General features: G+C 66.3%; 45 protein-coding genes and 2 tRNA genes (1 of these 47 cut by a window edge). 14 read left to right on the top strand and 33 right to left on the bottom strand.

All coding sequences use genetic code 11. The features are described from left to right. The 3 genes from ACPGXI_RS00495 to leuC form a co-directional block, all read right to left on the bottom strand. The coding region (locus tag ACPGXI_RS00495) for an HU family DNA-binding protein (protein WP_526648693.1) at positions 1 to 502 on the bottom strand (502 nt) is incomplete at its 3' end. A 202-nt stretch (positions 503 to 704) separates the two neighbouring features. Next, positions 705 to 1298, bottom strand: a complete 594-nt coding sequence (leuD, locus tag ACPGXI_RS00490; RefSeq protein ID WP_526648691.1) for a 3-isopropylmalate dehydratase small subunit — start codon at positions 1296 to 1298, stop codon at positions 705 to 707. A 45-nt stretch (positions 1299 to 1343) separates the two neighbouring features. Next, the gene (gene leuC / locus ACPGXI_RS00485; protein ID WP_526648689.1) at positions 1344 to 2774 is read right to left on the bottom strand and encodes a 3-isopropylmalate dehydratase large subunit; all 1431 of its coding nucleotides are present in this window, start codon (positions 2772 to 2774) and stop codon (positions 1344 to 1346) included. A 38-nt stretch (positions 2775 to 2812) separates the two neighbouring features. On the opposite strand from leuC, the gene ACPGXI_RS00480 reads away from it, so the two are divergent. Then, a complete protein-coding gene (locus ACPGXI_RS00480; protein ID WP_526648687.1) occupies positions 2813 to 3514 on the top strand; it encodes an IclR family transcriptional regulator in 702 nt (233 codons plus the stop codon). 57 nt (positions 3515 to 3571) lie between these two features. On the opposite strand, the gene ACPGXI_RS00475 is transcribed toward ACPGXI_RS00480, so the two are convergent. The 4 genes from ACPGXI_RS00475 to ACPGXI_RS00460 all read right to left on the bottom strand — a co-directional run bounded on the left by ACPGXI_RS00475 (position 3572) and on the right by ACPGXI_RS00460 (position 6166). Next, a tRNA-Glu gene (locus tag ACPGXI_RS00475) sits at positions 3572 to 3644 on the bottom strand. A 61-nt stretch (positions 3645 to 3705) separates the two neighbouring features. Continuing rightward, a tRNA-Gln gene (locus ACPGXI_RS00470) sits at positions 3706 to 3780 on the bottom strand. Positions 3781 to 3899: 119 nt separating this feature from the next. Then, positions 3900 to 5381, bottom strand: a complete 1482-nt coding sequence (gltX, locus tag ACPGXI_RS00465) for a glutamate--tRNA ligase (RefSeq protein WP_526648685.1) — start codon at positions 5379 to 5381, stop codon at positions 3900 to 3902. Next, on the bottom strand, positions 5378 to 6166 hold the full coding sequence (locus tag ACPGXI_RS00460) for a fumarylacetoacetate hydrolase family protein (protein ID WP_526648683.1): 789 nt from the start codon (positions 6164 to 6166) through the stop codon (positions 5378 to 5380). Before ACPGXI_RS00460 ends, gltX begins: the two co-directional genes overlap by 4 nt. A gap of 134 nt (positions 6167 to 6300) precedes the next feature. Here ACPGXI_RS00460 and ACPGXI_RS00455 point away from each other — a divergent pair, with 134 nt between their 5' ends. Next, entirely contained in the window at positions 6301 to 7530 is a 1230-nt protein-coding gene (locus tag ACPGXI_RS00455; protein WP_526648681.1) for an MFS transporter, read from the top strand. 69 nt (positions 7531 to 7599) lie between these two features. Here the strand turns inward: ACPGXI_RS00455 and ACPGXI_RS00450 are convergent, their stop codons facing one another. Both ACPGXI_RS00450 and serA read right to left on the bottom strand, forming a co-directional pair. Continuing rightward, positions 7600 to 8610 (bottom strand): 3-isopropylmalate dehydrogenase, encoded by a 1011-nt coding sequence (locus ACPGXI_RS00450; RefSeq protein ID WP_526648679.1) that lies wholly within the window; start codon positions 8608 to 8610, stop codon positions 7600 to 7602. An 8-nt stretch (positions 8611 to 8618) separates the two neighbouring features. Continuing rightward, complete coding sequence (serA, locus tag ACPGXI_RS00445; protein WP_526648677.1) at positions 8619 to 10214, bottom strand: phosphoglycerate dehydrogenase; 1596 nt, start codon at positions 10212 to 10214, stop codon at positions 8619 to 8621. 154 nt (positions 10215 to 10368) lie between these two features. Between serA and ACPGXI_RS00440 the strand changes: the two genes are divergently transcribed. Continuing rightward, positions 10369 to 11799 carry a phytoene desaturase family protein gene (locus tag ACPGXI_RS00440; RefSeq protein WP_526648675.1) on the top strand — a complete coding sequence of 477 codons (1431 nt, stop codon included), beginning with the start codon at positions 10369 to 10371 and terminating at the stop codon, positions 11797 to 11799. Between the two features lie 64 nt (positions 11800 to 11863). Here ACPGXI_RS00440 and ilvC read toward each other — a convergent pair whose 3' ends face one another. The 3 genes from ilvC to ACPGXI_RS00425 are packed head-to-tail and all read right to left on the bottom strand — an operon-like array spanning position 11864 to position 15316. Continuing rightward, complete coding sequence (gene ilvC / locus ACPGXI_RS00435; RefSeq protein ID WP_526648673.1) at positions 11864 to 12877, bottom strand: ketol-acid reductoisomerase; 1014 nt, start codon at positions 12875 to 12877, stop codon at positions 11864 to 11866. Between the two features lie 40 nt (positions 12878 to 12917). Further along, on the bottom strand, positions 12918 to 13436 hold the full coding sequence (ilvN, locus tag ACPGXI_RS00430; protein WP_526648671.1) for an acetolactate synthase small subunit: 519 nt from the start codon (positions 13434 to 13436) through the stop codon (positions 12918 to 12920). Continuing rightward, positions 13433 to 15316 (bottom strand): acetolactate synthase large subunit, encoded by a 1884-nt coding sequence (locus ACPGXI_RS00425; RefSeq protein WP_526648669.1) that lies wholly within the window; start codon positions 15314 to 15316, stop codon positions 13433 to 13435. Before ACPGXI_RS00425 ends, ilvN begins: the two co-directional genes overlap by 4 nt. Before the next feature lie 379 nt (positions 15317 to 15695). Between ACPGXI_RS00425 and ACPGXI_RS00420 the strand changes: the two genes are divergently transcribed. Then, on the top strand, positions 15696 to 16091 hold the full coding sequence (locus ACPGXI_RS00420; protein WP_526648666.1) for a PH domain-containing protein: 396 nt from the start codon (positions 15696 to 15698) through the stop codon (positions 16089 to 16091). A 97-nt stretch (positions 16092 to 16188) separates the two neighbouring features. Here the strand turns inward: ACPGXI_RS00420 and ACPGXI_RS00415 are convergent, their stop codons facing one another. Continuing rightward, positions 16189 to 17025 (bottom strand): DoxX family protein, encoded by an 837-nt coding sequence (locus tag ACPGXI_RS00415; RefSeq protein ID WP_526648664.1) that lies wholly within the window; start codon positions 17023 to 17025, stop codon positions 16189 to 16191. Positions 17026 to 17142: 117 nt separating this feature from the next. Here ACPGXI_RS00415 and ACPGXI_RS00410 point away from each other — a divergent pair, with 117 nt between their 5' ends. Both ACPGXI_RS00410 and ACPGXI_RS00405 read left to right on the top strand, forming a co-directional pair. Then, complete coding sequence (locus ACPGXI_RS00410) at positions 17143 to 18264, top strand: PQQ-dependent sugar dehydrogenase (protein ID WP_526648662.1); 1122 nt, start codon at positions 17143 to 17145, stop codon at positions 18262 to 18264. A 103-nt stretch (positions 18265 to 18367) separates the two neighbouring features. Next, positions 18368 to 18829, top strand: a complete 462-nt coding sequence (locus tag ACPGXI_RS00405; RefSeq protein ID WP_526648660.1) for a nitroreductase family deazaflavin-dependent oxidoreductase — start codon at positions 18368 to 18370, stop codon at positions 18827 to 18829. 69 nt (positions 18830 to 18898) lie between these two features. Here the strand turns inward: ACPGXI_RS00405 and ACPGXI_RS00400 are convergent, their stop codons facing one another. Together ACPGXI_RS00400 and gatB are read right to left on the bottom strand one after the other, a co-directional pair. Continuing rightward, on the bottom strand, positions 18899 to 20263 hold the full coding sequence (locus tag ACPGXI_RS00400) for a sensor histidine kinase (protein ID WP_526648658.1): 1365 nt from the start codon (positions 20261 to 20263) through the stop codon (positions 18899 to 18901). 86 nt (positions 20264 to 20349) lie between these two features. Further along, positions 20350 to 21855 (bottom strand): Asp-tRNA(Asn)/Glu-tRNA(Gln) amidotransferase subunit GatB, encoded by a 1506-nt coding sequence (gatB, locus tag ACPGXI_RS00395; protein WP_526648656.1) that lies wholly within the window; start codon positions 21853 to 21855, stop codon positions 20350 to 20352. 20 nt (positions 21856 to 21875) lie between these two features. On the opposite strand from gatB, the gene ACPGXI_RS00390 reads away from it, so the two are divergent. Then, positions 21876 to 23318, top strand: coding sequence for a multicopper oxidase family protein (locus tag ACPGXI_RS00390; RefSeq protein WP_526648654.1), 1443 nt, complete (start codon positions 21876 to 21878; stop codon positions 23316 to 23318). A gap of 118 nt (positions 23319 to 23436) precedes the next feature. Here ACPGXI_RS00390 and ACPGXI_RS00385 read toward each other — a convergent pair whose 3' ends face one another. Genes ACPGXI_RS00385 through gatC form a run of 3 tightly spaced genes read right to left on the bottom strand, consistent with a single transcriptional unit; the run spans position 23437 to position 26320 of the window. After that, complete coding sequence (locus ACPGXI_RS00385; protein WP_526648652.1) at positions 23437 to 24468, bottom strand: 6-phosphofructokinase; 1032 nt, start codon at positions 24466 to 24468, stop codon at positions 23437 to 23439. 17 nt (positions 24469 to 24485) lie between these two features. Continuing rightward, positions 24486 to 25970 (bottom strand): Asp-tRNA(Asn)/Glu-tRNA(Gln) amidotransferase subunit GatA, encoded by a 1485-nt coding sequence (gene gatA / locus ACPGXI_RS00380; protein WP_526648650.1) that lies wholly within the window; start codon positions 25968 to 25970, stop codon positions 24486 to 24488. Beyond that, positions 25967 to 26320, bottom strand: a complete 354-nt coding sequence (gatC, locus tag ACPGXI_RS00375) for an Asp-tRNA(Asn)/Glu-tRNA(Gln) amidotransferase subunit GatC (RefSeq protein ID WP_526648649.1) — start codon at positions 26318 to 26320, stop codon at positions 25967 to 25969. The genes gatA and gatC overlap by 4 nt, the downstream gene beginning before the upstream one ends. Before the next feature lie 105 nt (positions 26321 to 26425). Here gatC and ACPGXI_RS00370 point away from each other — a divergent pair, with 105 nt between their 5' ends. Then, positions 26426 to 27085, top strand: a complete 660-nt coding sequence (locus ACPGXI_RS00370) for an ACT domain-containing protein (RefSeq protein ID WP_526648647.1) — start codon at positions 26426 to 26428, stop codon at positions 27083 to 27085. Here the strand turns inward: ACPGXI_RS00370 and ligA are convergent. Beyond that, positions 27075 to 29165, bottom strand: a complete 2091-nt coding sequence (gene ligA, locus ACPGXI_RS00365; RefSeq protein ID WP_526648812.1) for an NAD-dependent DNA ligase LigA — start codon at positions 29163 to 29165, stop codon at positions 27075 to 27077. The two genes, ACPGXI_RS00370 and ligA, sit on opposite strands and share 11 nt — an antisense overlap. Positions 29166 to 29247: 82 nt before the next feature. On the opposite strand from ligA, the gene ACPGXI_RS00360 reads away from it, so the two are divergent. After that, on the top strand, positions 29248 to 29682 hold the full coding sequence (locus ACPGXI_RS00360) for an MmcQ/YjbR family DNA-binding protein (protein ID WP_526648645.1): 435 nt from the start codon (positions 29248 to 29250) through the stop codon (positions 29680 to 29682). Between the two features lie 89 nt (positions 29683 to 29771). Then, positions 29772 to 31391: a 4-coumarate--CoA ligase family protein gene (locus ACPGXI_RS00355; RefSeq protein ID WP_526648643.1), complete on the top strand. Its 1620-nt coding sequence runs from the start codon at positions 29772 to 29774 to the stop codon at positions 31389 to 31391. A 22-nt stretch (positions 31392 to 31413) separates the two neighbouring features. On the opposite strand, the gene ACPGXI_RS00350 is transcribed toward ACPGXI_RS00355, so the two are convergent. From ACPGXI_RS00350 to ACPGXI_RS00315, 8 genes are all read right to left on the bottom strand, one after another. Beyond that, the gene (locus tag ACPGXI_RS00350; RefSeq protein WP_526648641.1) at positions 31414 to 33192 is read right to left on the bottom strand and encodes a sensor domain-containing diguanylate cyclase; all 1779 of its coding nucleotides are present in this window, start codon (positions 33190 to 33192) and stop codon (positions 31414 to 31416) included. Between the two features lie 374 nt (positions 33193 to 33566). Further along, a complete protein-coding gene (locus tag ACPGXI_RS00345) occupies positions 33567 to 34586 on the bottom strand; it encodes a uroporphyrinogen decarboxylase/cobalamine-independent methonine synthase family protein (RefSeq protein ID WP_526648639.1) in 1020 nt (339 codons plus the stop codon). A 111-nt stretch (positions 34587 to 34697) separates the two neighbouring features. After that, positions 34698 to 35771: a tRNA 2-thiouridine(34) synthase MnmA gene (mnmA, locus tag ACPGXI_RS00340; protein WP_526648637.1), complete on the bottom strand. Its 1074-nt coding sequence runs from the start codon at positions 35769 to 35771 to the stop codon at positions 34698 to 34700. A gap of 33 nt (positions 35772 to 35804) precedes the next feature. Next, positions 35805 to 37001, bottom strand: a complete 1197-nt coding sequence (locus ACPGXI_RS00335; protein WP_526648635.1) for a cysteine desulfurase family protein — start codon at positions 36999 to 37001, stop codon at positions 35805 to 35807. A 57-nt stretch (positions 37002 to 37058) separates the two neighbouring features. Then, positions 37059 to 37919 carry a lysophospholipid acyltransferase family protein gene (locus ACPGXI_RS00330; protein WP_526648633.1) on the bottom strand — a complete coding sequence of 287 codons (861 nt, stop codon included), beginning with the start codon at positions 37917 to 37919 and terminating at the stop codon, positions 37059 to 37061. After that, positions 37916 to 38797 (bottom strand): GNAT family N-acyltransferase, encoded by an 882-nt coding sequence (locus ACPGXI_RS00325; protein ID WP_526648631.1) that lies wholly within the window; start codon positions 38795 to 38797, stop codon positions 37916 to 37918. Before ACPGXI_RS00325 ends, ACPGXI_RS00330 begins: the two co-directional genes overlap by 4 nt. Before the next feature lie 185 nt (positions 38798 to 38982). Further along, positions 38983 to 39939, bottom strand: coding sequence for an electron transfer flavoprotein subunit alpha/FixB family protein (locus ACPGXI_RS00320; protein WP_526648629.1), 957 nt, complete (start codon positions 39937 to 39939; stop codon positions 38983 to 38985). 70 nt (positions 39940 to 40009) lie between these two features. Further along, positions 40010 to 40801 (bottom strand): electron transfer flavoprotein subunit beta/FixA family protein, encoded by a 792-nt coding sequence (locus ACPGXI_RS00315; protein WP_526648627.1) that lies wholly within the window; start codon positions 40799 to 40801, stop codon positions 40010 to 40012. A 207-nt stretch (positions 40802 to 41008) separates the two neighbouring features. Between ACPGXI_RS00315 and ACPGXI_RS00310 the strand changes: the two genes are divergently transcribed. Genes ACPGXI_RS00310 through ACPGXI_RS00300 form a run of 3 tightly spaced genes read left to right on the top strand, consistent with a single transcriptional unit; the run spans position 41009 to position 44723 of the window. Then, the gene (locus tag ACPGXI_RS00310) at positions 41009 to 41872 is read left to right on the top strand and encodes a class I SAM-dependent methyltransferase (RefSeq protein ID WP_526648625.1); all 864 of its coding nucleotides are present in this window, start codon (positions 41009 to 41011) and stop codon (positions 41870 to 41872) included. A gap of 8 nt (positions 41873 to 41880) precedes the next feature. Then, positions 41881 to 43494, top strand: a complete 1614-nt coding sequence (locus tag ACPGXI_RS00305) for a 1,4-alpha-glucan branching protein domain-containing protein (protein ID WP_526648810.1) — start codon at positions 41881 to 41883, stop codon at positions 43492 to 43494. A 2-nt stretch (positions 43495 to 43496) separates the two neighbouring features. Continuing rightward, on the top strand, positions 43497 to 44723 hold the full coding sequence (locus ACPGXI_RS00300; RefSeq protein ID WP_526648623.1) for a glycosyltransferase family 4 protein: 1227 nt from the start codon (positions 43497 to 43499) through the stop codon (positions 44721 to 44723). A gap of 3 nt (positions 44724 to 44726) precedes the next feature. Here the strand turns inward: ACPGXI_RS00300 and ACPGXI_RS00295 are convergent, their stop codons facing one another. Next, positions 44727 to 45464, bottom strand: coding sequence for an acyltransferase (locus tag ACPGXI_RS00295; RefSeq protein ID WP_526648621.1), 738 nt, complete (start codon positions 45462 to 45464; stop codon positions 44727 to 44729). Between the two features lie 210 nt (positions 45465 to 45674). Between ACPGXI_RS00295 and ACPGXI_RS00290 the strand changes: the two genes are divergently transcribed. Further along, a complete protein-coding gene (locus ACPGXI_RS00290; RefSeq protein WP_526648619.1) occupies positions 45675 to 46979 on the top strand; it encodes a BamB-related PQQ repeat family beta-propellar protein in 1305 nt (434 codons plus the stop codon). Positions 46980 to 47090: 111 nt separating this feature from the next. On the opposite strand, the gene ACPGXI_RS00285 is transcribed toward ACPGXI_RS00290, so the two are convergent. The 5 genes from ACPGXI_RS00285 to ACPGXI_RS00265 form a co-directional block, all read right to left on the bottom strand. Beyond that, positions 47091 to 47789, bottom strand: a complete 699-nt coding sequence (locus ACPGXI_RS00285; RefSeq protein ID WP_526648617.1) for an esterase — start codon at positions 47787 to 47789, stop codon at positions 47091 to 47093. Between the two features lie 67 nt (positions 47790 to 47856). Further along, positions 47857 to 49020: a THUMP-like domain-containing protein gene (locus ACPGXI_RS00280; RefSeq protein ID WP_526648615.1), complete on the bottom strand. Its 1164-nt coding sequence runs from the start codon at positions 49018 to 49020 to the stop codon at positions 47857 to 47859. Between the two features lie 17 nt (positions 49021 to 49037). Continuing rightward, positions 49038 to 50015 (bottom strand): class I SAM-dependent methyltransferase, encoded by a 978-nt coding sequence (locus ACPGXI_RS00275; protein WP_526648613.1) that lies wholly within the window; start codon positions 50013 to 50015, stop codon positions 49038 to 49040. 10 nt (positions 50016 to 50025) lie between these two features. After that, positions 50026 to 50754: an enoyl-CoA hydratase gene (locus ACPGXI_RS00270; protein WP_526648611.1), complete on the bottom strand. Its 729-nt coding sequence runs from the start codon at positions 50752 to 50754 to the stop codon at positions 50026 to 50028. Then, positions 50751 to 50868, bottom strand: the 3' portion of a protein-coding gene (locus ACPGXI_RS00265) for an NUDIX hydrolase (protein WP_526648609.1). It continues 821 nt past the right edge of the window; the window shows 118 of its 939 coding nt (coding positions 822-939); its start codon lies off the right edge, out of view; the stop codon is at positions 50751 to 50753. Before ACPGXI_RS00265 ends, ACPGXI_RS00270 begins: the two co-directional genes overlap by 4 nt.

Below are 50868 nucleotides of genomic sequence, written 5' to 3'. Positions count from 1 at the left end.
CCGCAGCCTTCTTGGCCGGAGCCTTCTTGGCCGGAGCCTTCTTGGCAGCCTTCTTGGCCGGAGCCTTCTTCACCGCCTTCTTCACCGCAGCTTTCTTCACCGCGGACTTCTTCACGGCTTTCTTCACCGCAGCCTTCTTCGCGGCCCTCTTCGCCGCGGCCTTACGCACGGTGCGTCCCGCCGTCACGCCACGCTTCACTGCCGGGCCATCCGCCGGGAGGCGCTGCGCGCCAGAGACAACGGCCTTGAACTGAGCGCCCGGACGAAACGCCGGCACGGAGGTGGGCTTGACCTTCACCGTCTCACCGGTGCGCGGGTTGCGCGCTACGCGGGCGGCACGACGACGCTGCTCGAAAACGCCGAAGCCGGTGATTGTCACGCTCTCACCCTTGTGAACCGCGCGCACTATGGTGTCAACGACATTTTCAACCGCCAAAGTTGCTTGCCGACGATCCGTCCCCAACTTATCCGTGAGTACGTCGATGAGCTCTGCTTTATTCATGCAAACCCTCCGAATGCAAGTGGTCCTCTTTGAACCCACTAGAGCACACGGTAAACCCATTGAGTACTGATTTCCAAGAGCCACGCGCAATTTCAGGCCAAGCCAGCGAACTATTTTCAATCCGCTTGCCGCCCTTGGCCTCCTGTCAGAGACCGCCAAAAGCAAATCGGAGAGGGGCAATTTCAGCCGGCGAAGCGGCTTCTCAGGCTGGCAAAGTGCGCGGTTTCCACCCGGGCCGTTGACCCTCGTAGACCTCGATCTGATCGCGTTTCCGCAGCGTAAGGGCTATGTCGTCCAGCCCCTCGAGCAGCCGCCACGCGGTGTAGTCGTCAATGTTGAACGGCACCATGACCGTTCCCGCAGCGACGGTCCGATCTTGTAGATTCACAGTGATTTCCAGACCGGGCTGCTGCTCGATGATTTTCCACAACAACTCCACGTCGTCCTGTGCGACTTCTGCCGCCAGCAGCCCTGTCTTACCGGCGTTGCCGCGGAAGATATCGGCGAACCGAGACGAGATCACGACCCGGAAACCGAAGTCCATGAGCGCCCAGACAGCGTGTTCGCGAGACGAACCGGTGCCGAAATCCGGCCCGGCCACCAAAACCGAGCCTTGGTCGTACGGCGACTGATTGAGCACGAACGATGGGTCGGTTCGCCAGGCCGCGAACAGACCGTCCTCGAATCCCGTTCGGGTCACGCGCTTCAAGTAGACCGCTGGGATGATCTGATCGGTATCGACATTGGAGCGGCGTAGCGGCACGCCGATCCCGGCATGGGTACGGAAGGCTTCCATCACAGTCTCCTGTCGGGTGTAAATGCTTGATTCCGGCGTTCGCCACTACTGCAGATCGACCGGCGAGGAGAGCGTGCCGCGGACTGCGGTGGCCGCGGCAACCGCCGGCGACACCAGGTGCGTGCGGCCGCCTTTGCCTTGCCTGCCCTCGAAATTGCGGTTGGACGTCGACGCGCACCGCTGACCGGGCGAAAGTTGGTCGGGGTTCATTCCCAGGCACATCGAACAGCCCGCCTGCCGCCATTCCGCACCCGCGGCCGTGAAAATCTCGCCCAACCCCTCGGATTCAGCTTGGGCGCGCACCCGCATGGACCCGGGCACGATCAGCACCCGGACTCCGGGGGCCACCGTGCGGCCGCGCAGCACATCGGCGACCACACGCAGATCCTCGATCCTGCCGTTGGTGCAGGAACCGACGAACACCGCGTCCACAGTTATGTCCCGCATGGGAGTACCGGCGCGAAGGTCCATGTAGGCCAACGCCTTTTCGGCGGCCTGCCGTTCACCCTCGTCGACCATCAACTCAGGATCGGGAACCGAATCGGCAAGTCGAACCCCCTGCCCCGGGTTCGTTCCCCAAGTCACGAACGGGCTCAGAGTCGAGGCGTCAAGGTGGACCTCGGCGTCGAATTCGGCGCCCTCGTCGGTACGCAGCGAGCTCCACGCCTCGATAGCGGCGTCCCATTCGGCCCCTTTGGGGGCATGGGGCCGACCGGCCAGGAACTCGAACGTCGTCTCGTCGGGCGCGACCATCCCCGCACGGGCGCCCGCTTCGATGCTCATGTTGCAGATAGTCATCCGGCCCTCCATCGAGAGCGATTCGATGGCGCTGCCGCGGTATTCGATCACATATCCCTGGCCTCCGCCGGTCCCGACCTTGGCGATGACGGCGAGGATGACATCCTTGGCGCTCACCCCGGCCGGAAGAACGCCGTCGACATTGACGGACATCGTCTTGAAGGGCCTTAGTGACAACGTCTGGGTGGCCAGCACATGCTCGACCTCCGAGGTGCCGATCCCCATTGCCAGCGCCCCGAACGCGCCATGGGTGGAGGTATGGCTGTCCCCGCACACGACAGTCATGCCGGGTTGGGTCAGCCCGAGCTGCGGCCCGATGATGTGCACGATGCCCTGCTCGAGATCACCCATCCGGTGCAGCCTGACGCCAAACTCCTCGCAGTTGCGGCGAAGTGTCTCCACCTGAGTCCGCGAGACCACGTCGGCGATCGGCTGGTCGATGTCGATCGTCGGCACGTTGTGATCTTCGGTGGCGATTGTCAGATCCGGCCGGTGGACCGGCCGGCCGGCCAGCCGCAATCCGTCGAAAGCCTGAGGACTCGTGACCTCGTGGACGAGGTGCAGGTCGATGTAGATCAGATCTGGCTCACGCGAAGCGCCTTCACCGGCCCCGGGTACGACGACATGCTCGCTCCACACCTTCTCGGCGAGGGTGCGGGGCTGGTTCGCGATGGCCATCTCTACTGTCTCACATTCTGGGACGCTAGTATCTCGGTGTGAGACAGGATAGCGGTATCGGCGTGCTGGACAAAGCCGTGGGGGTGCTGCACGCGGTCGCCCAGTCCCCGTGCGGTCTGGCCGATCTCTGCGAACGCACCGACCTGCCGCGAGCGACAGCCCACCGGCTGGCCGTCGGGCTGGAAGCACACCGGCTGCTGGCCCGTGACGGGGACGGGCAATGGCGCCTCGGCCCTGCGGTCACCGAGCTCGCCGGACAAATCAAAGATCCGCTGCTCTCCGCCGGTGCCGCGGTACTGCCCCGTTTGCGAGAGCTCACCGGAGAGAGCGTTCAGCTATACCGGCGAGAGGGCACCGCACGAATCTGCATCGCTGCCCTGGAACCGCCTGCCGGACTTCGCGATACGGTGCCGGTCGGAGCGCGGCTTCCGATGAACGCCGGATCCGGCGCCAAGGTGCTCCTTGCCTACGCCGATGTCGCGACCCAGCAGGCGGTGCTGCCGACCGCGACGTTTTCCGACCGAGCATTGGCCGAGGTACGCAAGAGGGGGTGGGCCCAGAGCGCGGCTGAACGCGAGCCAGGCGTGGCCAGCGTGTCCGCGCCGGTCCGCGACGCGCACGGCGCGGTGATCGCCGCCGTATCGGTGTCGGGTCCGATCGACCGGATGGGTCGGCGTCCGGGCGCCCGGTGGGCCAGCGACCTGGTGGCCGCCGCCGATGCGCTGACGCGCCGACTATGAGAACTGGAGCGGCCTGCCCTGGGAGCTGATCGCTGAGTTGGGCTTTGGGACGGTGAGTACCCCCGATGGGATTCGAACCCACGCTACCGCCGTGAGAGGGCGGCGTCCTAGGCCGCTAGACGACGGGGGCCAGAACTATTTCCGGTTGGCAAGCATAGCTCAGCCAAGAATACTGACCTAATCTCTCAGGTTGGCTGGGGTACCAGGACTCGAACCTAGAATGGCGGTACCAGAAACCGCTGTGTTGCCAATTACACCATACCCCATGAGAAGCCTGTCACCGCTGGTCACAAGCCATTTCTCGACCCGACGCGGCGCGGCTGGACCGCATTGCGCCTTTTGGCGGACCGAGGTGCACAGTATCAAACCTTCGATGCTGGTTCCCTCACTGCTCCGTGGATCTGGCGGCGGCGCGCTCGCGGCCGGCTCGTAGCCGATCCAGACTGCGGTCGCGGCCGAGCAACTCCAGCGATTCGAAGAGCGGCGGGCTCACCGACGAACCAGTCGCAGCTACCCGAACCGGGCCGAACGCTTTGCGGGGTTTGAGCCCCAGGCCCTCCACCAGCGCCGTCTTGAGTGCCTCCTCAATCGCGGTGCTCGTCCACCGCTGGACCGCCTCGAGCGCGGCCAGTGCAGCGCCCAGCACCGGTGCGGCGTCGGGACGCAGCTCCTTGGCCGCCGCTTTCTCGTCGAGCCCGAACTCCGAATCATTGAGGAACTTGAGCAGTTCCCATGCGTCGCTGAGCACCACGATGCGGGTCTGGACCAACTCCGCCGCCTCCGCGAAGGACGCGTCAGCCAAACCCGTGCGGTGGCCGTGCGCGGTGAAGAAATCAGAAAGGCGCCCGACGAACTCATTTTTGTCCAGCAGACGGATTTGCTCGGCGTTGATCGCGTCGGCCTTCTTCTGATCGAAACGTGCCGGATTCGAATTGACGTTGACCACATCGAAGGCGGAAACCATCTCAGCGAGGCTGAAAACATCGTGATCGTCGGCGATACCCCACCCCAGTAACGCCAGATAGTTCAGCAGACCCTCGGGAATGAAGCCACGGTCGCGGTGCAGGAACAGGTTGGACTGGGGATCTCGTTTCGAGAGTTTCTTGTTTCCCTCCCCCAGAACACTTGGCAAATGGGCGAATTGGGGTACCTGATCGGCAACCCCAATTCGGATCAGCGCCTGGTACAAGGCGATTTGACGCGGGGTGGACGGCATGATGTCCTCGCCGCGTAATACATGAGTGATCTTCATCAGCGCGTCATCGACCGGATTGACCAAGGTGTACAACGGATCTCCGCTGCCACGCGTCAGGGCAAAGTCCGGTACCGAGCCGGCCGGGAAGGTCGTCTCGCCGCGCACCAGATCGACCCAGGAAAGGTCGGCATCTGGCATCCGAAGCCGCAGCACCGGACTGCGGCCCCCGTCCCGAAACTCGGCGCGCTGCTGCGCGGTCAGGTCGCGGTCGAAGTTGTCGTAGCCGAGTTTGGGGTTGCGCCCCGCGGCCAGGTGCCGGGCCTCGACCTCGGCCGCGGTCGAATACGCCTCGTAGGCCTCGCCGGCGGCGACTAGCTGATCGAGCACATCACGGTAGATCTGGGAACGCTGAGACTGCCGGTAGGGCTCGTAGGGTCCGCCGACCTCGGGGCCTTCATCCCAATCCAGACCCAACCAGCGCAGCGCATCGAGGATCGCAGCGTAACTGTCGGCACTGTCACGCTGCGCGTCGGTGTCTTCGATGCGGAAGACGAACGTTCCGCCGGTGTGCCTGGCATAGGCCCAGTTGAACAGGGCGGTCCGAACCAGCCCGACGTGCGGCGTGCCGGTCGGCGATGGGCAGAATCTGACCCGAACATTTTCGTCGGTCACTTGTTTCCTTTAAGTCCTTTGCGCACAACGGGGTTGGTGAGTGTTCCGATTCCCGAGATGGTGACGCTGACAGTGTCTCCGTCCTCGATCGGACCGACCCCTTCAGGTGTTCCGGTAAGGATGAGATCACCCGGAAGCAAGGTCATCACCTCCGAGACCCACTCGATGATTGCGCCGATGTCATGAATCATCAGCGCAGTATTGGAATGCTGGCGCGTCCGGCCATTCACTTCGGTGCGCAGGTCCAGATCACTGGGGTCCAGATCGGTGACGATCCACGGCCCTACCGGGCAGAAGGTGTCGTGGCCTTTGGCCCGCATCCACTGGCCGTCTTTTTTCTGCTGATCACGCGCCGATACGTCGTTGGCGATGGTGTATCCCAGGATGTTCTCCGCGGCCCGGGATGCGGGCACATCCTTGCAGGGCCGGCCGATCACCGCGGCCAACTCTCCTTCGTGATGCACTGGGTAGGCCTCGGCCGGCAACTGGATCGGCGTATTCGGGCCGATGATCGCCGTATTGGGCTTGAGGAAGATCACCGGATCCTCGGGCGCGGTGCCGCCCATTTCCGCGGCGTGCGCGGCGTAGTTCTTGCCCATGCACACCACTTTGCTCGCCAGGATGGGGGCCAACAGTCGGACGTCGGCCAGCGGCCAAGCCCGGCCGGTGAAGGTGGGGTTGCCGAACGGGTGCTCAGCGATCTCCTTGCAGACGGCCTCACTGGGGTCACCTTCGATGCTGACGAAGGCGACCCCGTCGGGGCTGGCGATTCGGCCGAGGCGCATTGCCCTAGCGTAGTGCCCCAGCTTCGCCTCCGGCCGCCACAGGCCCACCGGAACACTGAGTGCGGTTACCCCATCCTTCTCACTCAATGAGATTGCAGTTCAGCGCTATGAGACGTCTGTGCGACGATGGCGCCGTGCCCGTCTCGCCCATAAGCCACGTCAGGCGCTGGTCGATGCTGGTGATCGCGCTGTCGGCAACGCTGTGTGCGAACGTATTCATCAACGGTGTGGCGTTTCTCATCCCGGCCCTGAACAGCGAGCGCGGGCTCGACCTGGCCGAGGCCGCACTGATCTCGGCCATGCCCAGCCTGGGCATGGTGGTGACGCTCATCGCCTGGGGGTACGTGGTCGACCGCGTGGGTGAGCGGTTCGTGTTGACGCTGGGCTCGTTGCTCACCGCTGCGGCTGCCTTTGCCGCTGCGTCCGTGCAGTCCCTGGTCGCTGTGAGCGCATTTCTGTTTCTCGGCGGAATGGCCGCCGCGAGCAGCAACACCGCAAGCGGGCGATTGGTGGTCGGCTGGTTCGCAGCCGAGCAACGCGGACTTGTCATGGGCATCCGGCAGACCGCCCAACCCCTGGGGGTGGGCGTCGGCGCGCTGGTCATCCCGCGGGTGGCCGAACACCACGGGGTCTCGGCGGCACTACTGTTTCCCGCGATCGTGTGTCTGGTGTCGGCGCTGATATGTGCGGTGGCCGTGGTCGATCCGCCGCGCCTCCCGCGCGCGCAGGCTCCAGAATCCGACCTCGCCAACCCGTATCGCAACTCTCGACTGTTGTTTCGTATCCACCTCGCTTCGGTGCTGCTCGTCGTGCCCCAGGTTCTGGTGTGGACGTTCACCCTGGTATGGCTCATCAGCGAACACGGCTGGTCACCAGAGTCTGCGGGCCTGTTGGTGATGTTCTCCCAGCTTCTCGGAGCCGGTGGCCGGATCGCCGCGGGACGCTGGTCGGACTATGTGCTCAGGCGTTCCGGCGATGTACTCGACGCTCGGCTGAAACCAATCCGGACGATCGCGTTCGCCGCTGCCGGGTCGATGGCACTACTGGCACTCAGTGATTGGCTCGACTCGCCGCTGAGCATCGCGTTGATGCTGGCTGCATCCGTGATCACGGTGTCCGACAACGGGTTGGCCTTCACTGCGATTGCCGAGATCGCCGGGCCGTTCTGGAGCGGTCGGGCACTGGGCACCCAGAACACCAGCCAGTTGTTCACCGCCGGTATCGTGCCGCCGTTGTTCGGCGGTCTGATCGGCATCGTCGGCTATCCGGCCGCCTTCGCGGTGTGCGCGCTGTTCCCGCTGATGGCTATCCCCACGGTGCCGGTGCCCGGCCGCGACGCCGCTAACCTCCCGCGACGCCGCTAACCTCCCGCGATTTGGGTGTCGTTGGTAACGCCCAGCGTGACCAACGACACCCAAATCACCACGCGATGCCTAGAGTTTGCTCAGAATCCGCTCGCCCACAGCGGATGTCGACAGCGACGCGTCACCTCGCGTCGCGAGATGATCCTCGACGGCAACGTCGACGCGCTCCGCCGCGCGGAGCTCGCCCTTCTGCGCCAGCAGCAGCGCCACCGACATGATGGCTGCCGTCGGATCCGCGATGCCCTGGCCCGCGATGTCCGGCGCACTACCGTGCACAGGCTCGAACATCGGCGGATGCGTGTGCGTGGCATCGATGTTGCCGCTGGCTGCCAGCCCGATGCCACCGCACACCGCAGCGGCCAGATCGGTGATGATGTCGCCGAAGAGGTTGTCGGTGACGATCACGTCGAATCGGCCCGGGTCGGTAACCAGGTGGATCGTCGCGGCGTCGACGTGCATGTAGGCCACGTCGACTTCGGGATATTCGGGCGCCACCGCCTGCACGGTGCGCCACCACAGCGACCCGGCGTAGGTGAGCACGTTGTTCTTGTGCACCAGGGTCAGATGCTTGCGCCGCTGTTGCGCTCGGCCGAACGCGTCTTGCACGACCCGACGGACCCCGAAGGCCGTGTTGACGCTCACCTCGGTGGCGACCTCGTGCGGCGTGTCGACGCGGATGGCGCCGCCGTTCCCGGTGTACGGACCCTCGGTACCCTCCCGGACCACCACGAAATCGATCTCGGGGTTTCCGGCCAGCGGGCTCTGCACGCCGGGGTAGAGCCGACTCGGCCGCAGATTGATGTGATGGTCCAGTTCGAACCGGACGCGCAGCAACAGACCGCGTTCGAGCAGTCCACTGGGCACCGACGGATCTCCGATCGCGCCGAGCAGAATCGCGTCGTGTCCCTTCAGTTCGGTGAGCACCGAGTCGGGCAGAACCTCGCCGGTCGCATGGTATTGCCGGGCACCGAGGTCGTACTCGGTTTTCTGCACCCCGGGCAGCACCGCGTCAAGCACCGTGAGCGCCTCGCCGATGACTTCCGGGCCGATGCCGTCGCCGGCGATCACGGCCAATTTCATTGGGTAAGTCACGCCAGATCGACCACTTCCAGTGTGACGGCGTTGACGTCGCGACCGATGGCCGACAGAACGTCGTCGGGTACCTGACGGTCCAGTCTCAGCATGATCGTCGCACCTTCGCCATCGGCGTCCTGACTGAGTTGAGCGGCAAGGATGTTGGCTCCTGCCGACCCCAGCAGGGTGCCGATCTTGCCGAGCGCGCCGGGCTGGTCGTCGTAGTTGATGATCAGGTTCACGCCCTCGGCGCGCAGTTCGAGGTTGCGGCCGTTGATCTGAACGATCTTCTCGGTGAGCTGTGGTCCGGTCAGCGTGCCCGCGACATTCACCGTGGATCCATCGCCTGCTACCGCGCGCACGTCGACCATGCTGCGGTGGTTCGGGCTCTCCGAGGCGGTGGTGATCGACGCCTCCACTCCGCGCTCGGCTGCCAGCGCCGGCGCGTTGACGAAGGTGACCTGTTCCTCGATCACCGCCGAGAACAGGCCGCGCAGTGCGGAGAGTCGCAGGATGTCAACTTCTCCAGGTCCGCCGGAAGCCAGCTCACCCTCCACTTGAACCGACACCGACACAGGCGGCTCGCTGGACAGCACCCCCACCAGTAGACCCAGCTTGCGCACCAGGTCCAGCCAGGGTGCCACCTCTTCACCGACAACGCCGCCGCCGACGTTGACGGCATCCGGTACGAACTCCCCGGCCAGTGCAAGCTTCACACTGGCAGCGACATCGGTGCCCGCCCGGGCCTGAGCCTCGGCGGTGGAGGCGCCCAGATGCGGTGTGACCACTACTTCCGGCAGCCCGAACAGCGGACTATCGGTGCACGGTTCGGTGGAGAACACGTCCAGTCCTGCACCGCGTACGTGACCGCTGGCGATGGCTTCGGACAGCGCGGCTTCGTCGATCAGTCCGCCACGGGCCGCGTTGACGATGATGACGCCAGGCTTGGTTTTGGCCAGTGCGTCCTTGCCGATCAGACCCGCCGTCTCCTGGGTTTTGGGCAGGTGCACGGAGATGAAGTCGGCGCGCCCGAGGAGTTCATCGAGCGTCAACAACTCGATGCCCAACTGCGCGGCGCGCGCGTGCGACACATACGGGTCGTAGGCGGTGACGTGCGCGCCGAAAGCCGCAAGCCGTTGCGCCACCAACTGACCGATGCGGCCGAGTCCAACGACCCCGACGGTCTTTCCGAAGATCTCGGTCCCGGAGAACGACGACCGCTTCCAGGTGCGCGCACGCAGCGTGGCATCGGCGGCCGGAATCTGGCGCGCCGCCGACAGCAGGAGGGCCAGCGCATGCTCGGCGGCGCTGTGGATGTTCGAAGTCGGGGCGTTGACCACGAGGACGCCGCGCGCGGTGGCGGCGTCGACGTCGACGTTGTCCAGGCCGACCCCCGCGCGAGCGACGATCTTGAGCTTGGGTGCCGCGGCGAGGACTTCGGCGTCGACCGTGGTGGCCGAGCGCACCAGCAGCGCGTCGGCATCGACGACCGCTGCCAGCAACTTCTCCCGGTCAGGACCGTCAACCCATCGGACTTCGACCTGGTCGCCGAGAGCTTCCACGGTCGATTGGGCCAGCTTGTCGGCGATTACTACAACAGGCAAACTCACGCGGGACAGCCTAATGGGCCGCCCTGGCCGGGTGGAGGGCGGGAGAATCTTGCCCTGCGGAGGGCGGGAGAATCTTGCCCTGCGGAGGGCGGGAGAATCTTTGCCTGCGGTGGGCGCGAGAATGACGCCGGGTGGTCGGGGCAGAATGGCACCGGTGGACATCACTGTTGTCGGCAGCGGGCCCAATGGCCTGGCCGCCGCTGTCATCTGCGCGAGGGCGGGCCTTTCGGTACGGGTCATCGAGGCCCAGCCCACGGCCGGAGGCGGTGCGCGCACCCTGCCTGATCCCGACTTTCCAGACGTCTCGCACGATATCTGCTCGGCGGTGCACCCACTGGCGCTGGCGTCGCCCTTCTTCGCCGAGTTCGATCTAGCCGCCCGGGGCGTGACCCTGGCGGTACCCGAGGCGTCCTACGGAAACCCGCTGCCGGACCGTTCGGCGGCGATCGGTTACCGCGACATTGAGCGCACGTGCGCTGAACTCGATGACGGCGCCTCGTGGCGGCGGCTGCTGGGCCCATTGGCGGCGGACTGGGACGGCGTGGTCGGTTTGTTGCTTGGCGACAAACGTTCGATCCCCCCCAGTATCCCCGCGGCGCTACGGGTCGCGCCGCGCTTACTTGCACAAGGCAGCGCCGCGTGGCGTCTTCTTGCAGGCGATGATGCCCGTGCGTTGTTCACTGGCGTTGCGGCACATACGATCTCGCCCATGCCATCGCTGGTGGCCGCGGGCGCGGGTCTGATGCTGGCGACGCTAGGGCATGCGGTGGGTTGGCCGATACCCGTCGGCGGTTCGCAGGCCATCGCCGACGCCCTGATCGCCGATCTGCGTTCCCACGGCGGGGCACTGGCGCTCGGCGAGGATGTCGCCCGCCCGCCTTCCGGCGTGGTGCTCTACGACACCGCGCCAACCGCATTGTTACGCATCTACGGCGATCGGTTGCCGTCCCGCTATGCCGCCACACTCCGCCGCTATCGGTACGGGCCGGGCGTCGCGAAGGTCGACTTCGTGCTGTCCGGGGAAGTCCCGTGGCGGGATTCGCGGTTGGCGCAGACTCCGACCCTGCACCTGGGCGGCGATCGACCGATGATGGCGCTGGCCGAGCGAGAGATTGCCGAGGGCCGCCATCCCGAGTGGCCGATGGTGCTCGGCGCGCTTCCCCACCTGGCTGACCCCAGCCGGATCGACGCGCAGGGCCGTCGGCCGCTGTGGACCTACGCCCATGTTCCGCAGGGCTCCATGGTGGACATGGCGGAGACAGTCACCGACATCTTCGAGCGCTTCGCCCCCGGGTTCCGTGATCTGGTCGTCGGCGTGCGCAGCGTGCCGGCCGCGCACCTCGCCGACCACAACGCCAATCTCGTCGGGGGCGACATCGGTGTCGGCGGCAATAACATGTTCAGTGCGCTCACCGGCCCGGCACTGCGCTGGAATCCGTGGTCGACCCCGATACCGAAGGCATACCTGTGCTCGTCGGCCACCCCACCGGGCGGCGGAGTGCACGGCATGGCCGGCTTCTACGCTGCCCGCACCGTGCTGCGGCGAGAGTTCGGCATCAGAGAAATGCCGCCACTGTCCCCCTGAGTTCGCGATTTCGGCGTGTTTGTCTGCGCTCACCGCAGAGAAACACGCCGAAATCGCCAGATTTCTAGGCGGTTTCGGTGATCGGGCGGTCCACCCAGCTCATCAGATCGCGCAGCTTCTTGCCGGTCACCTCGATCGGGTGCTCGGCGTTCTCCTTGCGCAGCTTCTCGAGTTCCTTGTTGCCGCCTGCGACGTTGGCGACCAGTCGCTGGACGAAGGTGCCGTCCTGAATGTCGCCGAGGATCTGCTTCATCCGATTCTTGGTGTCGGCGTCAATGACCCTGGGACCCGATAGATAGCCCCCGAACTCCGCAGTGTCGGACACCGAGTAGTTCATCCGCGCGATGCCGCCCTCGTACATCAGGTCGACGATCAGTTTGAGCTCGTGCAGCACCTCGAAGTACGCGAGCTCGGGCGCGTAGCCGGCCTCGACCATGACCTCGAAGCCGGTCTTGACGAGTTCCTCGGTGCCGCCACACAACACGGCCTGCTCACCGAAGAGATCGGTTTCGGTCTCGTCCTTGAAGGTGGTCTTGATAACGCCGGCCCGGGCGCCGCCGATGGCCTTGGCGTAGGACAGCGCGAGCGCCTCCCCCTCCCCCTTGGGATCTTGGTCAACGGCGATCAGGCACGGCACGCCCTTGCCGTCGACGAACTGCCGGCGCACCAGGTGCCCCGGGCCCTTGGGGGCGACCATGCCGATCGTCACCGTCGCCGGCGGCTTGATCAGATCGAAGTGGATGTTGAGGCCGTGACCGAAGAACAGCGCGTCACCGTCGTTCAGGTTTGGTTCGATGTCGTTGGCGAAGATGTCGGCTTGCGCGGTGTCGGGCGCCAGCATCATGATCACATCGGCCCACTTGGCGACCGCTGCCGGAGTGTCCACTTCCAACCCCTGCTCGGTGACCTTCTCCCGAGACTTCGAACCTTCCTTGAGGCCGACCTTCACCTGAACGCCCGAGTCACGCAAGCTCAGCGAGTGTGCGTGCCCCTGGCTGCCGTAGCCGATGACGCCGACCTTGCGCCCCTGGATGATCGACAGGTCCGCGTCATCGTCATAGAACATCTCAACTGCCATCTTCGTTAATCTTCCTTCTTCTCTTTGCTTTTCAGGATTCTTACTTGGACGTGCCGATACCGCGGGGCCCGCGGGAAAGCGATACCACCCCGGATTGGGCGATTTCCCGGATTCCGTAGGGTTCGAGAATTTGCAGGAGTGCTTCGAGCTTTTCCGGGGTGCCGGTCGCCTCGACGGTGAGCGATTCGTTGGATACGTCAACGACTTTGGCGCGGAACAGGTTCACCGCCTCGATGACCTGACTACGGGTGGTTGCCCCTGCGCGGACCTTGATCAGCGTGAGCTCGCGGGCGACGGAGTTGTCGTCGTCCTGCTCCACGATCTTGATCACGTTTATCAGCTTGTTGAGCTGTTTGGTGATCTGCTCCAGTGGCGATTCCTCAACATCGACCACGATGGTCATCCGGGACAGGTCCTTCTGTTCGGTGGCCCCGACAGCCAACGACTGGATGTTGTATCCGCGCCGGGCGAACAACGCCGCCACCCGCGCCAGCACACCGGGCTTGTCCTCAACGAGCACCGAAAGCGTGTGCGTGCGGGGAGATCCTTGGCCGCTCATGCGTGTCCTTCCTCCGGATCGCCGAACAGTGGCCGAATTCCCTGCGCCGCTTGGATCTCGTCGTTGCTGGTGCCCGCGGCAACCATCGGCCACACCTGGGCATCTGCGCCGACGATGAAGTCGATCACCACCGGGCGGTCATTGATCGCCCTGGCCTGGGCAATAACCTCTGCCACATCCTCGGCACGTTCGCACCGCAAACCGACGCACCCCAGTGCCTCGGCCAGCTTGACGAAGTCCGGGATGCGATGGGAGTGGGTGGACAGGTCGGTTTGGCTGTACCGCTCTCCGTAGAACAGGGTCTGCCACTGCCGGACCATGCCCAAGTTGCCGTTGTTGATCACCGCAACCTTGATCGGCACACCCTCGACCGCGCAGGTAGCCAGCTCCTGATTGGTCATCTGGAAGCAGCCGTCGCCATCTATGGCCCACACCTCGGCCTCCGGACGGCCCATCTTGGCGCCCATGGCCGCGGGGACCGCGAAGCCCATGGTGCCCAGCCCGCCCGAGTTGATCCACGTCTTGGGCTTCTCATAGGAGATGAACTGTGCTGCCCACATCTGGTGCTGACCCACGCCGGCGACATAGAGGGCGTCGGGCCCCGCGATTCTGCCGAGTGACTCGATCACGAGCTCCGGCGACAGGCTGCCGTCGCTCTGCGGCCCGTAGCTCAGCGGATACCTCGACTGCACGTCGCGCAGGTACTCCCACCAGCCGTCCATCTCGGCTATGTCCTGATGTCGCCGTTCCGGCTCCGGCGCCGCCGTCCGTTCGCGGCGCAACGCCGCGATCAGGTCGGTGATGACTGCCTTGACGTCGCCCACGATCGGCACGTCGGCATGGCGGTTCTTGCCGATCTCGGCGGGGTCGATGTCGGCGTGGATGACTTTCGCCTCGGGCGCGAACGATTCCAGCTTGCCTGTCACCCGGTCGTCGAAGCGGGTACCCAGCGCGATCAGCAGGTCGCTGCGCTGCAGCCCGGCCACCGCGGCCACGGTCCCGTGCATGCCGGGCATGCCCAGGTTCTGGGGGTGGCTGTCGGGGAACGCTCCCCGAGCCATCAACGTGGTCACGACCGGGATGCCGGTCAGCTCGGCCAGATCGAGCAGCTGGTCGGTGGCCTCGCCGCGGATGACGCCGCCGCCGACGTAAAGCACCGGCTTGCGTGCCTGCGCGATGAGCTTGGCGGCCTCGCGGATCTGCCGATTGTGCGGCTTGGTGTTGGGCTTGTAACCGGGCAGCTCGAACTTCGGCGGCCAACTGAAGGTGCACTGCCCCTGCAGTATGTCCTTCGGAATGTCGACGAGTACCGGTCCGGGCCGCCCGCTGGCCGCGATGTGGAACGCCTCGGCGATAACGCGGGCGATCTCGTCACCGCTACGGACCAGGAAGTTGTGCTTGGTGATCGGCATGGTGATGCCGGAGATGTCGGCCTCCTGAAAGGCGTCCGTCCCGATCAGTGCACGCCCGACCTGCCCGGTGAGCGCGACCATCGGGATCGAGTCCATGTAAGCGTCGGCCAGCGGGGTCACCAGGTTGGTGGCGCCCGGACCGGAGGTCGCCATGCACACCCCCACCCGACCGGTGGCATGCGCGTACCCGCTGGCGGCGTGGCCGCCACCCTGCTCGTGGCGGACCAGGACGTGACGCAGCTTCTGGGAATCGAACAGCGGATCGTAGACCGGCAGGACCGCGCCACCCGGGATTCCGAAGATGACGTCGACGTCGAGTTCCTCAAGCGACCGAATCACCGCCTCCGCCCCGGTGATCTGATGGGGCGCTACTCGTTTCGGCTGCGCGGGAGTGGTTGCCGGTGCGGTGTGACTCCCGTTCGCCGGCGTAGCCGACTGCTCGGGTGGTCGCGTGGTCGGTGCGCTCACTCTAGTTCCTCTGGTTCATTCGAATCGTGGGTGATAATCGTCGGTGATAATCGTCGGTGATAATCGTCGGTGATTCGGTCTTCAGGGTCTCAAATCGGTGCTGGGGCAAGAAAAAACCCCCGTCAGCTCAGCGGCTGTACGAGGGTTGCGCGTCGATGCTGTGGTTGCTATACCCGACTCGGGGCTAGCGCGGCATCAACGCGCAACCCAATTACTACGACCGATGTCGGCGCCGAAGCGCTTCCAACGAGCAATCCCGGGATCTGCATAGCAATCGACGGTAGCCGCCGAACTGGCCAAAGGTCAAATTCACTGTCCGCAGCCGCGCACCGAATGGTCGCGGCCCACACGGACGGATGCGCGATGGGATGATGGCGGCATGGGTTCCACTTCAGAGTCAGCGTCGGCCCCGGTCGTCGTCAGGATCTCGCCGATGGCGCATCTCGCCGTCGGCCTGCTGACGTTCGGGCTGTTGTCGCTGGTGATGGCTGGGCCTGGTTGGTTCGCGCTATTGCTCATCATTCCGGTGGTGCTGTCGCTGGCGATCATGCGCTACCGGACGACAGCAGACCGTGAAAACGTGACCGCACGAACCCTGCTGGGTAGCCAGAAGGTCCGCTGGCAGGATATCGACGGGCTGCGGTTCGGCCGGCGGCCGTGGGCTCGAGCGCAACGCCACGATGGCAGTGAGCTGTTACTTCCGGCAGTGACGTTCGCGACGCTGCCGGTGCTGACATCGGCGAGCGGCGGCCGGGTGCCCAACCCCTACAGGTGATGAGCAGGTCGGTCCGGCACGGGGGCACAGTGAACCGGCCGGCCGGGTCGGCCGGCCCCACCCGATCAGCGCGACCAACCGGTGGAGAACTCGCGCTCTACCCCAGCGGGTTGGCGCCGTTGAGCAGGACCCATATCGCCACGCCGGCGCCCGCGCCCAAGATCAGCGCAGCCAGCGATCCGATGAACGGACGACGGGCCCAACCGCGGCCGGCGTCAAGCCCGTACCGGCCAGGGCCGATCAGGATGATGGCGGCGACCACGCACAGCACGACTAGTTCGTACTCGTGCCCGTCGGTGAGGAACGCCGAAAGCCGCGCGTCGTTGTGGGCATCCATCACTTCGGCCAGGATGGCCGTGGTCAGGTAGGCCAACGTGCCCGCCGCCGCGATCGGCGTGAACAGCCCGAGCACCAGCAGGACCCCGGCAGCGATCAGGCCGCCGGCGCCGACATAGCTCAGGATGTCGACGTGGCGGAAGCCCACGGCGGTCAGATACTCACGGAAGCCGCTAAGACCCTCGCCGCCCCACCAGCCGAACATCTTCTGCAGGCCGTGGCTGATGAGCAAGGCGCCGACCGAGACCCGTAGCAACAGCAAACCGAGGTCCTGAGTACCTCTGCGGTCGGGATCGCCACGACGGTCGCCATCCTCGACCAGGACCTCGGCCGGGCCCGCTGTAGCACCGTATGCGCCGGCAGCCAGACCGCTGCCGGCCTGCACGTAAGGCAGCGGCTCAGGTTCACTGATCAGTCCGAACGGGTTCTCGCTCTCCGACTTGGCGGCGTCGTAGCGCGGGATCGCGGTGGTTTCGAAGTCACCACCGTAATTTGTCGAGGGAACGTCATCCTCGGGGTCCACCAAGCTCGCCGACGACGGCTTACCGCCCGATTCGTCGGGCCGCTGCCAGGGGCCTGGGTCATGGGGACTCGTCACGGGTGTCAGGGTAAGTGCTAGTCACCCCCCAAATGGGGAACTGGTTCGGCGCGTTGAGCCCGTTTGTGCCGGGGAGCGCGTGGCGCGCACCGCCCAACAATCCGTAACCTGGCCTGCATGGGTCAATGTCGGCAGTCGGTGGCAGTCGTGGTTTTGCTGGGCGCGGCGTTGACTGCCGGCGCCGGTTGCGCCCAGTTCGATTCGGCACAGTCGCAGCCGTTCACCACCCAACCCAAGCTTGCGGCGGGGCCGACGTCCACGCCGCCTCCGCCACCTCCGCTACCCGCGAAACCGTTTCCCAAAGAGTGCCCGGCACCCGGGGTCATGCAGGGTTGCCTAGGCAGCACCAGCGGCCTGATCATGCTGCCCGACAGCAAGTCAGCGCTGGTGGCTGAGCGCACTACCGGGGCAGTCAAGCAGGTGTCGGTCCGCGCCGAACCGTTCGTCAAGACGGTGATTCCGGTTGACCCCAGCGGGGACGGCGGACTGATGGACATCATCTTGTCCCCGACCTACTCACAAGACCGGCTGATGTACGCCTACATCAGCACCGAAACCGACAACCGGGTCGTCCGGATAGCTGACGGCGATGTTCCCAAGCCGATCCTGACCGGCATCCCCAAGGGCGACGACGGCAACAGAGGCTCGCTGGTCTTCACCAGCCCGACCACCTTGGTGGTGCAGACCGGCGATGCGGGCGACCCTGCTCTGGCCGCGGATCCCGGGTCGATGGCCGGCAAGCTGCTGCGCATCGAGCAGCCAACCACCGTCGACCAGGCCCCCACGACGACGGCGTTGTCAGGTTTGGGCCCCGCCGGCGGCATGTGCGTCGACCCCTCCGACGATGCCCTTTACGTCACCGACCGGACAGCGGACGCCGACCGGTTGCAGCGCATCAGCAAGGATTCGACGGTGTCGACGGTGTGGACCTGGCCCGATCGTCCCGGCGTGGCGGGATGCTCGGCGATGGACGGAACGGTCCTGGTGAACCTGGTGAACACCAAGCAGACAGTCGCCGTTCGGATGGCTCCCGACACCGGCGCGGTGACCGGAGACCCCGAGGTTGTCCGCGAAGACAAGCACGGACACGCGTGGGCGTTGCAGGTGTCACCGGATGGCAACGTCTGGGGCGCCACGGTCAACAAGACCTCCGGCGACGCCATGAACCTCGATGATGTGGTGTTCCCGTTGTTCCCGCAGGGCGGCGGCTTCCCCCGCACCAACGCCGACAAGACCTGACCCCGGGCAATTCCTCGAGCGGGTCAACTCCTCGGCTAAGCTGATTTCCAACGGCTCGTTACTGAATTCCAACGGCTCGTTTCCGAGCAGATGGGTATCTGCGATGGGTTTCACCACACAGAACGGCACCCGAGGAGCCCGCCAGCCCGGGGGTCCTCTGCTGCGACTGGTGAACAATCTCTTCACCCGCCGCATCCGCAAGCGCGGAAAGCTGACCGGAGACAGCGACGGACTGGTGCTGACCGTCATCGGGCGCAAGAGCGGTGAACGTCGCAGCACGCCGCTCATGTGGTTCCCCGCCGACGATGGCAGCCGGCTGATCGTCGCCTCAGCGGCAGGGGCGCGCCGAAACCCGGGCTGGTACTACAACATCGCCGCGAATCCGGACCGAGCGCAGATTGAGATCGGCGGGCGCGCCATCCCGGTGACTGCCGTGCAACTCCACGGTGAGGAGCGGGAGGCCGCGTGGCGGGTCATTACCGCCGACTCGGCCCGGTTTGTGAAATATCAGCAACAAACCGACCGGGAGTTGCCGATTATCCGGTTGACCGAGCGGACCACATAGAGCAGACAGGCAATCGCTCGTCTCCTGTCCATTCCCCCTGGCGGATCGGGTCCCCTGGCGCATCGGGTCTCAGTTCAGCCCCGATCCCTGCAGGCGCAGTATCAGCCGGGTGCCGCCCAGGGGGCTGACCTCGAGCGCCGCTGTGCCACCGTGAATCTCAGCCTGCTGCGCCACCAGCGCCAGGCCCAGACCCGAACCCGACCTCGATGCGGTGGTGCCGCGGTGAAAACGGTCGAATACCGCCACCCGCTCCTCTTCGGGCACTCCGGATCCGTTGTCGTCGACGGCGATCTCGACTCCCGCCGAAGAACTGACCACGCTCAACCGAACCTGCGTCGCCCCGCCATGTTTGACGGCGTTGGCGATGGCGTTGTCGACAACGAGCCGGAGTCCGGCGGGCATCCCGAGCATCAGCACCGTGGTCGACGAAGCAAGCGAAACGTCCAGCCCGGGATAGTTGTGTGTCGCGTCGTGGGCTGCGCGGTCGAGCAGCTCGGCGACGTCGACGGGCACGAAGTCGTCCACCGTGGTCAACTCCCCCTGGGCCAACCGCTCCAATGCCGTGAGCGTCGCTTCGATCCGGGTCTGAGTACGCATGACGTCACTGATCACTTCCTTGCGCTGCTCGGCGCCCAAGTCGAGGGTCAACAGCACCTCGAGGTTGGTTCGCATCGCCGTCAGGGGCGTGCGGAGTTCATGGGAGGCAACAGCGGCGAAGTCGCGCGCCGATTCGAGCGCAGCGCGGGTGCGCTGCTGCTGGTCACCGACCCGAGCGAGCATGCCCTCCACCGCTTCGGAGATCTCGACCGCCTCCCACACCCCGCGTACCTGAAGTTCGTCGGGATTGGACTGCGCGTTGATGACCCGGGCCTGTTGGGCCAGTAACCGGAAGGGGTTCACCATGATCAGCGCAAACACCCACCCGACGAGCAGGGTTCCCAGAATCACCCCGGCACAGATCCAGAACACCCGCCAGTGCAGCGAATCGATGCGAGCCTGCGTTTCGGCGAGGGGCGCGCCGAGCGCGATGGACGCACTACCAGTGGTAATGGTTCGGACCCGGTACTCGACGCCCCCGATCGAAACATCGGCGTACCCGCTGGCGAGCTCGGGCAACACGATATCGGCGGGGATGGACACCGCGGCGCTCCCGATCCGGGCGGTGCGCACCAGGCCGCCCTCGGTGGGTTCGGGGCCGATGCCGTCCTGGGCGCTGCGGAGCAGGGTGTTGACATCACCGAGACTCGACAGCGAGTCCAGCCGCTGATCGAGCTGGGCATATTGGTCATTGGTGACACCCACCCAGACCCACACTCCCAGTATGAGCACCAGAATGATCACGCCCAGCTGGGCCAGGATGACGATCGAGCGCAACGACAGCAGCCGAAGCGGATGCGCCAAGATGCGGAACACCACGTCCTGGAATCGCCTCATCAGCCCCACGTCCGCTCGTCGTCCGAAATACTGTCGCTCGAATTCTTGTCGCCCGAATCACTGTCCTCGGGAACTCTGCTCACCGCTCAGCTACAGGCGGCCTCGACCAGCTCACGCACTCGCGCGGCGTCGGCCTGGCCTTTGGTCGCTTTCATCACAGCACCGACTATCGCACCGGCGGCCTGGATCTTTCCGCCGCGAATTTTCTCGGCGATGTCGGGGTTGGCCGCCAACGCCTCGTCGACGGCAGCCTGAATCAACGAGTCATCCCGCACCACCGCCAGGCCGCGGGCGGTCATCACCTCCGCGGGATCGCCCTCGCCGGCCAGCACACCCTCGACGACCTGGCGAGCCAGTTTGTTGGACAGCTTGCCCTCGTCGACGAGCTTGATCACCTCGGCGACTTGGGCCGGGGTGATCGCCAAGTCAGGGACCGAAACGGAAAACTCGTTGGCTTTCTGCACCAGGAAGTTCCCCCACCAGGCCTTTGCGGCGTCGCTCGACGCACCGTGATCGACGGTCGCCGTGATCAGATCGATGACACCGATGTTGACCAGGTCGCGCATCACCTCGTCGGAGAGCCCCCACTCCTGCTGAATTCGCTTCCGGGACAACCACGGAAGTTCAGGGATGGTCAGGCGCAGCTTCTCGACGTAATCAGCGCCGGGGGCCACTGGCTCCAGATCCGGCTCCGGAAAATACCGATAGTCCTGCGCGGTCTCCTTGCTGCGTCCGGGCGAGGTGTGACCGTCCTCGTGGAAGTGCCGGGTCTCCTGCAGGATGGAGCCGCCCGACCTCAGCACCGCAGCCTGCCGGCGCATCTCGTAGCGGACCGCGACCTCCACGCTCTTGAGCGAGTTGACATTCTTGGTTTCGGTACGCGTGCCGAACTCTGCCTGACCAATCGGCTTCAGCGAGACGTTGGAATCGCAGCGCATCGAACCCTGATCCATCCGCACGTCGGACACGCCCAAGCCGCGCAACAGATCTCGCAGCGCCGTCACGTATGCGCGCGCGATCTCAGGCGCCCGCTCGGCGGTGCCCTCGATGGGCTTGGTCACGATCTCGATGAGCGGCACCCCCGCCCGGTTGTAATCGATCAGCGACGTGGTCGCCCCCTCGATTCGCCCGGTCTCGCTACCCAGGTGAGTCAGCTTGCCGGTGTCCTCCTCCATGTGGGCCCGCTCGATGTCGACCCGCCAGGTGGTGCCGTCGTCGAGTGGGACGTCGAGGTGGCCGTTGATCGCGATGGGTTCGTCGTACTGGCTGATCTGATAGTTCTTCGGCTGATCCGGATAGAAGTAGTTCTTGCGGGCGAACCGACCCCAAGGGGCGATTTCGCAGTTCAGCGCCAGGCCGATGCGGATCGCGGACTCGACGGCGACCTGGTTGAGCACCGGCAGCGAGCCGGGCAAACCCAGACACACCGGGCAAACCTGAGTGTTGGGCTCCTGACCGAACTTGTTGGCGCACCCGCAGAACATCTTGGTCTGCGTCGACAGTTCGACGTGAACCTCCATCCCCAGCACAGGCTCGTAGTTGGCGACGACCGCGCCGTAGTCGAGCAGTTCAGCACTTGCCGCGTCACTCATGGTTGGAATCCTATTCGTGCTTGAATCGGAAGATGTCTTTGGATCGGCGCACGTTCCTGCGGGCGGGCACGTTGGGAGTTCTGGCCGGTGGTGCAGCACTGGCAGCCTGCTCCCGCGCGAACCCGCCGGCGGTGTCCACCACGATGACCGCCGCGGTAACCGACATCGATCTCGGTGGCGGCGTCATCGTGCCGACCTGGGCCTGGAATGGCCAGGTGCCCGCCAAAGAGATCCGCTTGCAGCGCGGGCAGACACTGCGGATCATGCTGGCCAACGATCTTCCGGAGCCCTCCACCATTCACTGGCATGGCCTGGCGATCCCCAATGACATGGACGGCGTGCCTGTTCTCACCCAGCAGGCCGTCGCACCCGGCTCGACGTTCCTCTACGAGTTCGTCGTACCCGACAGTGGCACCTACTGGGCCCATCCGCACTTCGGGTCGCAGCTGGACCGCGGCCTGTACGCCCCGGTGATCATCGAGGACCCAGCCGACGGCGCCGACTACGACGATGAGCTGACGGTGGTCGTCGACGACTGGCTGGACGGAACCGGCACCGACCCGAACAAGGTGTTCGAGACGCTGCGCAGAACCGGCATGGAGCCGATGGAACCGGGCGGGCCACGGGTTACCCCGAGCATGCCGCTGGGCGAGGACGGCGGCGATGTCAGCTACCCGTACTTCCTGATCAACGGTCGAGTGCCCGCCGACCCGCAGGTCGTCGAGTATCGGCCCGGCCAGCGGATTCGGCTGCGCATCATCAATGCCGGCGGTGACACAGCGTTCCGGGTCGGGCTGCCGGGCATACCGATGACCGTCACCCACACCGACGGATTTCCGGTAGTCCCGAGACAGACCGATTCCGTGCTGCTGGGCATGGGTGAGCGGGCCGACGCGATCGTCACGATGGGCGACCTGTCAGTGCCGGTGGTGGCCAAGGCGTACGGCAAGGACGGCTATGCCCAGTTGAACCTGCGGACCAACAACGCCGCACTGCCCGGCGGCGATGCTGCCGTCTCGCGTTTTGCGGCAGCTCTGGCCGGCCAAATTCCGCTCGACACCGCGACACTCGAGCCCACCGAAGCAGATACTCTGCCGACTGCCGCGCCCACCCAAACTTTGGACCTTCGGCTGGGGGGCCCTGTCGACCCCTATACGTGGATGATCAACGACAAGGTCTACGACCCCGAATCCCCAGGGCTGCCGGTGAACCCCGCCCAACGCACGCGGATCCGCTACATCAACGAGTCGATGATGTTTCATCCAATGCATCTGCACGGGCACACGTTCCAGGTTCAGGGCGCCCAAGGACCGCGCGCCCGCAAAGACACCGTCCTCGTTCCGCCCCTGGCAACGGTGGTGGCAGATTTCGACACCGACAACCCCGGGAATTGGATAACCCACTGCCACAACGAATACCATCTCGAAGCCGGGATGGCGACCTACCTGCAGTACGCCCCCTGACGGGTCACCTCTTCACCGCGAGCAGTCACGAACTCGCACGATCGGGGCGCGAAATGCGCGAGTTTGCGTCTGCTCGCGCGGGCTAGCTCAGCGTACGGCCCAGTTCGCGTGCGGGGACTCAGCCGAAGAATTCGGCTGCGTCGTCATAACGGCTCTGCGGCACCAGCTTGAGCTGACGCACGGCGTCGGAAAGTGCGACCCGGCCGATGTCCTGGCCGCGCAGCGACACCATCATCCCGTACTCACCGGCATGCGCGGCATCTGCGGCGTTCACCCCGAATCGGGTGGCCAGTACCCGGTCATACGGCGTCGGGATGCCGCCACGCTGCACATGACCTAGCACCGTGACCCGCACTTCCTTATTGATCCGCTGCTCGACCTCCGCTGCGAGTTGTTGCGCGACCCCGGTGAACTTTTCGTGACCGAACTCGTCGGTTCCGCCCTTGCGCAACTGCATCGAACCCGCGGCGGGTTTCGCGCCCTCGGCCACCACACAGATGAAGTGCGAATCGCCCCGCACGAACCGCTGCTTCACCAGGCGGCACACCTCTTCGACGTCGAACGGCTGTTCCGGGATAAGGGTCATGTGCGCGCCTGAGGCCAGCCCGGCGTTCAAGGCGATCCAGCCGGCGTGGCGACCCATAACCTCGACGAGCATCACCCGCTGATGCGATTCGGCGGTGCTGTGCAGCCGGTCGATTGCGTCGGTCGCGACATGAAGCGCGGTGTCGTGGCCGAAAGTCACATCGGTGCAGTCGATGTCGTTGTCGATCGTCTTGGGGACGCCCACTACCGGGACGTTCTCCTCGGACAGCCAGTGCGCCGCGGTCAGGGTGCCCTCGCCGCCGATCGGGATCAGCACATCGATCCCGTTGTCCTCCAGCGTCTGCTTGATCTGATCCAGACCCGCCCGAAGCTTGTCGGGATTGACCCGCGCGGTGCCGAGCATCGTGCCGCCCTTGGCGAGCAGCCGGTCGTTTCGGTCGTCATTCCTGAGTTGAATGCGACGGTCTTCCAGCAGCCCACGCCAACCGTCCTGAAAACCCACCACCGACGAGCCGTACCGCACGTCGCAGGTGCGAACCACTGCCCTGATCACCGCGTTCAAGCCGGGACAGTCGCCGCCGCCGGTCAGCACTCCGATACGCATGCTGCCATTCTCCCCTGTTACAGCGCGGTCGGCAGAGGACCGCGGGCGGCCTCGTATGCCGCACCCACGCGGTAGAGCCGGTCATCGGCCAACGCCGGGGCCATGATCTGCAGCCCGACGGGCAGGTCGTCGTCCCCCGACAGTCCCGACGGTACTGACATTCCGCAGTGGCCGGCCAGGTTGAGCGGCAACGTGCACAGGTCGAACAGATACATCGACAGCGGGTCGTCGACCTTCTCCCCGAGGCGGAACGCCGTCGAGGGGGTAGTGGGAGTGACCAGCACGTCGACGCTGCGGTAGGCGTCGTCGAGATCCCGGGCGATCAATGTGCGGACCTTCTGGGCCTGGTTGTAGTACGCGTCGTAATAGCCCGCGGACAGCGCGTAAGCACCGATCATGATCCGGCGTTTGACCTCGGGTCCGAAGCCGGCAGCGCGGGTCAGCGCCATCACCTCTTCGGCGCTGTGGGTTCCGTCGTCGCCGATCCGCAGGCCGTACCGCATCCCGTCGAACTTCGCCAGGTTCGACGACACCTCCGATGGCAGGATCAGGTAATACGCCGGCAGCGAGTAGTCGATGTGGGGACAGTCCACCTCGCTGACGATCGCGCCCAGCTCAGCCAGCTGATCGACCGCGGCGTTGAAAGAGTCGAGCACCCCCGACTGGTAGCCCTCACCGCTGTGCAGCTGTTTGATCACACCGACCCGCACACCGGTCAGATCGCCGGTCGCGCCAGCTCTGGCTGCACCCACGATGTCGGGCACATCCGCCTCGACCGACGTCGAATCACGCGGGTCATGGCCGGCGATGACAGCGTGCAACAGCGCGGTGTCCAGCACGGTGCGCGCGCACGGCCCACCCTGGTCCAGCGACGAGGCGCAGGCGATCAGCCCGTACCGGGACACCGTGCCGTAGGTGGGCTTCACACCGACTGTCGCGGTGAGCGCCGCCGGTTGGCGAATCGATCCCCCGGTGTCGGATCCGATGGCCAACGGGGCCTGGAAGGCGGCCAGCGCCGCTGCGCTACCGCCGCCCGATCCGCCGGGCACCCGGTCGACGTTCCAGGGGTTTCGGGTGGGCCCATACGCCGAGTTCTCGGTGGACGAGCCCATTGCGAATTCGTCCATGTTCGTCTTGCCCAGGATCGGGATGCCGGCGGCACGCAGCCGTGCGGTCACCGTCGCGTCGTACGGCGACATCCAGCCCTCGAGGATCTTCGACCCGCACGTCGTGGGCATATCGGTCGTGGTGAACACGTCCTTGAGCGCCAGCGGGACCCCGGCCAGCGGCGACGGTAACTGCTTACCGGCGGCAATGGCGGCGTCGACGGCTGCTGCGGCCTTCAGCGCCGCCTCGGCACCGACATGCACGAAGGCGTTGTAATCGCCGTCGGTGGCGGCGATCTGGTCCAGGCAGGCCTGCGTCACCTCGGTCGAGGAGACCTCCTTTGCGGCGATCATGGCACCCAGGGTCGCCGCGTCGCCCCTGTTCAGCCCGGTCATTCGGCCTCTCCCAGAATCCGCGGGACGGCGAACCGCTCGTCGCTGGCCTCCGGCGCCGCCGCAAGGGCCTGTTCCTGGGTCAGGGACGGCCGGGGCACGTCGGGACGGAAGACGTTGATCACTCCCCCGGTTCCTCCCTCGTCCTCCGGGCCTGGGCCCACCGAACCTGCCCGCCGGACCAGCGGATTGTCGGTGGCCTCCACCCCGGTCACATCGACCGCCTGGATCCGACTGACATGGCCGAGGATGGCGTCCAGCTGGCCGACGAAGCTGTCAAGCTCGCTTTCGGTCAGCGCAAGCCGGGCGAGGCGTGCCAAGTGAGCAACCTCGTCTCGAGAGATTTGTGACACGACCAGGAAGCCTAGTTCAGCCCGACCGGCGGCGGGCCGCCCCACCTGCCTGTCGCCGATACGCCCGAGTCGCCTGCCGGCGCACTCCGTGCAACAGTGTTGCGCGTGCCTTCGTATTTGCTGCGGGTCCAGATAGCCGACCGGCCGGGCAGCCTCGGCTCATTGGCAGTGGCACTCGGCTCGGTGGGCGCCGACATCCTGTCGCTCGATGTTGTCGAGCGGGCCGCCGGCTATGCGATCGACGACCTGGTGGTGGATCTGCCACCCGGCGCGATGCCCGACATGCTCATCACCGCGGCCGAAAAGCTCAACGGCCTCCACGTGGACAGCATCCGACCGCACACCGGACTGCTCGAGGCACACCGGGAACTGGAGCTGATCGATCACGTGGCCGCCGCCGAGGGCAGGCTCGCGCGGCTCCAGGTGCTCGTCGACGAGGCCCCCAGAGTGCTGCGCGTCGGATGGTGCACGGTGGCGCGGCTGGCTGAATCCGGGCCGGAGCGGCTGGCCGGCAGCCCGGGGGCCCCCGAAACTCCGGCCACCGGTACGCCATGGCTGCCGATCGATCACGCCGAAGCACTGGACGGCACCGCGAACTGGGTGCCGCAACTGTGGCAGGACCTGGACACCACGCTGGCCGCCGCGCCCCTGGGGGATGCGCGCACCGCTGTGGTTCTGGGCCGTCCGGGCGGACCTGGGTTCCGGCCGAGCGAGGTAGCGCGGCTGGGCTACCTGGCTGGCATCATCGCCACGATCATTCGCTGATCAGGCCCTCGGGTCCGCCGGCCAGCAGGGCGCGAAAACCGTCCTCGTCGAGCACGGGCACCCCCAACTCAATCGCCTTGTCGTGTTTGGACCCGGGCGAATCACCGGCCACCACATAGGCCGTCTTCTTCGATACCGAACCGGCTGCCTTTCCCCCCCGGGCGATGATGGCTTCCTTGGCTTCGTCGCGGGAGTAGCCGATCAGTGATCCGGTCACCACGATCGACAGACCCTCCAGCGTGCGTTCGACGGTGGCGTCACGCTCGTCGGCCATCCGGACGCCGGCTTCCCGCCACTTGTCGATGATCGCGCGGTGCCAGCCGACGGTGAACCAGGCGATGACCGCCGCGGCGATCGTCGGGCCCACCCCTTCGGTGGCGGCGAGCTGGTCCTCGGATGCCGCCGCGATGGCATCCAGGCTGCCGAACTCGGTGGCCAGCGCCCGCGCCGCGGTCGGCCCGACGTGACGAATCGACAGCGCGACCAGCACCCGCCACAGCGGTTGGGATCGGGCCTTGCCCAGGTTGGCCAGCAATCTCGTTCCGTTGGCCGAGACCCCGCCCGCCTTGGTGGTGAACAATTCGGTCTGCAACAGATCCTCGGCGGTGAGTCCGAATAGATCGCCCTCGTCGGTGATCACCCCGGCCTGAAGCAACGCAATCGCCGCTTCATACCCGAGGCCCTCGATGTCGAACGCGCCGCGCCCGGACACGTGAAACACCCTCTCCCGCAACTGCGCCGGGCAGGTGCGGGCGTTGGGGCAGCGGATGTCGGCATCACCTTCCTTGGCGGGTGCCAGTTGGGTTCCGCACTCCGGGCAGTGGGTGGGCATCACGAACTCGCGCTCACCGCCGTCGCGCAGGTCGACAACCGGACCGAGTACCTCGGGGATGACGTCCCCAGCCTTTCGGATCACCACGGTGTCGCCGATCAGCACACCCTTGCGTTTGACCTCCGACGCGTTGTGCAGGGTGGCCAGCGCGACCGTCGAGCCCGCGACTCTGACCGGCTCCATATGCGCGAACGGCGTCACCCGACCGGTGCGCCCGACGTTGACGCGAATGTCCAGCAACTTCGTGGTGGCTTCCTCGGGCGGGTACTTGTAGGCCACCGCCCAGCGGGGGGCCCGCGAGGTCGAGCCGAGGCGCCGTTGCAGCGCCACCCCATCGACTTTGACGACGACTCCGTCGATCTCGTGATCGACGTCGTGTCGGTGTTCACCCCAGTAGGCGATCCGCTCGCTGACCTCATCGAGGCCGGTGGCCCGGGCAGTATGATCGGACACCGGAAGCCCCCAGGCCTTGAGCGCCGAATAGGCGTCGTGCAGCGATGCGAACGGCAAGCCCTCCGGGCCTTCGATGTGGCCCAGACCATGACAGATCATCCGCAGCCGGCGCCGCGCGGTGATCGCAGGATTCTTTTGCCTCAGCGATCCGGCCGCACTGTTACGCGGGTTGGCGAAGGGCGGCTTGCCGTCAGCGACCAGACCGGCATTCAGGTCCTCGAAATCAGCGAGTCGGAAGAACACCTCGCCGCGGACTTCCAGCACCGAGGGCAGCGGGAATTCTCTCGTTCCGGTCAGCCTCTCGGGAATATCGGAGATGGTCCGGGCATTGAGCGTGACGTCCTCGCCGGTTCGCCCGTCGCCTCGGGTCGCGCCGCGAACCAGCCGTCCGTCCCGGTAGACCAGCGCCAACGCGACGCCGTCGATCTTCAGCTCGCACAGATAGCGGGCATCGGCGCCGATCTTGCCTTCGATGCGGGCGACCCACGCGGCGAGTTCGTCGGGCGTGAACACGTTGTCCAGGCTCAGCATCCGCTCGAGGTGCTCAGCCGGGGTGAAGTCGGTGGCGAATCCCGCTCCGCCGACAAGCTGGGTGGGCGAATCAGGTGTGCGCAGTTCGGGATGCTCACCTTCGAGTGCCTGCAGATCGCGCAGCAGGAGGTCGAACTCGGCGTCGGAGATCACCGGTGCGTCGCGGATGTAATAGCGAAACTGATGCCCCCGCACTTCGTCCGCGAGCTCTTGCCAGCGGCGCCGTAGGTCGGCGTCAAGGGCGTCGTCAGCCTTCTCGGCCAGCACCGCCTCGGGATCCGGGGTCGCCTCAGGACTCACCCCCGCAGGCTATCGAAGCGCCCGATCCGCTGGATACGCTGGCGCCATGCCGCATCCGATCGCGTTCCGCGACGACGACATGGGATTGGCCGAACTTCGCAGGATCGCGCTCGGATTCCCGGGGGCATTCGAGAAGGTCTCCTGGGGCCGGCCGGTGTTCTGCGCGCCCAAGATGTTTGCGATGTACGGCGGTAGCGTCAAAGGCGACACGAAGAGCACGCGCGACACCAAGGGCCAGCACGTGCAGTACCCGCATTCGGTGCTGATCAAGGTCGACGACAGTGACCGCACAGCGCTCGAACAGGACACCCGGTTCTTCTACCCGGCCTACCTGGGACCGTTCGGCTGGTTGGGCCTCGACTTTGCAGCTAAGAAGTTTGCAGCCGCGAAGGTGGACTGGGTCGAGGTGGCCGAACTGGTGGACTCGTCGTTTCGGTTGGTCGCTCCGAAGAAATCGATCAAACAGCTCGACGGGCACTGAACTGAATCCGAACCCGCACTGAATCCGACCCGGAAATGAATACCGCGCCGAACCTATCTCCTGCGCGCCCGGCATGGTTCGATCGGTTCATGAGCTTCGCGAGCCCCTTCCCCGAAGTCGATATCCCCAGCGCCAGCATTTATGACTACCTGTTCGGCCGACTGGACGACATCGATGCCGACCGCGTCGCCCTGATCGAGGCGAAGTCCGGCAGAGCGACCACCTATCGCGAGATGGTGGCCCGGATAAGAACCTTCGCCGGCGCCCTCACCGGCCGCGGCATCGGTGTCGGAGATGTGGTCGGACTACTGGCCCCGAACAGCTCGGCCTTCGCGGTCGCATTCCACGGGATCCTGCGGGCCGGCGCGACAGCCACCACGATCAACGCGCTGTTCACGGCAAACGACATCGCCAAGCAGCTCACCGACTCCGGCGCCACGATGCTCGTCACCGTCACCTCGATGCTTCCGCAGGCCAAAGAAGGTGCGGCCGCAGCCGGCATCTCCGACGACGACCTGGTGGTGCTCGACGGGGCGGGCCGGGCGACCGACGGACATCCCAATGCCGCCGATCTCCTCGCCGCCGGAACACCGGCCCCGGAACTGGCTTTTGCGCCGTCAGCGCAGGTCGCGGCCCTGCCGTACAGCTCGGGAACCACCGGCAACCCCAAAGGCGTGATGCTCACCCATCGCAACCTGGTCGCCAACATCGCCCAGATTCGCCCGCTGCACGGCATGGTTTCCGACGACGTGATCTTGGCGGTTCTGCCGTTCTTTCACATCTACGGCATGACGGTGCTTCTCAACGCCGCCCTGCACGCCCGTGCCCGGCTGGTCGTCATGCAGAGCTTCGACCTCGCCGCGTTCCTGGGCAATATCGAAAAACACAAGTGCACCATCGCATTCATCGCGCCGCCGGTCGCGGTGGCGCTGGCCAAGGATTCGCTGGTGGACTCCTACGACCTGTCCTCACTCAATGTGGTGATGTCGGGTGCGGCCCCGCTGGACGCCGAGCTGGGCCAGGCCGTATCCGAGCGGCTCAGCTGCAAGGTCGTCCAGGGCTATGGGATGAGCGAACTGAGTCCGGTCAGCCACATCACACCGTTCGATGGCGGCCGCCTCAACATGCGGTTCGATGCGCCACTGAGCTCGGTCGGCTGGACCGTGTCCAACGCCGCGTCCAAGCTCGTCGACCCTGAGTCGGGCACCGAAATCGAATTACCTGAGCAGGGTTTGAGCAAGACCGGCGAGCTGTGGTTCAAGGGCCCGAACGTGATGGCCGGCTACCTCAACAACGACGAGGCCACCCGGGCCACCATCGACGAGGACGGCTGGCTGCACACCGGCGATCTCGCCCAGGCCGACGCCGCGGGCTGTGTCTACATCGTCGACCGGCTCAAAGAGCTGATCAAGTACAAGGGCTACCAGGTGCCGCCCGCCGAGTTGGAGGCGGTGTTGTTGGCGCATCCGGGGATCGCCGACGCCGCGGTGATCGGTGTCCAGGACGGGGAGGGCGAAGAAGTGCCCAAAGCGTTCGTCGTCAAGCTGACCCCGCAAGACGGCGCCGACCTGACCGAGGCGCAGGTAATGGATTTCGTCGCCGGCCAGGTCGCCCCGTACAAGAAGGTCCGGCAGGTCGAGTTCATCGAGGCGATCCCGAAGTCGGCGTCAGGCAAAATCCTGCGCAAGGACCTGCGTACCCGCAGTTAGCCGGCCCCAGCGTACGACCGTCTCAGAGTACGAAGAGTTGGTTTTTCCCCAGAGCCTTCGCCTGATAGAGAGCTTTATCTGCCCGGATCACGGCGTCCGACAGCGATTCGGCGGGGGGACACGAGGTGTACCCGATGGAGCAGGTTTGCCCGGCAGGCACACACGCGCGAATGCGATTCAGGACAACATCGGCCTGCTCGGGTTTGGTGTCGGGCATGGCAATGAGGAACTCTTCCCCGCCCCAACGGGCGAAGACGTCGTCGCGGCGCAGCGACGAGCCGGCCACGGCGCAGAATCGCTGGAGCAGCGCGTCGCCGGCAGTGTGCCCGTGGGTGTCGTTGTAGGCCTTGAAGTTGTCGAGGTCGGCAACCGCAACCGTCATCGAGGTATCCGAGTAATGCGCGTCCGTCCTGAGAACCTTGATCTGCGCGTCCCAGGCAGGTTTGTTGAGCAACCCGGTCAGGGGGTCGGTAGACGCGGACAGCTTCAGAGCCGCGTTCGCGGCAGCAGCGGCAGTGACGTCACGCAGGTCGACCTGCACCGTCCGAACCCCTGAGGCGTTCACCGCCGTGGCGTTGAATTCCACCACCACCGTGCGGCCGTCCAGACGTCGCAGCACACCTCTGCGGTCGCGCACCGACAGACCGCCGGCGAGAGTCTCGCTCAGCATCACCTCAAGAGCCCGCCGATCATCGGGCCGCACGAAGTCGGCGATAGGTCGGGACTCGATGCGATCAGCTCTCGCCGCTCCGCACAGGGCGACAGCTTCGGGATTGGCGTAGGCGATCACACCGCCCGCGTCGATGAGGAAAACCGCGGCTTTGCACCGCTCAACCAGTGCGCGCCAGCGCTCTTCGGCCTCGGCGTGTGCTGCCCGCGCTGCGGCCAGCTCGGTGACGTCGGCCGCGACGCCGCCGATGCCGATTATTTTGTCGTTTTCGTCGACGAGCGGGAACTTCGCAGTCCGGTAGGTGGGGACGGTTCCGTTCGCGTGCGGCACCCCCTCAACGACGATCTGCCATTCCCTGGTCTCCATGATCTTCGCGTCGAGGCGGCGGTATTCGTCGGCGACCTCGACGTCGAAAAGGTCGTGATCGGTCAGGCCGATCAGCCCGCCTTCGCCCACCGCGGAGGCCTGCTCGAACGCCCGATTGGCCATCACGAAGCGGCCCTCGACGTCTTTGGCGAAGATGAGGACGTCGGTGTACTTGAGCACGCCGTCGAGCATCCGCTGCTGCTTACGTAGCTCGGCGCCGACCGCCAACCGGGCTTTGACTTCGGCCGCGAACTGTCGCGCCTGGTTGCGCAGCTCCAGCTGGCTGAGCACCTGGTTTGCCAGCGTGCGCAGGTGCTTACGCTGCAGGGTCGACAGGGTCCGCGGCTCGACGTCCATGACGCAGAGGGCGCCGAGCACGTGTCCTTCTGCGGTGACCAATGGCGCGGCGGCGAAGAAGCGCACTCCGGGCTCACCGGCAATCATCGGGTGGCTGGAGAAACGCGTGTCCAGGCGGGTGTCGGGCACTTCCAGCAGCGTATGGGCGCTGAACTCGGGGCCGTAGGGCAAAGATTCCCGGGAGGTCCCCGAGAGATCGAAGCCGTATTGGGCCTTGAACCACTGACGTCCTGCGTCAATGAAGCTGACAACCGCCATCGGAGTGGCGCACACGTGCGCGGCAAGCGCGGTCAGGTCGTCAAAAGCCTCTTCTGGCGGCGTGTCGAGAATTGCGAACGAATCCAGCGCGACGAGGCGATCAAGCTCAGCGCCTGTCTGGCCGGTGGACTGCTCAGCACACCACGTCATGGCGCCCCCACAGCATCTTCGGCATTTGCATTCGTTTCCTAGTGAAGGTTTTCCCTCGCGCGGACCGTCTCGAGCGGTTGGCGGACATCGGTTCTGACCGGATTGGTACCCGAGGAGAAATAATAGATGAATTACTCCCGACGGGGGCGGGTCGCAATTCGCCCAGAGGGCGTCACCCACCGTCTGCCGGCAGAACGGGCAACCAAACCACACCATTGCTGCACAGTGACAAAATCCACTTCCAGCCAGTAAATCGTCATGGTTTACGCCGAAAATCGGTTTGCCGAACCACTCCTTCGCGAATTCGCGCGCCCGGTGAGAAAGTTAACATTTCCCGCGGCCGATCCCAGCGCGCCGTGACAGCACGCCGTCGTTCAGATCACGCCGTGATCCGCGCTGAACGCGTCGGCGGCCTGCTGCGCCAACTCGATGGCCGTTCGCGCCCACGCCGGTGTGGCACCGGCGAGCCCGCAGGCCGGTGTGACGCCGATCCGGTCGCGCAGCACGGGACGCCCAAAGCCGAGCCGGTCGGTCACCCCCGCCACCGCCGCCGCGATCTGTGCCGCTGAAGGTGCCGCACCGGACCCCGCGGGAGGGTTCGACGGCACCGCACCCAGCAGAACCGTTCGCCCCGACTCGACGAACTCGCCCACACCGTCCAGGTCGGCGGCGGTCAGCGTGTGTAGATCGACTGAAACGGCGGCGATCAAGCTGCGCTGTAACAGCTTCCACGGCAAGCCCGGGGCGCAGCAGTGCACCGCGACATCACCGCCGACAACGGCGACGCACTCATCGAACAGTTCGGTGATCACCGCCTCGGCCAGCGGATGCACCGGCGACAGGCTCGTCACGCCGGCCAGCCGGCCCTCCAGCGCGGCCGGCAGCGTCGGCTCGTCCAACTGCACGACGACTGCGGTCTCGAGCCGGCGCATCAGTTGCGCGCGCAGCGCTGACACTCCTTCGGCCAACGATGTGGTCAGATCCCGCACCGCACCGAAGTCGGTGATCGCACGATGTCCGCCAGGCAACTCCAGATGCGCAGCCAGGGTCACCGGCCCGGGAACCTGCACCTTGACCGCGCGCTCGCCGCCACGCAGCCCCCCGGCCTCCCAGGCCTCTTCCAGCGCGTCGATATCCTCGCCGAGGAGGCTGGCCGCCCGCCGGGTCACCGAGCGCCGGCCAGAAGCTATCCGGTATCCGCGAGGAACGGTATCGATGGCGATGTCCACCAACAGCGCACCGGCGCGACCGATGAGGTCTGCGCCCACGCCGCGGCCCGGCAGTTCCACGAGGTGGGGCAACTGGTGCAGTTCGCCGACGACGACCTCGGCGGCCCCTCGAGCGGACGAACCCGGCCAGGAACCGACTCCGGTCGCGTTGGCGAAAACACTCACCAGGACGACCCTATGGGACGGTCCCCGACGCGGCCGTATCAGAAGCCCTGGACGAGCCGTGTCAGAGTCCTGGCAATGTGATCAGCTGGCGTGCCCGGCTAATGTGCCGAGCTAGCGTGCGGCTCGAATTGTCGCGCTGCCCAGCACCTCGTCGCCCTCCGGGTCGGCCCGGTAGAACACCATGGTCTGGCCCGGGGCCACGCCGCGCAGCGGGCTGCGCAGATCCACCACCATCGTTTCGCCGCGCAGTTCGGCGACCGCATCGGCGACCCCACCGTGGGCTCGCACCTGTACCACGCACTCCAACGGCCCGCCCGGCGCGACGCCGGAGGTGAACACCGGCCCGTCGCCTTCCAGGGTGGTGACGTCGAGCTCGGCGAGATCACCCACGCGCACCGTCCCGGTGCCGGCGTCAATGCCTGTCACATATCTGGGAGCTCCGTCCGCGCCCGGGCCGGCGATACCGAGGCCCTTTCGCTGACCGATGGTGAAGCCGTGCACACCGTCGTGTTCGGCCAGCACGGTCCCGGTGGAGTCGACCACGGCACCACGCCGGACACCTATGCGTGCACCCAAGAATGCCCTGGTGTCCCCCGAAGGGATGAAACAGATGTCGTGGCTGTCAGCCTTCTCCGCCACCGACAATCCGCGAACGGCGGCTTCTTCACGAATCTGTGGCTTGGGGGTGTCACCGATCGGGAACACCGCGTGCCGCAGCTGCCCCGCGGTCAGCACCGCCAGCACATAGGACTGGTCCTTGTCGCGGTCGACGGCCCTGCGCAGTCGACCGGCCGACAATCGCGCGTAATGGCCGGTAGCCAGTGCGTCGAAGCCCAGTGCCAACGCCCGCGACGCCAGCGCGGAGAACTTGATCGCCTCGTTACAGCGCACACAGGGGTTGGGTGTTTCGCCGCGGGCATAGGAGGCCACGAAGTCATCGATCACGTCCTCGCGGAAGCGGTCGGCGAAATCCCAGACGTAAAACGGGATGTCGAGTACATCGGCGACCCGGCGCGCGTCACCGGCGTCCTCCTTGGAACAACAACCGCGTGAGCCGGTCCGTAGCGTCCCCGGCGTGGCAGACAGCGCCAAATGCACACCCACGACGTCGTGTCCGGCGTCGACCATCCGCGCGGCAGCCACCGCGGAATCCACGCCACCGCTCATCGCGACCAGCACCCGCATCTCAGCAGCACCCTCTGGGCTTCAGGCAAGCGCTCACTGCTGCCCCGAACTGGCCAGCGCAGCATGGCGGGCGCGTGCGACCGCCGCCGGCAGTATGCCGAGTACAGCATCCACATCGGCGTCGGTGCTGGTGTGCCCGAGCGACAGGCGCAGCGAGCCGCGTGCACTGACCGGGTCGGCACCCATCGCGATCAGCACATGCGAGGGTTGCGCCACCCCGGCAGTACATGCCGAACCGGTGGAGCATTCGACTCCCTTGGCGTCCAACAACATCAGTAGGGAGTCGCCCTCACAGCCGCGGAAAGTGAAATGCGCATTGCCGGGGAGCCGGCCCGCGCCACAAGGTGCCCCGTTGAGATATGCGTCGTCGATCGCCCCCAGCACACCGTCCACCAGCCGGTCGCGCAGCGACCGCACCCGGGCACTGGTCGCCGCCATGGCTTCGACCGCTGATTTCGCCGCGGCGGCCATACCTACGACACCGGCCACATCCTGGGTACCGGAACGCACGTCCCGCTCCTGGCCGCCACCATGCAGTTGCGGCACGCACGCAGCGTCGCGACGCAGCAGCAGTGCGCCCTCGCCGGTGGGGCCGCCGAACTTGTGCGCAGCCACGGTCATCGCCGCCAGGGCGCTGGAGGAGAAGTCCACCGGGATCTGGCCGACCGCCTGGATCGCATCGCTGTGCATGGGGATATCGAACTCAGCAGCAATGGCAGCTAGTTCGGCGATCGGCATGATGGTGCCGACTTCGTTGTTGGCCCACATCACTGAAATCAGGGCGACATCGGTGGGATCGCCGAGCGCACTGCGCAGCGCGGCGGCGCTCACCGCACCGACCTCGTTGACCGGCAACCACGTCACCTCTGCGCCTTCGTGCTCGACGAGCCACTGCACCGCGTCGAGGACCGCGTGATGCTCGACCGGTGTCGTAACGATCCGGCGGCGGCGCGGGTCGGTGGCGCGGCGCGCCCAGAAGATGCCCTTGACCGCCAGGTTGTCACTTTCGGTGCCGCCCGCGGTGAAGATCACCTCGGACGGGCGCGCACCCAACAGGTTGGCCAGCGTCTCCCGCGATTCCTCCAGCCGGCGGCGGGCTACCCGCCCGGAGCCGTGCAGCGAGGAAGCGTTGCCGACCGTCGCCAGCTCGGCCGTCATCGCCTCGATAGCGTCGGAACGCATCGGGGTGGTGGCGGCATGGTCGAGATAGACCGGTGCGGGCACAGACATAACCGTTCCACAATAGCCGTGGGGCGAGCCGTCGCGCGCTCCCCGACCCCACTCCGCTCACCCGACCAGCGCGTGGCCGTCAGCACAGCCGGACCCCGCGACCAGCGCCGACCGTGAGTGCGGGCCGCGCACGGCGAGTTCGCAACGAGCCGCCAGTTCACGGCGGTCCGCACCCGGCAACTGCAACGACTCGACCTGGACATGGACGACGGTGCGCCGGGCGGTGACGACGCGCCTGATCGACATCAGCAGCGTGTCATCACCCACGAACGCCGGCACGGTGGACGGCCGGCCGTCTCGGTGCCGATAGCTCAACCGCAGCGGCTGCACTGGCCGGCCGGCGTCGATTGCCGCCTGAAACATCGCCGGGCGAAACCGCCCGTACCCCACGCCGCACCACGTGGTGCCCTCGGGAAACGCCACCACCGTGTGCCCGGCCCGCAACCGATCGGCAACGGCAGCCACCACTGACGGCAGCCTGCGCAGCCGGGCCCGGTCGATCGGTATGACCCGCATGATTCGGACGATCGGTCCCAGGGCCGGCCAGTTGGTGAGGTCTGCGCGGGCGACGAACGACCCCGGCAGCACGGTGCCGATGGCGAAGGTGTCCAGCCAGGACACATGCCCACTCACCACAAGCACTCCACGCAGGTTCCGTATCGGCCCGCCCGCCACCGACGTCCGCACCCCGAGGCTGCGCAGCATCAGTCGGCAATATCCCCGCTGCAGGTGCGATCGCCCCGGCATCGGCACTGCCAGCAGCCACATTCCCGAGAACAGTGCGAGGGCCGCCCCCACGCGCAGCGCGGTGCGCAGGACGACCACCCACTGTCGCCCCGGGGCGTCCGCACCGACGCGAACGCACCCGGCGTCACATGTCGCCGGCTGCAACCAGGCATGTTCGGGCGTGGTCGTCACGAGGCGGTCCCACCGGCGATCGCGCTGGCTGCACCGGCTGACCGGAGCCGGCGGAGGTAACGGGCATCGGCGTTCCGCTTGTCCAGCAACGCCGGGAAATCGCCTACTCCGAAAACGGGGTCGTGGGCGGGCTCCCCGCATATCTGCGCGCCGAGCCGCAGATAGCCGCGCATCAACGGGGGCACCGACACCCGGGCCGGTGCGACGATGTCGTCCAGTCCGCGACCGCCGATGACCACCGGACGGTGCGGGCGAACCGTGTACTCGGCCGGGGCCGCGTGGCGCCGCATGACGAAATCGCGCACACCCCGAAGCCGGCAGCCCGCGGCAGTGTGTCCGGATGGATCCAGTACCGGGACAGAGACACATCCGGTGACGTAGTCATAACCGCTCCGATCCAGGTAGGCCAGGATTCCACCCCACATCAGCAGGACCACGGCGCCATTTCGATGGTCTGCCCGCACAACGGCACGGCCCATCTCGACCAGCGAGGGCCGTAGCGAGTCCAGCGGGGACACATCGAACTCGGTGGCGGTGTAGAGCCCCCCGGCAGCGATCGCACCGGGTGGCGGCAGCATCCGGTAGCAGCCGACGAGTTCGCCCGTGTCGTCGTCGCGAACCAGCAGGTGGTCGCAGTATTGGTCGAAATGGTCGGCGTCCAGGCCGCCGCTGGATCGGCCGCTACCGACCGTCGTCTCGGTCGGCACCGTGAAGCCGGGTTCCGAGGTGAACACGTCGTGGCGCAGCCGTTGCGCCGCCTCGATTGAATCCGCGTCGGTGCACAGCAGCAAGGAGTATCGAGGAGGCCGCGGTGCGGAACCCCGCGGGGCCCCCAGATCGCCGGTATCGGATGGGATGAGTACAGAAGCAGTGCTCATAACCTGCACGGTCGCTGAGCTGGTCGGCGTGCCGGCAATCGGTGCGTGACGTGTTCATGAGCGCTGGGTGACGGTTCGGGGCGGGCGTGCGGGCGGATTCCGGCCCACCCCAACGCACCGGGGCCCTGTTTCACTGGAATCCGCCTTGCGAAACGGGGCCCCGATGGCTGCTGGCGCAGCGAGAACTAACCCTTGCGGGCCCGGACCGCCTCGGTCAGCTGAGGGCTCACCTTGAACAGGTCACCGACGATGCCGAGGTCGGAGATCTCGAAGATCGGCGCCTCTTCGTCCTTGTTGACCGCGATGATCGTCTTCGATGTCTGCATGCCGGCGCGGTGTTGGATCGCTCCGGAGATCCCCAGTGCGATGTACAGCTGCGGGGACACGGTCTTACCGGTCTGGCCGACCTGGAACTGGCCCGGGTAGTACCCCGAGTCCACCGCGGCACGCGATGCGCCGACGGCGCCCCCCAAAGAGTCCGCCAGCTCTTCGACGACGCTGAAGTTGTCCGCACTGCCCACGCCGCGACCGCCGGAGATCACGATGGTCGCCTCGGCCAGCTCAGGACGGTCACCGGCGACAGCCGGCTCACGGGAGGTGATCTTCGTCGCGTTCTCGGCCGCAGCGGGCACATCGACGCTGACGACCTCGCCGGCACCGGCGGCCGGCTCGGCCTCGACGGCGCCGGGGCGCAAGGTGATCACCGGGGTGTCACCGACAGCCTCGGCCTCGACGGTGAACGCACCACCGAAGATGGAATGAACACCCACCGGGCCTGCTTTGACGTCAACGACGTCGACCAGCAGGCCCGAGCCGATGCGCGCGGCCAGCCGACCGGCGATCTCTTTGCCGTCGGCACCGGCGGCGAGCAGCACGCCTGCGGGAGTGGCCGACTCGGCCAGCGCGGCCAACACGTCCACATAGGGTGTGATCAGGTAGTTCTCGACATCGGCGGACTCCGCGACGTAGATCTTCGCGGCGCCGGCGGCCTTGAGCCCCTCGACCAGCGGCTCAGACGTGCCGGGCGTGCCCACCACCACTGCCGATGGCTCGCCCAGCGCGCGGGCGGCAGTAATCAATTCAGCGGTGACCTTCTTCAGTGCACCTTCGGCGTGCTCCGCGAGCACGAGTACTTCAGCCATGGGTTTCTTTGCCTCTATGTCTGTCGGTGGTATGTCTGTCGGTGGTTGATCGGAGATTTCCAGTGACGTGCTAGATGATTTTCTGAGCGACCAGGTACTCGGCGACCTTGGTGCCGCCTTCGCCCTCGTCGGTGACCTTCTCGCCCGCGGTCTTGGCCGGTTTGGGAGTCGACGAGATAACCTTGGAGCCTGCGTTGGCGACGCCTACTTCGTCAGCCTCCACGCCGATCTCGGCGAGGGTCAAAGTGGTCACTTCCTTCTTCTTGGCGGCCATGATGCCCTTGAAGGAGGGGAAGCGGGGCTCGTTGATCTTCTCGCTGACGCTGATCACTGCGGGCAACTGGGCCTCGACGCCGAACACGCCATCGTCGGTCTCCCGCTCGCCGATGACCTTGCCGCCCTCGATCGTGACCTTGCGTAGGTGAGTCAGCTGGGGCAGACCCAGATACTCGGCCACGATCGCGGGAATCGCTCCGCCGACGCCGTCGGTGGCCTCGTTTCCGGCGATGACCAACTCGGTGCCCTCGACGGTGCCCAGCGCGCGGGCCAACGCCCAACCGGTCTGGATGACGTCGGAACCGTGCATGCCGTCATCGAGGAGGTGGACGGCCTTGTCGGCGCCCATCGACAGCGCCTTGCGGATCGCCTCGGTGGCGCGCGCGGGCCCGGCGGTCAGCAGGGTGACCGTGCTGTCACCGCCCTCGCGCTCCTTGATCAGCAATGCCTCCTCGACGGCGCGCTCGTTGATCTCGTCGAGTACGGCGTCGGCAGCCTCGCGGTCGAGGGTCCAATCGCCCTCGGACAGCTTGCGCTCCGACCATGTGTCTGGAACCTGTTTGATCAGGACCACGATGTTCGTCATGACTCTGGTTCGTCCTCCTGGAAGGGGCCGGTGACCGGCCTGCGATATCACGGTTCACGCACTGGCCATCATGTTACCCGCTAGTAACATTTAGGGCCTCGCAGAATCACCATAGCCTGTCGAAATTCGTGAACCCACGGGCCCGTGAGCAGCCCGGGTTCGGCCAACAGTTCGCCTCCGCACGGATACGGGTTAGCCTGCCTTGCAATGAGCGCATCTGTTACCGGGGCCGGGACGCCCGCCAAGCCTCCGGCTGCCGCCCCCATGGCGCTGACCGGCGAGCGGACCGTGCCCGGCCTGACCGAGGAGAACTACTGGTTTCGCCGCCATGAAGTGGTCTACCGGCGCCTGGCAGACCGCTGCATCGACCTCGACGTACTCGAGGCGGGTTCCGGGGAGGGGTACGGCGCCGACCTGATCGCCGACGTCGCCCGGCACGTAATCGGCCTCGACTACGACGAATCGGCGGTGGCCCACGTCCGCGCGCGGTATCCCCGCGTCGACATGCGCCAGGGCAACCTTGCCGAACTTCCACTGCCGACGGCGTCGGTCGACGTCGTGGTCAATTTCCAGGTGATCGAACATCTCTGGGACCAGGGGCAGTTCGTCGCCGAATGTTTTCGGGTACTGCGACCCGGCGGGGTCCTGTTGATGTCGACCCCGAATCGCATCACCTTCTCCCCCGGTCGCGACACTCCTGTCAACCCGTTTCACACCCGCGAACTGAATGCCGTCGAACTCGCCGAACTCCTGGAGTCGGCCGGCTTCGAAATCGAGAGCATCCGCGGTGTCTTTCACGGCCCCCGCCTCGCCGAGCTGGACGCCCGCCACGGCGGATCGATCATCGACGCCCAGATATCGCGCGCGCTGGCCGACGAACCGTGGCCGGACGACCTGCTGGCCGATGTCGCGTCGGTGACCACCGGCGACTTCGACCTGGTGGTTGAAGACACAGCGGTTGGGGGCGCATCGGTTGAGGACACGGCTCAATCCCGTCCAGATGCCGGCGCACGGGACGACCGCAACATTGATGACAGCCTGGATCTCGTCGCGATAGCGGTGCGCCCGTGACGGGATCAATCCCCGGGTCGCTTCGCTCCTGCCCGCCGAAGGTCCCCGGGCTGTTCACGCTGGTCCTGCACACCCATCTGCCCTGGCTGGCCCATCACGGACGCTGGCCGGTCGGCGAAGAATGGCTTTACCAGTCCTGGTCGGCGGCCTATCTGCCGCTGGTGCGGGTGCTACGCACCCTGGCCGCCGAGAACCGCAGCCACCTGGTCACCCTCGGCGTCACACCGGTGGTGGCCGCACAGCTGGATGACCCGTACTGCCTCAAGGGTATGCACCACTGGCTGGCCAACTGGCAGTTACGCGCGCTGGAGGCGGCAAACATCCAGACATCTCCGGGAACTGGGCCGAGTTCACCGACTTCGCAGCCAGAAGCATTGCGAAAGTTGGGACTTCACGAATACGCCGAAGCCGAGCGTGCGCTGACAGAATTCGACACGCTGTGGCGTCACGGCGGCGGCCCGGTGTTGCGCGAGCTGCTCGACGGCGGAGTCATCGAGCTGTTGGGCGGCCCGCTGGCGCACCCGTTCCAGCCCCTGCTGAACCCCCGGTTGCGTGAGTTCGCGCTGCGCGAGGGACTGGCGGACGCCAAGCAGCGGTTCGCTCACACGCCGACGGGCATCTGGGCTCCGGAGTGCGCTTACGCGCCCGGAATGGAGGCCGACTACGCCTCGGCCGGTGTGGGCCACTTCATGGTCGACGGGCCCTCGCTGCACGGCGACACCGCTTTGGGGCGGCCGGTCGCCGCTTCCGATGTCGTGGCGTTCGGTCGTGACCTCAAGGTCAGTTACCGGGTCTGGTCGCCCAAGTCCGGCTATCCCGGCCACGCCGCCTATCGGGATTTCCACACCTACGACCACGCCACCGGCCTCAAGCCCGCCCGGGTGACCGGACGCAACGTGGCCTCCAACGCCAAGGCGCCCTACGACCCTCAACGCGCCGACGCCGCGGTGGACGCTCATGTGGCCGATTTCGTCCACACCGTGCGGCAGCGCCTGACGAGCGAGAGTGCCCGCATTGGCCGGCCGGCCCACGTCATCGCCGCCTTCGACACCGAACTGTTCGGACACTGGTGGCACGAGGGCCCGGTATGGCTCGAGCGGGTGCTGCGCGCGCTGCCGGCCGCCGGGGTGCGGGTTGGCACACTGTCGGACGCGATTGCCGATGGTTACACCGGCACACCGGTGGAGCTGCCGCCGAGTTCTTGGGGTTCGGGCAAGGACTGGCAGGTGTGGGCAGGCGAGAAGGTGGCCGACTTGGTGCAGCTCAACGGCGAGGTGGTCGAGGCGGCACTGAATACCGTCGACAAGGCCCTCGCCCATCCCGGGTCGTCGCGGGTGCTGGGTTCCCCCGGCCGATGTTCGGGACCCAGAGATTTCGTCGCTGATCAGATCCTGCGCGAGACGCTGCTCACCGTGTCGAGTGACTGGCCATTCATGGTCAGCAAGGATTCGGCGGCCGACTACGCGCGCTACCGCGCCCATCTGCATGCCCATGCCACCCGCGAGATCGCCGGAGCGCTGGCATCGGGTCGGCAGCAGCAGGCGCAGCGCTTGGCCGAGGGCTGGAACCGCGCTGACGGGCTGTTCGGAGCTCTCGACGCACGGAGACTGCCGAGCGCCTGAAGATGAAAATCCTGCTGCTGTCCTGGGAGTACCCGCCGGTGGTGATCGGCGGACTGGGCCTGCACGTGCACCACCTGGCCACCGAACTCGCCCTGGCGGGCCACGATGTCGTGGTGCTCTGCCGCAGACCGACGGCCACCGACCCGTACACCCACCCGACCACCGACGAGTTCACCGAGGGGGTTCGAGTGATTTCCGCCGCCGAGGACCCGCACGAGTTCAGCTTCGGCGCCGACATGATGGCCTGGACGCTCGCCATGGGGCACGCGATGGTTCGCGCCGGCCTCGGCCTGGCCGACTGGCGGCCCGACGTGGTGCACGCGCACGACTGGCTGGTCGCTCATCCGGCCGTCGCGTTGGCCCAGTCCTTCGACGTACCAATGGTATCCACTATTCACGCCACCGAAGCCGGGCGGCATTCGGGCTGGGTGTCGGGCGCAGTGAGCCGACAGGTCCACGCACTGGAGTCGTGGCTGGTCCGCGAGTCGGACTCGCTGATCACGTGTTCGGCATCGATGCGGGACGAGATCAGCACCCTTTTCGGCCCAGATCTCGCCGACATCTCGATCATCCGAAACGGGATCGACACCGAAGGTTGGCCGTTCGCGGCACGTCGTCGACATCGCGGACCTGCCGAGTTGCTGTACTTCGGCCGCCTGGAGTACGAGAAGGGTGTGCACGACGCGATCGCCGCGCTGCCCCGCATCCGCCGCGCCTATCCCGGCACGACGTTGACGGTCGCCGGCGAGGGCACCCAACTTCAATTCCTCAAAGAACAGGCCCGCAAGCACCGAGTCTTGAAAGCGACGAATTTTGTTGGCCTCGTCGATCATTCGCAACTTCTGTCATTACTGCACCGCGCCGATGCAGCGGTGCTGCCGTCACACTACGAGCCGTTCGGCATCGTTGCGCTCGAAGCCGCCGCGGCCGGGGCACCGCTGGTTACCTCCACCGCGGGTGGCCTCGGCGAAGCCGTGATCGACGGCGAAACCGGGTTGTCCTTCCCGCCCAACGACGTGGCCGCACTGGCCGACGCGGTCGGTGTGGTTCTCGGCGGGCCGGCCGCCGCGCAGCAGCGCGCGGAGGCGGCGCGTGAGCGGCTCACGTCGGACTTCGCCTGGCAGATGGTGGCAGCCGAGACCTCGCAGGTGTATCTGGCCGCCAAACGCGCCGAGCGCCGACCGCACCCGCGACGGCCTATCGTCGAACGCCCACTTCCGGAGAGGTGAACCTCAGCGAGACGCCTTCTTTCGCTCGATGTCCGCCAGCGCCGCGGCCAACTCCGCCCGCTGTTCCGCCGATGTCTCCCACGACGCCTTTCGATTCTTGATCACCTTGGCGGGCGCACCGACGGCGATCGAGAAGTCCGGTATCTCGCCTTTGACCACCGCGTGGGATCCCAGTACGCAACCACGCCCGACGCTGGTCCCCCGCAACACCGTTACCTTGGTGGCGATCCAGGTGTCGGGCCCGATCAGCACTGGACTCTTGAGGATGCCCTGATCTTTGATCGGCAGTTCGATGCTGTCCATCCGGTGGTCGAAATCGCACACGTAGCACCAGTCGGCCATCAGCACCGAATCGCCCAACTCAATGTCAAGGTAGGTGTTGATGACGTTGTCGCGGCCGAGCACGACCTTGTCGCCGATGCGCAGCGAGCCTTCGTGGCAGCGGATGGTGTTCTTGTCACCGATGTGCACCCAGCGACCGATCTCCATCTGGGACAACTCGGGAGTCGCCTGCATCTCCACGCCCTTGCCGATGAACACCATGCCCCTGGTGATGATGTGCGGGTTGGCCAGCTTGAACTTCAGCAGCCGCCAATAACGGACCAGGTACCACGGCGAGTACGCCCGATTGGCCAGCACCCACTTCAGCGATGCCAGGGTGAGGAAGCTGGCTTGACGTGGGTCCCGCAGGCGCGAGCCCCGCCAACGTTTGTGCAGCGGCGCGCCCCACATCGTCGTCATGGGCCGAAAGCCTACGCGAGCGCGGCGCTAACCTTCCCGGGTCGCTACGCTCCTGCCCTCCGGCGACATTCCCGGGTCGCTACGCTCCTGCCCTCCGGCGACATTCCCGGGTCGCTACGCTCCTGCCCTCCGGCGACAACCGGTTACCCTCACGTGGGCTCGAACAACATCCGCCCGCAGTCGACCGCTGCGACATTCAGAGAGGATCCCGTGCTCCGGCGAATCATCGCGTTGACCGCAACAGCGCTGGTCACCGGCACCCTTACCGGTTGCGGCAACACCGATTCCTGGGTGGAAGCCCGCGCGGCGCAAAGTTGGGCGGCTCAGTACGCCGACGGCGGGAACAGCAGCTATTCACCGGTCAACGCAGCCGACACGCTGCGGCTGGAATGGACGCGCTCGGTCAAGGGCGACCTCGCAGCGCAGGTGGCCCTCAGCTCCGACAACGAGTTGGCCGTCAACGGCCAGACTGCCGGGGGCTGCTCACTGATGGTCTGGGAGACCGACAATTACGCGCGGCAGCGCTGGTGCACCAGGATGGTCCAGGGCGGCGGCATGGCCAGCCCGCTGTTCGATGACTTCGGCAACCTCTACATCGGTCAGCCCGGCACAGTGCTGTCGTTTCCGCCCACCCAGTGGATCCAGTGGCGCCGCCCGGTGATCGGGATGCCGATGACGACACGCATTCTGTCGCCCGGCAGCCTGCTGGTGGTCACACACCTGGGTCAGGTACTCGTGTTCGACGCCCACCGGGGCACCGTCACCGGCACCTCGATGGATCTGGTCGCCGGCCTCGACCCCACCGACTCCCAACGCGGACTCGACGACTGCGCTTCGGCCCGCCCGGAATGCCCTGTCGCGGCGGCCCCCGCCTTCTCCGGCGCGACCAACATCGTCGTGCTGACGCTGTGGGAACCGGGTGCCGAAAACGCCGTGGTCGTCGGTCTGCGGTATCGGCCAGGGCACACCCCGTTGCTCATCCGCGAGTGGACCAGCAACGCCGTCGGCGGCGGCCCCCTGGCCAGCCCGGTACTGTCCGCCGACGGTGCGACGGTGTACGTCAACGGCCGCGACGAGAAACTGTGGGCGCTCAACAGCAACGATGGCACCGAAAAATGGTCGGTGCCGCTGAATTACCTGGCGCAGACCCCGCCGTCGGTCACCCCCGACGGTTTGATCGTCGCCGGCGGCGGGCCAGGAGCCCGGCTGCTGGCGATCCGCGATACCGGCGAGCAGGGCGAAGAGGTATGGAATCGCGACGACACCGCACCGCTGTCCAGCTCAAGCCTCGCCGGAGTCGGCTACACGGTGGTCGAAACCCCGGAGAACCCAGACGGCGAAGAAGCCCCAGCCGGAATGAACCTGGTGATCTTCGACCTCGGCGACGGTCATACCGTCAACAGCTACCGCCTGCCCGGAGCCACGGGATGGCCGGTCGGTGTGTCCATCGGGCACGACCGGCGCGCGGTCACTGCCACCAGCGACGGCCAAGTCTACGGATTTGCACCGGCCTGAAGCGCGTCGAACATACGACCGGCGCTGGTCAGCTCCAACCGTTCGGCGGATGCTGGTGGCCCGGCCCTGCCGCTACACCCGACTCGACCGCAGGCAGTCGTTGGACACGCTTCAGTCGGATTGCGCGAGCAGGGGCGCGATCGCGCTGCGTGGCACTGTCGCCTGCAGCGCTCCCCCGGCGCCGCCCAGCATCTGGCCCTGACCGAAGAAGAAGATCACCGCATCGTCGGTAATCGCGAACTCCTGGTATTTGGCTGGATTCAGGCCGTCCGCCGGCGAGATCATGGCATTGACGCCGATTTGCCTGGACAGATCGGCATGCACGATCGGAAAGATCACGTCCAGGGGCGTGGTGTCGGGCTTGAAGAGGCTGTCGAAGCTGATCGGAGCGCCCGTCGCGACATCCCAATTGAAGGCCTTGTACCAGGTCTGGGGATGCGCGCCGCCGACGTTTTCGTAGACCTCGAACACCATGCTGCGGGTACCGCCGTCATCTGGACCGGACCGGTACGCCGTCCCCCTGCCGTCGAGGACGTAGGGCAAGTTCCAGGCCCCCGGCCCGTCCGAGACATTGACGAAGCCGTCGCGCGTTTGCGTCAGATATGCCGTCAGAGCCTGCTGGTCGGGATAGTCGGCCGGGAACGCGTAGCTCAACCGGTAGGTGGGATTCTCCGCGCGCACATGACAGATCTGTTCGGCATCGACCGTGCCGCCCAGGTCTGAACAGGCGGACTGGGCCGCAGCCGCCGGTGCGACCGCCCAGCCCGCCACGACACCGGCAGCTAGAACAGCAGCGGCGAGAATGCGCATCGAGGGCCTTCCGTCAGATCGGCGCCGATCGGAGCACAGCGCGGTTGTTGTCAGGGTACTTGCCCGATCACCTTGACGGACGGCATACGAATGCTGTTGCCCTGCTGGCCGCACCGGAACCCAAGCGGGCGATGACCACAGTCAACTGCGTCGAACCACGCAAGCGAAGCCGCGCCCGCAGCGCATCGGGGTCCAGATCGACCCCACGGACCAGGATTTCCACCGCTCCCACGGCGCGCGCCGAAAGCGCCTGACGCAGGTTTCGTTCGCTGAACGGCACCTGCTCCAGGACCTCGAAACCGCGCACTCCGTCGGGCAGTCGGTCGCCGGACAGGTAGGCGATGTCACGATCGAGTTGCCATAGATCGTGCCGGGTCCCATAGTGGCGTACCAGCCCGGCGCGGACCACAGCGCCGTCAGGGTCCACGATCCAGCGGCCGGCCGGCCCTACCCGGCAATTGTCAGGATCCGCGTCGGTGATCTGTTCGGCGGTGTCGAGCATGGTGGCCCGCCGATGCACGCTGGTATCGGCGAGGCCACGCGACCACAGGCAGGCTTCGCGGACACTGCCGGCCAGCGACGTCACCTCTACCTCACCCTCGAATCCCAGCTGCCGCAGTACCTCGAAATCCACCCCGGGAGCGCACTTGATGACATAGTCGCGACGCTGCAAGACCTCCAGCAGCCGGTCTAACGGAGGCACGTAGGCGCGAGGATCGAACCGCCGCCTGGAGCCACTCCGCCGCGCGGGGTCGACGACGACGACCGCATCGGCGGTGACGGGTCGCAGCGCATCCGCGCGGCAGAGCGTGACCGGGGCGCCGCCCAGCCCCAGGTTGTGGCCGGCCATCGCCAATCGCACCGGATCGATATCACTGCCGAGGACTAGGTCGGCCGAATTCCGCAGCGCCGCCAACTCGGTGCCGATTGAGCACGTCGCGTCGTGGACGGTGGCACCGGCGAGTCGCTGGGCTCGGTGCTGGGCGACCGGCCCGGCGGTTGCCTGCTGCAGCGCCTCATCGGTGAACAACCATTCCGAGACATCAGCGGCGTCGGCGAACTTCCCGGCCGCTTTGCGACGCAGCATCACGGTCTCCACGACCACGGCAGCCCGTTCGGCGAAACGCGTTCGTGCTGCGCCGATATCAGCGACCAGAGTCGGTCCGGTCAGGCGATACCGGGCGACCTCATCGCACGCCCGCTGCCCCGCATCGCTGCAGAGATACCGCACATCGTCGAGGCCGAAAGCTAGGACGGTTTAACCCCGGTGACCATGACGTTGTAAAACCAGCCCTTGGGGACCACACGACGCCAGAGGTTGGCATCCACCCAGGACAATGTCGTCCAACTACCGAATGCGAACTTCGCCCAGCCCCAACCCAGCTTGCCCGGCGGTACCGTCGATTCGAACGTCCGTATCGGCCAGCCCAGCATCGCCGCGCTGAACTCTTCACTGGCGGTCTGCACCTGAACCGCTCCGGCGTCGGTCGCCATTTTCTCCAGCTCGGCCGGATCGAACGTGTGCAGGTCGACGATCCACTCCAGCGCAGCGGCCCGGGAGTTCTCGTCGAGCTCCTCCTGCGGCCGGCGCCAGGAACCCAGCCCGGGAAGCTTCATCGCCCGCACGGTTGTCTTCCAGGTCAAATCGGCCAGTGTGCGGGCGTACCGATTGCCGACTGCGGTCGGTTCGCCGGCAAAGACGAACCGTCCGCCAGGCTTGAGCACCCGCAGCACCTCGCGCAGCGACAACTCCACGTCGGGAATATGGTGCAGCACTGCGTGCCCGACGACCAGATCGAAGGTGTTGTCCTCATACGGGATGCCCTCGGCGTCGGCGACGCGGCCGTCGATGTCGAGGCCCAGAGACAGACCGTTGCGGGTAGCCACCTTGACCATGCCCGGGGAAAGGTCGGTCACCGACCCGCGCCGCGCCACCCCTGCCTGGACCAGGTTGAGCAGGAAGAACCCGGTGCCACAGCCCAGTTCCAGCGCCCGGTCGTAGGGCAGCTCCCGCTGCACCGGCTCGGGCACCGCCGCGTCGAAGCGGCCCCGGGCATAGTCGACGCACCGCTGGTCGTAGGAGATCGACCACTTCTCGTCGTAGCTCTCGGCTTCCCAGTCGTGGTAGAGCACCTGGGCAAGCTTGGTGTCGTGCCTGGCAGCGTCGACCTGCTCCTGGGTCGCATGCGGCTGCGGCGCCGGGTCGCTGACATCAGAACTCGTCATGCAGGGCAGCCTAACGTCCGCTGGCATCCGCTCTTCGGCCGAGAGCCTCATCGGGTCCAAACGCGGCTTTTGCCGCCGCCAGGACCGCCGGTGCAGAGTTCAGGAAACGACTCGCCCAGGCGACCGCCGCGTCGTACACCGCGTCCGGCGCCACCATTTCGTCGATCAGCCCCAGCTCGAGCGCTTCGCGCGCATCGACGAAGCGTCCGCTGAACACCAGGTCTTTGGCCTTGCTGTCGCCCACCGCGGCGGCCAGCCGGGTCGCGCCGCCACCGGCGGGTGCCAAACCCGCCAGGATCTCTGTCGCGCCGAATTTCACGTTGTCTCCGCTGACCCGCCAGTCCGCCGCCAACGCCAGCGTCTGGCCCGCGCCCAGCGCGTATCCGGTGATTGCGGCGACCGTCGGCTTTCCCAGCGCTGCGAGCGCGTCGACCGCACGCTGACAGACCCGCTCAGCCTCCCTGGCCTCAGCTGCGTTCAGCGTCTGCCGCTCGGGCATGTCCTCGCCGACCGAGAAAATCTCGTGGCCGCCGAACACGACGACCGCGCAAATATCGTCACGGGTGGCCAGGTGCGCGGCAGCCTCGATGATTTCCCGGCAGACCTGGCGGGTCAATGCGTTGGTGGGCGGTCGCGACAGGAGCAGTGTGGCGATCTGAACCCGCTCGGCGCCCTCGGCTAGAGCGGCTCCCTCGGTAAGGACCTCCTCGCCGAAAACGACGCTGACGAACTCACTCACGCGGGCGGCGCCCCGTCGGTGTAGCCGCGCGGGGCGCGCCGGTTTCGCACCTCGTTGTAGCGCTCGCTGTTGAAGAACTCGATCTCCCAGTTTCCCCGTTCATCGGTGGCGAGG

The sequence above is a fragment of the Mycobacterium sp. genome, from assembly GCF_049608025.1.
Lineage (GTDB): Bacteria > Actinomycetota > Actinomycetes > Mycobacteriales > Mycobacteriaceae > Mycobacterium.
This window is presented reverse-complemented; position numbering and strand designations above follow the sequence as displayed.

What these genes read in the sequence shown, in the direction of transcription:
- leuD (WP_526648691.1), bottom strand. Translation starts at nt 1,298, where the DNA reads ATGGAAGCCTTCCGTACCCATGCCGGGATCGGCGTGCCGCTACGCCGC.
- leuC (WP_526648689.1), bottom strand. Translation starts at nt 2,774, where the DNA reads ATGGCCATCGCGAACCAGCCCCGCACCCTCGCCGAGAAGGTGTGGAGC.
- ACPGXI_RS00460 (WP_526648683.1), bottom strand. Translation starts at nt 6,166, where the DNA reads ATGCGCCTCGGCCGAATCGCCAGCCCCGACGGGGTCGCCTTCGTCAGC.
- ACPGXI_RS00450 (WP_526648679.1), bottom strand. Translation starts at nt 8,610, where the DNA reads ATGAAATTGGCCGTGATCGCCGGCGACGGCATCGGCCCGGAAGTCATC.
- ilvC (WP_526648673.1), bottom strand. Translation starts at nt 12,877, where the DNA reads ATGGCAGTTGAGATGTTCTATGACGATGACGCGGACCTGTCGATCATC.
- ilvN (WP_526648671.1), bottom strand. Translation starts at nt 13,436, where the DNA reads ATGAGCGGCCAAGGATCTCCCCGCACGCACACGCTTTCGGTGCTCGTT.
- ACPGXI_RS00420 (WP_526648666.1), top strand. Translation starts at nt 15,696, where the DNA reads ATGGGTTCCACTTCAGAGTCAGCGTCGGCCCCGGTCGTCGTCAGGATC.
- ACPGXI_RS00410 (WP_526648662.1), top strand. Translation starts at nt 17,143, where the DNA reads ATGGGTCAATGTCGGCAGTCGGTGGCAGTCGTGGTTTTGCTGGGCGCG.
- ACPGXI_RS00405 (WP_526648660.1), top strand. Translation starts at nt 18,368, where the DNA reads ATGGGTTTCACCACACAGAACGGCACCCGAGGAGCCCGCCAGCCCGGG.
- ACPGXI_RS00400 (WP_526648658.1), bottom strand. Translation starts at nt 20,263, where the DNA reads ATGAGGCGATTCCAGGACGTGGTGTTCCGCATCTTGGCGCATCCGCTT.
- gatB (WP_526648656.1), bottom strand. Translation starts at nt 21,855, where the DNA reads ATGAGTGACGCGGCAAGTGCTGAACTGCTCGACTACGGCGCGGTCGTC.
- ACPGXI_RS00385 (WP_526648652.1), bottom strand. Translation starts at nt 24,468, where the DNA reads ATGCGTATCGGAGTGCTGACCGGCGGCGGCGACTGTCCCGGCTTGAAC.
- gatA (WP_526648650.1), bottom strand. Translation starts at nt 25,970, where the DNA reads ATGACCGGGCTGAACAGGGGCGACGCGGCGACCCTGGGTGCCATGATC.
- ACPGXI_RS00360 (WP_526648645.1), top strand. Translation starts at nt 29,248, where the DNA reads ATGCCGCATCCGATCGCGTTCCGCGACGACGACATGGGATTGGCCGAA.
- ACPGXI_RS00355 (WP_526648643.1), top strand. Translation starts at nt 29,772, where the DNA reads ATGAGCTTCGCGAGCCCCTTCCCCGAAGTCGATATCCCCAGCGCCAGC.
- ACPGXI_RS00350 (WP_526648641.1), bottom strand. Translation starts at nt 33,192, where the DNA reads ATGACGTGGTGTGCTGAGCAGTCCACCGGCCAGACAGGCGCTGAGCTT.
- mnmA (WP_526648637.1), bottom strand. Translation starts at nt 35,771, where the DNA reads ATGCGGGTGCTGGTCGCGATGAGCGGTGGCGTGGATTCCGCGGTGGCT.
- ACPGXI_RS00335 (WP_526648635.1), bottom strand. Translation starts at nt 37,001, where the DNA reads ATGTCTGTGCCCGCACCGGTCTATCTCGACCATGCCGCCACCACCCCG.
- ACPGXI_RS00325 (WP_526648631.1), bottom strand. Translation starts at nt 38,797, where the DNA reads ATGAGCACTGCTTCTGTACTCATCCCATCCGATACCGGCGATCTGGGG.
- ACPGXI_RS00320 (WP_526648629.1), bottom strand. Translation starts at nt 39,939, where the DNA reads ATGGCTGAAGTACTCGTGCTCGCGGAGCACGCCGAAGGTGCACTGAAG.
- ACPGXI_RS00315 (WP_526648627.1), bottom strand. Translation starts at nt 40,801, where the DNA reads ATGACGAACATCGTGGTCCTGATCAAACAGGTTCCAGACACATGGTCG.
- ACPGXI_RS00310 (WP_526648625.1), top strand. Translation starts at nt 41,009, where the DNA reads ATGAGCGCATCTGTTACCGGGGCCGGGACGCCCGCCAAGCCTCCGGCT.
- ACPGXI_RS00300 (WP_526648623.1), top strand. Translation starts at nt 43,497, where the DNA reads ATGAAAATCCTGCTGCTGTCCTGGGAGTACCCGCCGGTGGTGATCGGC.
- ACPGXI_RS00295 (WP_526648621.1), bottom strand. Translation starts at nt 45,464, where the DNA reads ATGACGACGATGTGGGGCGCGCCGCTGCACAAACGTTGGCGGGGCTCG.
- ACPGXI_RS00285 (WP_526648617.1), bottom strand. Translation starts at nt 47,789, where the DNA reads ATGCGCATTCTCGCCGCTGCTGTTCTAGCTGCCGGTGTCGTGGCGGGC.
- ACPGXI_RS00275 (WP_526648613.1), bottom strand. Translation starts at nt 50,015, where the DNA reads ATGACGAGTTCTGATGTCAGCGACCCGGCGCCGCAGCCGCATGCGACC.